The sequence below is a fragment of the Mycobacterium sp. ZZG genome (assembly GCF_054786995.1).
Map to the genome: position 1 here is coordinate 1 of NZ_JBTBFV010000016.1, position 55,828 is coordinate 55,828.

Genomic DNA, 55,828 nt, shown 5'->3' on the forward strand with positions numbered 1-55,828 from the left:
CTACCAGAACGCGATGCGCTGGTATCACTTCGACGCGTTCAGCCACATCCCCAAAGACCAGGCCACCGTCGGAGCCCTACGCAAAGCCGCCGAAGGACACGACGTCTCCATCCAAGCCCTATCCCACAAGGAGAAGACCGGCGCCACCTTCGCCGACTTCGCGGCCAGCGCCAAGTCGATCACGGGCAACAAAGACTGAGCAAGCCCCTGCCGAAATCGCATTCCATGCGCGGAAAGTCGCGCGATGACCGCGTGGAACGCGATTTCGGCGGTTTGAAGCAGAGGAGAGGCAGCTATGCCGGGCGGTATGAGTTTCGAACTGACCGAGGATCAGGAGTTGATCCGCAAGTCGGTGGCGGAACTGGCGGGCAGGTTCGACGACCACTACTGGATGGAGAAGGACCAGGCCCACCAGTTCCCGCAGGAGTTCTACGACGCCATCGCCAAGGGCGGCTGGCTCGGTATGACCATCCCCGAGGCATACGGCGGACACGGTCTCGGGATCACCGAGGCCACGCTGTTGCTCGAAGAGGTGTCGCGTTCGGGTGCGGCGATGAACGGCGCCAGCGCGATCCACCTGTCGATCTTCGGCATGCAGCCCGTCGTCAAGCACGGCTCCGACGAGCTCAAAGCCCGCACCCTGCCCCGGATCGTCGACGGCGACCTGCACGTGTGCTTCGGGGTGACCGAACCCGGTGCGGGGCTGGACACCTCGCGCATCACGACCACCGCCAAGCGCGAAGGTGACCATTACCGGGTGAACGGCCGCAAGGTGTGGATCTCCAAAGCTCTTGAGTCCGAGAAGATCCTGCTGCTCACCCGCACCACGCCGTATGACCAGGTGACCAAGAAGACCGACGGTATGACCCTGTTCCTGACCGACCTGGACCGCAACCGCGTGGACATCCGGCCGATCAACAAGATGGGCCGCAACGCGGTGAGCTCCAACGAGCTTTTCGTCGACGACCTGATGGTGCCGGTGGAGGACCGGGTGGGCGAGGAGGGCAAGGGTTTCAAGTACATCCTCGACGGGCTCAACCCCGAGCGGATGCTGATCGCAGCCGAGGCGCTCGGCATCGGACGGGTCGCGCTGGAGAAGGCGGTCAAGTACGGCAACGAGCGCCACGTGTTCAACCGGCCCATCGGCATGAACCAGGGACTGCAATTCCCGCTCGCCGACTCGCTGGCCCGCCTGGACGCCGCCGAGCTGGTGCTGCGGAAAGCCACCTGGCTGTACGACAACGGCAAACCCTGCGGGCGTGAGGCGAATACGGCGAAATACCTGTGCGCCGACGCCGGGTTCGGAGCAGCCGACCGTGCCTTGCAGCTGCATGGCGGCATGGGCTACTCCGAGGAGTACCACGTGTCCCGCTACTTCCGTGAGTCACGCCTGATGAAGATCGCGCCGGTGAGCCAGGAGATGATCCTGAACTTCCTCGGCGAGCATGTGCTCGGCCTGCCCAGGAGCTACTAGGTGGGTCTGCACGATCGTGGCGTCCCGGCACCCCGGGCAGGTGCCGCCGGTCGACGGCCGCATGGTTATCTGAACAGGTGAGCAGTCCTCAGACCGGCGCGGCACCCCTGGCCGGGGTCACCATCGTCGCGATGGAGCAGGCCGTGGCCGCTCCGATGTGCACCCGTGTGCTGGCCGACTTCGGCGCCCGGATCATCAAGGTGGAGAACCCCAACGGCGGTGACTTCGCCCGCGACTACGACGACGTCGTGAACGGGCCCGGCGGCCTGGCCGCGCATTTCGTGTGGTGCAACCGTGGCAAGGAATCGGTCACGTTGAACACGAAGTCGCCGGCGGGCCTGGAGCTGTTGCACCGGTTGCTCGACCGCGCCGACGCGTTCGTGTCCAACCTGGCCCCGGGCGCGACGGCGCGGCTGGGCATCGCCCCGGCAGACCTCGCGGTGCGGCACCCCGACGTGATTCCGGTGGAGATCGACGGGTACGGCCCGGGCGGGCCGATCTCGCACAAGCGGGCGTACGACCTTCTGGTGCAGGCGGAATCGGGCTCGTGTGCGATCACCGGCTATCCGGGCATGCCCGCCAAACCTGGTCCCGCGATGGCTGATTTCAGCACGGGTCTGTACGCGGCGATCTCGATCCTGGCCCTGCTGTACGGGCGGGCCCACCGACCGGGGGCAACGCCCGCACCGTCGGTGGAGTTGAGCCTCTTCGACGTGATGACCGATGTGATGGGGTACGCGCTGACCTACACCCAGCATTCGGGCATCGACCAGGAACCGCTCGGCGTCGGGTCTCCCGCGGTGGCGCCCTACGGCGCGTTCTCGACCCGGGACGGGCAGACCGTCGTGCTCGGCACCACCAACGACCGCGAGTGGCAGCGGGTCGCCCGCGAGATCATCGACCGCCCCGATCTGGCCGACGATCCCCGTTTCGCGACCAACTCCGATCGGTGCGCGCACCGCGAGATTCTCGAGGAAGCGATCGGAAACTGGTGTGCTAGGCATGATCTGGCCGACATCCAGAAAACGGCTGACGCGGCCGGGATCGGGAACTCCCGCTACAACAAGCCAAGCGAGGTCGTGGTGCACCCGCATCTGGCCGCCCGCGACCGGTGGCGCACCGTCGCCACACCGAAAGGCGACATCCAGGCGCTGCGTCCACCGCCGGTGATCAGCGACTTCGAACAGCCGATGGGCGCGATCCCCGGACTCGGGCAGCATACCGACGCCGTGCTCACCGAGATCGGGGTCAGCGCAGAGGAATTGAACCGGCTGCGGGCAGACGGCGTGATCGGGCCGGCCTACCGTGGCTGAGGAGGTGCTGCTGTCGTCAGACCGCGACGGGGTCCGCACGCTGACGTTGAACCGCCCCGAGCGGCGAAACGCGCTCGACGCCCGGCTGTGGGTCGAACTCGCCGATGCCCTGCGGCAGCTCAAGCGGGACCGCGGCATCCGGGCGCTGGTGCTCACCGGTGCCGGTGGCGCGTTCTGTTCGGGAGCCGACATCGGTACCGGTGAGCAGATCCATCCGCGCTACAAGCTGGACCGCCTCACCGACGTGGCTTTGGCGCTGCACGAGCTCGCCGTGCCGACCATAGCGAAGGTCACCGGCATCGCCGTCGGTGCGGGCTGGAACCTGGCGCTCGGTTGCGATCTGGTGGTCGCCACGCCGGAGTCACGGTTCTGCCAGATCTTCTCCAAACGCGGGCTGTCCGTCGACCTCGGCGGTTCGTGGCTGCTGCCCAGGCTCGTCGGACTGCAGCAGGCCAAACGCCTGGTGCTGCTCGCCGACATGATTGGCGCCGACGAGGCGCACGCGCTGGGCCTCGTCACCTGGGTCAAGTCCGGCGACGAGATCGACGCGTTCGTCGACGACCTCGCCGGCCGGCTGGCCGGCGGGCCCCCCTTCGCGCTGGCGCAGAGCAAGGCTCTGCTCAACGACGGCGCCAACGCGACACTGCGCGAGGCGCTGGCCAACGAGGCGCGCGCGCAACCGGGTAACTTCGCGACCGCGGATTCGGGCGAGGCCTACGCCGCGTTCGCGGCCAAGCGCGATCCGGCGTTCACCGGGGCGTGGGCCCTGTATGACGACGCCACCGACAAGGATGAGGAGTAGAGATCATGCGGGAGACGGTCATCGTCGGTGCCGTGCGCACACCGGTGGGTAAGCGCAAGGGCGGTCTGTCCGAACAGCACGCGGCCGACCTGTCGGCAGTGGTACTCAACGAACTCGTGGAACGCACCGGGGTGGGCGCGGACATGATCGACGACGTCATCTGGGGCTGTGTCTCGCAGGTGGGGGACCAGTCGAGCAACATCGGCAGGTATTCGGTGCTGGCCGCCGGCTGGCCCGAACACATCCCGGGCACCACAGTGAACCGGGCGTGCGGGTCGAGCCAGCAGGCGCTGGACTTCGCCGTGCAGGCCGTCATGTCCGGGCAGCAGGACATGGTGGTGGCCGGCGGGGTCGAGGTGATGAGCCGTGTCCCGCTGGGCGCCGCACGCGCCACCGGCATGCCGTACGGGCCGAAAGTCCTTGCCCGCTATGAGGATTTCTCGTTCAATCAGGGCATCTCGGCCGAGATGATCGCGCAGAAGTGGGGTTTCTCCCGCACCCGTCTCGATGAGTACTCCGCGCAGTCCCACGAACGTGCCGCAGCGGCCCAGGACGCGGGCGCGTTCAGGGACCAGATTGTGCCCGTCTTCATCGCGCACACCAGCGAGTCAGCCACGGGCGGGACGGACGGGGACGGCAAGGTCGCGGGCAGTGTGGTCACCGAGGACGAAGGCATCCGGCGCGGCACCACCGTCGAGAAACTGGCCGGCCTCAAGCCGGCGTTCACCGAGGACGGGGTCATCCACGCGGGCAACTCGTCGCAGATCTCCGACGGCGCCGCGGCGCTGCTCGTGACCACGATGGAGAACGCGGTGAACCTGGGCCTGGCCCCGCTGGTCCGGTACCGTGCCGGAGCGGTGACCGGTGCCGACCCCATACTGATGCTCACCGGGCCCATTCCCGCCACTGAGATGGTGCTGCACAAGGCGGGCGTGAGTCTCGACGAGGTCGGGGTGTACGAGGTCAACGAGGCGTTCGCACCGGTACCGCTGGCCTGGCTGGCCGACACCGGCGCCGACGAGGCCAGGCTCAACCCGCTCGGCGGCGCGATCGCCCTCGGCCATCCGCTCGGGGCCTCGGGTGCGGTGCTGATGACACGGATGATTCATCACATGCGGGACAACGGCATTCGTTATGGGCTGCAGACCATGTGCGAGGGCGGGGGCACCGCGAACGCCACCTTGGTCGAACTCGTCAAATAGGCAAGGAGTCCTGACATGCGTAGGGATCTGTTCACCGAAGACCATGAGGCTTTCCGCGAACTCGCACGCGATTTCGTCGAGAAGGAGGTCGTTCCCCACTATCCGCAGTGGGAGAAGGGCGGCCGGATGCCGCGCGAGGTCTTCGAGCAGATGGGTGAGCTCGGAATACTCGGCGTGGCCATCCCGGAGGAGTACGGCGGTGGAGGACAACCCGACTACCGGTACAACGTGGTGCTGCAGGAGGAGGCGGCACGCGCGCTCGTCACCTTGTCGACGGTGCGCACCCAGCTCGAGGTGATCCTGCCCTATTTTCTGCATTACGCGAATGCCGAGCAGCGTGACCGCTGGTTCCCCGGGCTGGCGTCGGGAAAGCTGTTGACGGCGATCGCGATGACGGAGCCGGGTACCGGGTCCGACCTCGCGGGTATGCGCACGACCGCGGTGCGTGACGGAGACGACTACATCGTCAACGGCGCCAAGACCTTCATCACCGGAGGCATGCAGGCCGATCTGGTCATCGTCGTCGCGCGCACGTCCACCGATCCCGACAACCGCCGCAAAGGGCTGACTCTCTTGGTGGTCGAGGACGGCATGGCGGGGTTCACCCGGGGACGCGAGCTGGAGAAGATGGGCTGCAAGGTCCAGGACACCGCCGAACTGTCCTTCGTCGACGTCCGAGTTCCCGCTGCCAACGTGCTCGGTGACGTGGACGAGGCGTTCGGCTACCTGGGCCACAACCTGGCCCAGGAGCGGCTCACGGTGGCGGTGGGTTCGGTGGCCCAGGCACGGTCGGCCATCGCCGCCGCGATCGAGTACACGCGCAGCAGGAAGGCGTTCGGCACGCCGGTGGCGTCGTTTCAGAACACGAAGTTCGAACTCGCCGCCTGCTCGACAGAGGTGGAAGCGGCCCAGGCGATGCTCGACCGGGCGATCGCACTGCACGTCGAGGGAGAGCTCACCGGCGCCGATGCGGCAAGGACGAAGCTGTTCTGCACGGAGATGCAGCAGCGGGTGGTCGACCGCTGTCTGCAGCTCTTCGGCGGCTACGGCTACATGATGGAGTATCCGATCGCGCGGCTCTACACCGATGCCCGGGTGGCCCGCATCTACGCGGGCACGAGCGAAGTCATGAAGGTGATGATCGCGAAGTCGCTCGGTCTGTAACTGGCATTTGGCCTGACAAACAGCCTGACCTGCAGCTGGTCGGCCCTGTGACGGCCGCCTAAACCCAATTGTGCTGAGACCCTTGTCACAGCGGCCAAACCTACCTACTGTGTGTTCACTAGGTTGGTTAAGCGCCGAGGAGACCAGTGTCAGCCCCTGAGCCCGCCGGACCGGATCTGGGATCACCCAGGAGGCCGTACGCGACGTTGTTCGCCAAAGGTGAGGACCGCCGCCAGCGGATCCTGGCCGTGGCGGAGCGGCTGCTGGCGCGCAACGGATGGCGCAGCACCTCTCTCGCGCAGATCGCCCGGGAAGCCGGTGTCACGCCCGCAGGTCTGCTGCACCATTTCGAGTCCAAGGAGCAACTGCTCAACGCGGTGCTCGACGCGCGCGACGCCGACGACGACGCGCACGCCGACCGGTCCGGCGACCTCATCGCCGAGCTCACCCGGGTGCCCAAACGCTTCGAACGGTCACCCGAGCTGGTCGGAACCTTCATGGTGCTGCTGGCCGAGAATCTCGCCCCCGATGCACCGCTGCACGATCGCCTGCACAAGCGTTACCGCGCGGCGGCCGACATCATCAAAGACCTCCTCGTTCGTGGTCAGCGAGAAGGGCTGTACCGCAATGACTTCGACGCGGCCACCAAGGCCACGGAGATTCTCGCCTTCATCAACGGAATGGAGATCCAATGGTTACTCGATCCCTCAATCCCGCTGACCGAGGTGTACCAGGGGTACGCGGAGTCGCTGGCCCGCGATCTGGCCCAGCCCAGACCGACATGAGGTACCGGCTGGACGTGGTGTCCCCGACGGTGCTGGACGCGGTGCGGTTCGCCGGTGGCTGGATCTACGACCGCGTCATGGCGGGCTGGGACGTGACCGTGCTGGTCGGCAGCGACGAAGATGTGCGCCCCCTGGAGATCCTCGGAGCCGACACCGCGGACCTGGAGTCTGTGCTGGACTCGTGGGAACAGCGGCCGCACCCGCAGACCGTCGCGGTGGCCGCCGACCTGTTCGGCTGCGACGACCGCGTCCGTCGCGGAGTGCTCGGCGCGCTCGACCAGGGCGCCACCGAGGTGACCCTGTGGGGTGGGCCGGTGCCGTCCGATCTCAACAGCAGCGTGGGACCGGTCGAACACCGCCTCAGCGCGGCGGCCCGCGCCTTCAAAGCGCAGGCGCTGGCGGCGGCGTCCGGTGCCGGGCAGACGATCGCCCCCGCCGAGATCTTCTGTAGCGGCATGATGGCCTCGGTGGCAGCCGACCTGGTACCCGCCAGCTGAGGGTTCACCGCAGGTCGATCAGCACCTTGCCGACGGCGCGACCGTCAGCGACCAGTCGCAGTGCGGCCGCGGTCTCCTCGAGCGGGTAGACCGCGCCGACGTGCGGTACCGCCCGGCCGGAGACGAGCAACTCACGCAGCTCGGCCTCGTTCCGGTCGAACTCGTCGGCGGGCACGTCCTGGAACTGGAAACCGTGCACGTGAATACCCTTGATCAGCACCAGGTTCAACGGGATTTTCGGAATCGTGCCGGACGCGAACCCGATCGTCACGAAGCGCCCGCCCCGGCCCAGCGAGCGCAGCGCCGGCTCGCTGAGAGCCCCGCCGACCGGGTCGAGCACCACATCGGCACCGGCTGGCAAACAATCCCGGAGCGCGCCGCGCAAGTCGCGTTCTCGGTGATCGACCACCTGTGCCGCCCCGTATCCCGCTGCGACCGACAGTTTCTCGGAAGAGGACGCCACGGCCACGACATGGGCCCCGAGTGCGGAACCCAGTTGCACCGCGGCCAGACCCACCCCGCCACCGGCGCCGAGCACCACCAGCCGTTCGCCGGCGCGTAGCCGCGCCACTGACCGCAACGCATGGTAGGCCGTGCGGTGGGCGACCCCGGACGCGGCGGCGGTCCGCGCGTCGATCCCGTGCGGGACGTGCGCGAGGGCCTTCGCGTCGACCACCACCTCCTGCGCGAACGCCCCTGACATGCCGGTCCCGCTCACCCGGTCACCGACGGCGAAACCCCCGACGCCCGAGCCTATTCCGTCGACCACGCCGGCGAATTCGCTGCCCGGCACAAAGGGGGGCGGAACCTCGATCTGATACGTGCCCGCCACCAGGAGCACGTCGGGGTAGTTGACCGCCGCCGCTTCCACTCGGACGCGCACCTGACCGGGCCCGGCGCCGGGCGTCGTGCGCTCCTCGATGCGCACCACCTCGGGAGGCCCGTGCACCGGGCACACTGCAGCACGCACGGCGCGGCTAACCCCGGTAGTCCGTGGACTCGGCCAGCTCGGCGGCCGAGGCCATCAACTCTGTCACCACCGGACCGAACGCCAGCAGCTTCTCGTCGTCACCGGCGCGCTGATAGCCCTGTTCCAGCACGATGGCCAGTTTCCACTTCGCCAGCACCAGGTAGTAGTCAAGGTCGTCGACCTGGCGCCCCGACACCGCCGCGTAATGCGCGACGACCTCGTCGCGTGACGGCATGCCGCCCATGTCGACATACGCCATTTCCGACGGCTCCGGGTCGGCTGTGTCTTCGCCCCGATCCGCTCCTTGCGTGAGCGACGGCCATGACTGCACCATCCACCCCAGGTCGAGCTTCGGGTCACCGACCGTGCCCATCTCCCAGTCGACGATCGCGGCCAACTGCGCCGGGGCCCCGTGCCGGTACATGACATTCGCGAACTGGTAATCCCCATGCATGAGGCCGGGGATGAAGTCCAGCGGCTTGTGCGCGCGCAGCCAGCCCGTGGCGACCTCGAGTCCCGGCAGTTCGCGGTTCTTGACCCGCTCGAGGAAGCCGATCCAGCGGTCCACCTGACGTTCGTGGAAGCCGTCCGGCCGGCCCAGGTCGTGCAGGCCCCTGGCGCGCCAGTCCACCTTGGACAGCAGCGCAATGCCCTCGGCCAGTTGATAACTGAGCCCAGGTCGAGAGGACAGGTCGCTGTCGAACGGTTCCGGCCACCTGCCGTGGGTGTCCATCGGCGACCACCCGTCGACGTAGCCCATCAGGTAGAACGGTCGGCCCAGCACCGAGGAGTCGTCGCAGACACCGATCGCCGCGGTGTGCGGGACGTCGGTCCCGTCCAGCGCCTCGATGATGCGCCATTCCCGCAGGATCCCTTTGTCCCGGTCAGCCGGCGCGCCGGGAGGCGGCATCCGCAGCACGCAGCGGTGTTCACCGCGGTTTATCTCGAAGATGACGTTCTGGGTGCCACCGGACAGGAAACGGGCACTCAGCGGTTCGCCTTTGCCCGGCAACGCAGCCCGGTCCATCCAATCGGCGAGGCGTGCTGTGTCGATGTCGCTCACAGGTTGCCCACCTCGTGTTCGAGGTAGTCGGCATACTTCGCCTGTGCCGCTTGCCGTTTGGCCGGGATCCACTCCGACGGCCAGGTGCCTTCCGCAGGCCGGTGATCGCGCAGCACCTGCTTCGCGACCGTCGTCTTGTGCACCTCGGTGGGCCCGTCGGCCAGGCCCATCACCGCGGCGCCGGTCACCATCCCGAGGAACGGCACCTCGTTGGTCACGCCGAGCGCGCCGTGGACCTGCATCGCCCGCCACGCGATGTCGTGCAGGACGGTGGGCATCACGACCTTGACCGCGGCGATGTCTTTGCGGACCTTCTTGTAGTCGTTGTACTTGTCGATCTCCCAGGCGGTGTACAGCACCATCAGCCGGAACTGCAGCAGTTGGGCGTACGAGTCGGCGACGTAGCCCTGCACGAACTGCTTGTCCGACAACCGACTGCCCTGTGTCTCGCGGCTGAGCGCCCGTTCGCACATCATGTCCAGCGCCTTCCGGGCGAGCCCGATGGTTCGCATCGCGTGGTGAATTCGGCCGCCGCCCAGACGGGTCTGGGCGATCACGAACGCCTGCCCTTCACCACCGAGCAGCGCGTCGGCCGGCACCCGGACGTTGTCGTAGTGGATCAGCGCGTGTGACCCGTGTTCGGCGCCTTCGCCGTACAGGCCCGCGTTGCGCACGATGTTCACCCCGGGAGTGTCGGTGGGCACCAGGAACATCGACATGCCCTGATACGGGCTGACATCGGGATTGGTCACTACCATGACAATCAGGAACGAGGCGGTCGAGGCGTTGGAGGAGAAGAACTTCCAGCCGTTGATCACCCAGTCGTCGCCGTCACGCACTGCCGACGTGGTGAACATCGTCGGGTCTGCCCCGGCGTGCGGTTCGGTCATCGAATAGCAGGAGAACAGCTCGCCGTCGAGCAGCGGACGCAGGTAACGCTGCTTCTGATCATCGGTGCCGTAATGGGCGATGATCTCGGCGTTGCCGGTGTCGGGAGCCTGACACCCGAAGACGATCGGTGCCCACTGGGAACGGCCCAGGATCTCGTTGAGCAGTGCGAGCTTGAGCTGACCGTACCCCTGCCCGCCGAGATCGGCGCCCAGGTGGGTTGCCCACAACCCGCGGCTGCGCACCTCCTGTTTGAGGGGTTCGATCGCCTCACGCCGTTTGCCTTCCAGCGGCGTGAACTGCTGATGCGGCCACACGAGGTCCAGCGGTTCGACCTCTTCTCGGACGAACTCGTCGGCCCAGTCGAGCACCTTTTGGTACTCGGGGTCGGTTTCGAAATCCCACATGGCGGCCTCCTTGCCGTTATCGCGTGGTGCGGTGACGCAATCCGTCGATCAACGTGGTGATGTCGGCGGTGACCACTGTGGCGAACGAGCGCTGGCCGAACGCGCCGGCCGCCCAGTGCCGCGCGCCTTCACTCACCATGGTCTGCGCCAGGTAGGCGAGGTGCGCCACATCCACCGCAGCGGGCAGCTTTCCGTCGGCTCGCGCACGGGTGAAGAGTTCGGTGAACATGTCGGCGTCGAACTCTGGTGGACTGCCGTCGGCGAGGATGCGGTGTTCGTGCCGGTAGCCCTCGAGGATGGTCTCGATGATGAGCTCGCGCGGATTGCGTGCCATCGACTGCTCGAAGGCTCGTAACGCCGCCTCAATCACGGATTCGACCTCGTAGGGCTTCTTCAGCAGGCCATGGATCGTGCGATGTGCCGATTGGGTCGACAGCACGCCCACTTCGAAGAGCACGTCTTCCTTACGGGGGAAGTAGAAGTAGAACAGCGCCTTCGAGACGCCCGCTGCGGTGCAGATGTCGGCGACCGTCGTCGACCCGTATCCCTTGGTACGCCACAAAGCCATCGCGGCCTGGACGAGCATCCGTTTCGTCTCACGTGACCGGGCACGCTGGAACGAGGCACGGCGCTGACCACGGTCAGCAGCTGCCTCAGGCTCGATCACCGCCACAGTGGAGAAATTAACAGGTACTGCCGACGCTGCCAATAGTTGACCGACGTCTAATTAGCGTAGTTCGGGGACGTGACCGGCGGCGTGCCGATGGAGTTCATGGGCAGCTACGCCGTCGGGCAGTCCGAACAGGCTGCGGCAGAATGACCGTATGGCGGTCCTCAAGATTGCGGCGGCGGCGTTCGCCTGTCTGGCGCTGCTCGCCGGTGCCCTGCAGCTGGCGGCATTCGCGTCCGGTGGATGGGCCCGCCATCTGATCCTCGGCGTGTTCGCGTGCGCCGTCGGAGTGTCGGTGGCTGCTGCGGTGATTGTGTCGGTGGTGCGGTCGCGACGCTGACGGGGGCCGTCTGTCGAGGCTTCTGTCAGAGCTCCGCGAGGGCTGCCGACAGGAATTGTGCTGTGCGCTGGCTGGATTCGCGCCGTCGGTGGGTGTCGTCGCCGAGCGGGACGATCCGTGCGGCGAGGTCGGTGACGCCGGCGTCGCGGTACGCGCGCAACCGTGCCAGCACCGCCGCTTCGTCCCCGGCCGCCATGGTGTCGCCGACGTCCGCGGCGTCTCCGTGTTCCAGCAGTGCGACGTAGTTGGGGGAGAAGTGGGCGTGGCCGAGGACCTCGCTGGCATGGGCGCGGGCGTCGGCGGCCTGATCGTTGGTGCACAGCGCGACCGGAACGCCGGCGACGATGCGGGGTGCCGGGCGGCCGGCCGCCTCGGCGGCGGCGGCGATGCGCGGAGCGACGTGTTCGGCGATCGCACGCTCATCGGCCATCCACAGAATGGTGCCGTCGGCCTGTTCCCCCGCGATACGCAACATCGTCGGTCCGAGTGCGGCCAGCAGCAGCGGCGGTGCGCCGTCGGTCACGTCGACGGGACTGTGCACGTGGTACTCGTCGTTGTCGACGTCGACGTCGACCCGACCCGGCCCACCGAATGCCCCCTGCAGGACGTCGAGCGCGGCACGCAGCCTGCGCACCGGTCGGTCGTAGGAAAGGCCCAACTGTCCGTTGATGATCCAGTCGTGGGACAGCCCCAGGCCGAGCGTGAAACGGCCGCCGCACGCGGCGTTCGTCGTCAGGGCCTGCTGCGCCAGGATCATTGGGTGACGTGTCTGGATCGGCACCACCGCCGTGCCGATCTCGATGGCGGTGGTCGACGCGCCGAGCAACGCCATCGCGGTCATCGCGTCCAGATAGCCCGGAACCTGCGGAAACCAGAACGAGCTGAACCCGGCGGCTTCCGCGGCAACACCGTCGGCGAGCAGGCCCGCCAGGCGGTCGGATCGGGGGCGCTCCTTGTCGGAGCCGACCATCAGGCCAATGCGCATGGCGCTCCTTGATCACGGCACATGGCGGTCCCATTCGTGCGGCACCACCGGATAGAACGGTGCGGCGAACAGCGGCTGCGCACCGGTGTCCTGCCAGCGCCTGGTCAGTGCCGGCGCCAGCCGCCGCGCCGTGTCGACGGGGTCGTCGTCGAGGAAACAGTACGAGGGGGTCTGCCTGGCAGGCGCATTCGCGAGCCGCGCTCCGACGGGCAGCGTGGTCGCCGACCACACTCCTGCCACGCCATCGACATCGAGAAGCTCCGTCGGCGCGGATCCGGCCGTTTCGAGGAGCAGGTACACGCCCCGCGTCGGCCACCACGGCAGGACATCCGCGCCGACCTTGACGCGCGGCGCGGCGACCTTCTCGGCGACGTCGTAGACGCCGCGCTCGACCGGCGGCAGCAGCGGGAGCTTCCGTCCGGCTTCACCGAGCGCCTTCGACGGGGAAAGGAACGACTCCATACCGCCGGGATCGGTGAAGAAGTACGTCATCACGTGGTCGATGTCGTCGTGGCGGTCGCGACTGAACGCGCGGGCGGAGCGGCACGCGGGCGTCGACACCAGCCGCAGCGATGCGCGGACCGCCGACATCCTGTGCTGCTCGGGCCGGTGGTCGAGGGTGTGCCAGCGCAGGTAATCGGCGTCGGTACCGTCGGGGTGGCGTCTGGCCATGGACACCAACAGGGTCGTGACATCTCCGCGGCCTTCGGCCAGGACGCCAGGGACTTGGTCGGAGGGTGTGCCGGGTAGCTGCATTGCCGGGTCCCTTCAGTCCGCGGCCGCGCGCAGCATCTCGGGGCGCCGCGCGTCGATCATCCGCCGGAAGCCTTCTCGCCACGGCACTTTCGTGGTTCCGAGCACCTCGTGCATACGGGTGACATCCGGCCACAGTGGAGTGTGCGCGTCGGGGGTGTACTCGAATATCGGCGCGACACCGACGAGTTCGCCCATGTAGCGGCAATAGTCCTCGACGCTGACCGTCTCGCTGCCGGCCCAGTTGACGACCTGCGGTGGTGTCGCCGCGACCTCCATGGCGCGGATGCCGAGCTCGACGTAATCGTCTTCGTAGATCGGGTTGTAGTTGTTGGGCCTGTCCGGATGCAACCGAATGGGCCTGCCCGCCAGGATCGCGTCGAGGCGGTCGGCCGGCGCGCCGCCCTCCGGTCCGTAGGTCGAGCAGATGCGGATGACCGTCAGCGGGATGCCGTGCCGGCGTGCGATCCATCCGCACACCGCCTCGGCGGCCACTTTGGAGAAGCTGTAGTTTGCGCGCAGTGGAACCCCAGGTGGGTCGTCCTCGGTCAGCGGGCGCTGCCCCCGGTAGCCGTAGATCGAACCGGTCGAGCACAGCACGAAACCCCTGGCCGAACGGCAGTGGTAGAGCAGGTCGCCCGAGCGCTGTGCGTTGGTCTCGAGGCACCGGGTCCACCGCGGCATGGAAGACGTACGCGAAGTCGCTTCGCACATCGGACAGATCGCCGATACTGAGATCGAGCGCAAGCGGTGTGACACCGGCCGCCGTGAGCTTGTCGCGGTCGGCCGGATCGCGCAGACGGGCCGCACCCCACACCTCGTTGTGGGGTGCCAGGGCGCGTGCGATCGGATACGCGATCTTGCCGGTGGCACCGGTGATCAAGATCTTCTCACCGTGCAGCATGCGTGCTCTCCCTTCGCTTCTTTCGCTACCTCGGCAGTCTCGCCGGCACGATCGCCGGTGGCACGTCGGAGGTTCAGCGCGACATCATCGTGCAGCGGATCCTCGGACTGCCTGCGCGCTGACGGCCGCGGCCCCGCCAGCCGGGTCAGATGGTCGATCGGCAGGTGGATCGAATACAGGACCAGCGGCGGCAGCACGATGAACGGGATGTTTTCGCCGATGAACTTGAAGCCGAGTCCGAACGCTTCCTGCCCGATGTTGCCGAAGCCGGAGCCGACCTCGGCCAGGAAGTACACCGCCGTGCTGCTCATGAGAATGGCACCCCCGTGGGGCCCACGGTTGCGCGAGATTCGTTCGTGTGCGGGAGGTGTCATCACGTCGCCGGGCACGGTGCCACCTCCAGGGTTGCGTCAGCCGAGTTAATATCAACTACTTGTGATTGCCGGGCAAACCCTATACCGTCGGCGGTGTCGTCTCCTGCGAAATGGCGAAAAGGCAGCTGCGCCTGTGTGTTTGCCTGCGAGACTGGTTCGGTCGCTTCGCGAGGGGGCGGTGCGGCAGTGATGGCAGTCAACAGGAGACGACGATGGCCCGATTTCCCAAACCGCCAGAAGGCAGCTGGACTGAGCACTACCCGCAGCTGGGCACCGGCCCGGTGTCCTACGAGGACTCCATCGACCCGGAGTTCTACGAGATCGAGCGCAAGGCCGTGTTCAAGCGCGCCTGGCTGAACGTCGGCCGCGTCGAACAGATCCCGCGTAAAGGCAGCTACTTCACCAAGGAGATGAAGGTCGTCAACACGTCGATCATCGTCGTGCGCACCACCTCGGGCGAGGTGAAGGCCTACCACAACATCTGTCGACACCGCGGCAACAAGCTGGTGTGGAACGACATGCCACTGGAAGAGACCAGCGGCGTGTGCCGCCAGTTCACCTGCAAGTACCACGCGTGGCGCTACGACCTCGACGGCAACCTGACCTTCGTGCAGCAGGAGGGCGAGTTCTTCGACCTCGACAAGAGTCGCTACGGCCTGGTCCCGGTGCACTGCGATGTGTGGGAAGGCTTCATCTTCGTCAATTTCGCGACCGAGCCCGAGCAGTCCCTGCGCGAGTTCCTCGGGCCGATGATCACGAACCTGGAGGGCTACCCGTTTGACCGCATGACCTCGCGCTTCCACTACCGCTCGGAGGTCAAGGCCAACTGGAAGCTGTACATGGACGCGTTCCAGGAGTTCTATCACGCACCGGTACTGCACGCGAACCAGTCGCCGACGGCATATTCGAAGGCCGCGGCGGAGGCCGGCTTCGAGGCGCCGCACTACCGCATCGAGGGGCCGCACCGCCTCGTCAGCACGTCCGGCGTCCGCGCCTGGGAGATGGCCGACGAGATGCGCAAGCCGATCGAGGACATCTGTCAGAGCGGGCTCTTCGGTCCGTGGGACAAGCCGGATCTGGGCGAGATGCCCGCCGGCCTGAATCCGGCGAAATGTGATCCTTGGGGCTTGGATTCATTCCAGCTGTTCCCGAACTTCGTCATCCTGTTCTGGGGGCAGGGCTGGTACCTGACCTATCACTATTGGCCGACGTCCTACAACAGCCACCTGTTCGAGGGCACCGTGTACTTCCCGCAGCCGCGCACCCCGCGGGAACGCATCGCCCAAGAGCTCGCAGCAGTGTCGTTCAAGGAGTACGGGCTGCAGGACGCCAACACGCTCGAGGCCACGCAGTCGATGGTCGAATCGCGGGTGCTGGACGACTTCGTGCTGTGCGACCAGGAGGTCCTGATCCGGCACCTCCATGCCGAAACCGCCGCGTGGGTCGAGGATTACCGGCGCAAGACGGCGGGGGTGTGACGATGAGCGTCGACATCGACGGTGTGGCCGGGACCGCGAAACTGCCCCCGGAATTCGCCGATCTCGAGGAGTTCTCCGACTGGTGCCTGGGCTCGGAACCGGAGCGCTACGCGAAGCGGTTGAACAGCACGATGGCCGAGCTGCAGGCCTTCTACGACGCGATCACCGCGCGGGCCGAGGAGGCCATCGCGTACTGCGACAAGTTCTCCCTCGACGATCTGCCCGAAGACGTGCTGAACCTGATGCACATGCTGCATTCGATGATCCAGGCGTCGTTCCCGGTCGAATGCTGGAAGCAGCCGAAGGTGCCCGACACCGGCGCCACGTCGCTGGACTGCGACGTAGAACCCGTCCCGTGACCACGACGGTCGTCAAGGCGGCCCGGTGGGTCGACGTCGAGGCCGGGGTGGTCCGGTCGCCGGCGGTCGTGGTGGTCGACGGCAACCGCATCCGGACGGTCGATCCGGCCGAGGAGCCGCCGGTCGACGCCGAGGTCATCGACCTCGGCGACATGACCCTGGTGCCGGGGCTGATGGACATGGAGCTCAACCTGCTCATCGGCGGCCCGGGCGGTCCGGAGGGACTGCCCAGCCCGATGCACGGGGTGCAGGACGACCCCGCCTACCGCACCCTGCGCGGCGCGGTCAATGCGCGCACCACGCTGGACGCGGGTTTCACCACCGTGCGCAACCTCGGCCTGATGGTCAAGACCGGCGGATACCTGCTCGACGTCGCGCTGCAGCGCGCGATCGAACAGGGGTGGCACGTCGGCCCGCGGATCTACCCGGCCGGGCACGCGGTCACCCCGTACGGCGGACATCTCGACCCGACGGTGTTCCAGCGCCTGGCTCCGGGAATCATGCCGCTGTCGGTCGCCGAGGGCATCGCCAACGGTGTCGACGACGTCCGGGCATGCGTGCGCTATCAGATCCGCCACGGCGCCAAGCTGATCAAGGTGTCCGCGTCGGGCGGTGTGATGTCGCACAGCACCGCTCCCGGCGCGCAGCAGTACTCCGACGACGAATTCGCCGCGATCGCCGACGAGGCGCACCGCGCCGGCGTCCGGGTCGCCGCACACGCCGTCGGGGACAGTGCGATCCGCGCATGCATCCGCGCGGGTATCGACTGCATCGAACACGGCTTCCTCGCGACCGACGAGACCATCCAGATGATGGTCGACCACGGCACATTCCTGGTCTCGACCACCTACCTCACCGAGGCGATGGCCGTCGACCGGATCGCACCGGAGCTGCGCAAGAAGGCCGAGGTCGTCTTCCCGCAGGCGCAGTCGATGCTGCCCAAGGCGATCGCCGCGGGAGTGCGGATCGCCTGCGGCACAGACGCTCCGGCGTTCCCGCACGGGCAGAACGCCAAGGAGTTGTGTGCCCTCGTCGCCCGCGGGATGACGCCGATGCAGGCGCTGCGCGCTGCGACGGTGACCAGCGCGGAACTGATCGAGGCTGACGACGAACTCGGACGGCTCGCTCCCGGGTACCTTGCCGACATCATCGCGGTCGACGGTGATCCCAGCGACGACATCACGACGATGCTCAATGTGCGTTTCGTGATGAAGGACGGCGTCGTCCACAAGGGGTGACCAAAGCGGCGGTCAGACGGCTAACGTCTAGGCATGGAGGCGCGTGACGTGGCGGCTATCGAGCTCACCGACAACATCCTCTGGCTGCTCAAACAGGCCTTCTACTTCTCGCTGACCAGCGTGAACGAGGCCGTCAGCGAGCACGGGGTGAGCACCGCCCAGATCGGGGTGTTGCGGCAGCTGTCCAACGAACCCGGCCTGTCCGGTGCAGAACTCGCCCGGCGGCTGCTGATCACCCCGCAGGGCGTGCAACTGGCCCTCACGGCCTTGGAGAAGCGTGGTCTGGTCGAACGAAAGCAGAATCCCGCGCACGGTCGCATCCTGCAGGCGTTCCTGACCGATGACGGACGCAAGGTGGCCGCGGCGGTGGTCCACGATGCGATCGCGGCGCACGACAAGGTGTTCGGCGTGCTGTCGAAGGCCGAGCAGGACACGCTGCGCGAGCTTCTCGGCCGGGTGGTCGAGCAGGGTACCGGCCACGAGCTGTACGCCGACCACATCGACACCTGATCGCCGAAATCGCATTCCGCGCGGTCATTTCGCGGTTATGGGCGCGTGGAATGCAGTTTCGGCGGGCTGAGTATCAAGCACTTGAGATTAATGACAAGTACTTGATATCCTGGCGTGGATGGCTGAGGAACTGACAGTCGGGGATTCCGCAGGGTTTGCGCCACTGCGCATCATGCGCGTGGTGCGCGAAACCAGCGATACCGTGTCCCTGGTACTCGACGTGCCGGAGCACTGCTCGCACCGCTTCCGCTACAAGGCGGGCCAGTTCCTGACGCTGCAGGTCACCGTCGGAGGGCGCGACCTGCGCCGGTGCTACTCGATGTCGTCGGCGCCGGTCGACGACGAGTTGCGCATCACCGTCAAGCGCGATCCGGGCGGGGTGGTGTCGAACTGGATCAACGACACCGCCGCCGAGGGTGACGCGCTGCACGCCGCACCGCCCGCGGGCAGATTCGTTCTGGCCGAAAATGTTTCGAACACGAGGCCATTGATCGCGTTCGCCGGCGGCAGCGGGATCACGCCGATCATGTCTCTGGTGCGCAGTGCGCTGGCCGATTCGGGGCGGCCGATCAGACTGCTCTACGCCAACCGCAGCCGCGAGTCGGTCATCTTCGCCGAACCGCTGGCGCGCCTGGCCGAACAGCACGCCGGACGGATAACGATCGAACACCACTACGACGAGGACGGCGGCGTGCTCACGGCCTCGACCGTCGAGTCGTTCGTGGCTGGTGTCGGTGATGCGGACTTCTACATCTGCGGGCCCGCCCCGTTCATGGACACCGTCGAGAAGGCCCTGCTCGGCGCCGGTGTGCCGAAGCAACGCCTGCATCTTGAGCGTTTCACGGTGGCCTCGGTGCCGCCCGGCGTCACGGACGACACCGCGCAGGTGTGCGAGGAGGTCGTCATCGAACTGGACCGCCGAAAGACCGTCGCGGCCTACCGGCAAGGTGACACACTGCTGCAGACCGCACGGCAGAAGGGCCTGAAGGCGCCCGCATCCTGCGAAACCGGCTCCTGCGGAACCTGTATGGCCAAGGTGGTCGAGGGCAGTGCGCGGATGTTGAACAACGACGCACTCGATGAGGACGAGGTCGAGGAGGGCTGGGTGGTGACGTGTCAGGCTCTGCCGACCAGCCGCACAGTCCACGTGATCTATGAGTAGGAGCGTATCGATGAGATGCAGACGATGACGCGCGTAGCGGTCGTGACCGGCGGCGCTTCCGGCATGGGCGAATCGACCTGCCATGAGCTGGGCCGGCGAGGGCACAAGGTGGCCGTGCTGGACCTCAACGGCGAAGCGGCACAGCGGGTTGCCGAGGAGCTACGCGCCGACGGCGTCACCGCACTCGGTATCGCGGTCGACGTGACCGACCGTGCGGCCCTCGAGGAGGCCTTCGCCAAGGTACGCACCGAACTTGGGCCGGTGCACATCCTGGTGACCAGCGCGGGCCTCGTCGACTTCGCGCCGTTCCTGCAGATCACGCCCGAATCGTGGCAGCGCCTGATCGACGTGAACCTCAACGGCACCTTCCACTGTGCGCAGTTGGCAATCCCGGACATGCTCGACGCCGGCTGGGGTCGCATCGTGATGATCTCGTCGTCCAGCGCGCAGCGCGGCTCACCGGGCATGGCGCACTACGCGGCGTCCAAGGGGGCGCTGATCTCGTTCACCCGTTCGCTGGCGCGGGAGTACGGACCGCTGGGAATCACGGTGAACAACGTCCCGCCATCGGGCATCGAGACGCCCATGCAACGTCAGTCCCAGGCGGCCGGGTTCCTGCCGCCCAACGAGCAGATGGCGGCCAGCATTCCAGTCGGCCACCTCGGCACCGGCGACGACATCGCGGCCGCCGTCGGGTTCCTGTGCTCGGAGGAGGCCGGGTTCATCACCGGCCAGACCCTCGGTGTCAACGGCGGGACGGTGATGGGATGACGACGGCCAGGCGCATTACCGCCGACATGCGCAAGGCGATAGACATTCGCGGCACGACGACAAGGGGGAGGGGTTCGAATGGCCAAGTGGCCCAAGCCCGCTGAGGGCAGCTGGACCGAACACTATCCAGAGCTCGGTACCGGACCGGTGTCGTTCCGCGACTCGATCTCGCCGGAGTTCTACGAACTGGAGCGCGAGGCGGTGTTCAAGCGGGCGTGGCTGAATGTCGGCCGCGTCGAGGAACTGCCGCGTGTCGGAAGCTATCTGACCAAGGACATCGACGCGGCGAAGACGTCGGTCATCGTGGTCAAAGGCCGTGACGAGCAGATCCGCGCCTTCTACAATCTGTGCCGGCACCGTGGAAACAAGTTGGTGTGGAACGACTTCCCGAGCGAAGAAGTCAAGGGCGCGTGCCGCCAGTTCACGTGCAAGTACCACGGGTGGCGCTACGGTCTCGACGGCGAACTGAAATTCGTCCAGCAGCCCGGCGAGTTCTTCGACCTCGACACCACGAAGTACGGCCTCAAACCCGTGCATTGCGACGCGTGGAACGGCTTCATCTTCATCAACTTCGATCCCGAGCCCCGTCAGACGCTGCGCGAGTTTCTGGGCCCGATGATCACCGCGCTGGACGACTATCCGTTCGAATTGATGACCGAGCGTTACGACTTCGTCGCGCACAACAACAGCAACTGGAAGATTTTCGCCGACGCGTTCCAGGAGTACTACCACGTGCCGTCACTGCATTCGCAGCAGGTGCCGACCGAGGTGCGCCAGCCGAACGCGACTTTCGAGTGCGGGCACTTCCAGATCGACGGGCCGCACCGACTCGTGTCGACGGCCGGCACCCGCCGGTGGCTGCTCGCACCCGAGTACATGTACCCCGTCGAAAGGGCCACGCGCAGTGGGTTGGTGGGACCGTGGCGGACCCCGGAGACCCATCAGTCGGCCGGGCTGAACCCGGGCGGCATCGAGCCGTGGGGCATCACCAATTTCCAGATCTTCCCGAACTTGGAAATCCTGATCTACCACGGCTGGTACCTGCTGTACCGGTACTGGCCGACGTCGCACAATACGCACAAGTTCGAGGCCTACAACGCGTTCCACCCGGCCCGCACCGTGCGCGAACGGATCGAGCACGAGGTCGCGTCCGTCGTGCTGAAGGAATTCGCGTTGCAGGACGCCGGGATGCTCGGCGGCACCCAGGCGGCACTGGAGTACGGCCTGAACGAGCCGGTAGTCGACGACTACCCGCTCAATGATCAGGAGATCCTGGTCCGTCACCTCCACCATGTCGCTGTCGACTGGGTGAAGCGATACAAAGCCGAACGCGACGCGGTGGGGGTGTGACCATGGCGCGCCTACCCGACCCGTTCGCCGAGTATGAACCGTTCGCCGAGAAGTGGTGCCTGGCAACCGAACCCGAACGGTGGGAGGCGCGCCTCAGCACACCGATGCCGGAGATCCACGCGTTCTACGACGCGTTCTCGCCGCGCTTCGAGGAAGCCATCGACTACTGCGACAAGTTCCCGCTCGACGAGCTGCCCGACGACGTGCTCAACCTGCTGCACCTCGTCTACTCGATGATCATGGTGTCGATGGCCGTCGAGGTCTTCGGCACTCAGAAACCCGCCGATTCCGCCGACGCCGTGATCGACCGCGTCAGCGCACCGGTGCCGTGACAGACCCATCTCCGCAACGGACAGGACCCCCATGACTTTGCTGACGGTCAACAAGCTGACACCCTCGGTCGGTGCCGAAGTCCTCGGCGTGGATCCTGACCGGCTCGCCTCCGACGACTCACTGGGTGCGGCGGTGCTGGACGCACTCGAGGACAACGGGGTGCTGGTCTTCCCGGATCTCGGACTCGATCCCCAGGCGCAGGTTACGTTCAGCCGCCGGCTCGGTGCCGTCGACCACTCCTCCGACGGTCACCACCCCGTTCCCGGCATCTACCCGATCACTTTGGACAAGTCGAAGAACAAGTCGGCCGCCTACCTGCGCGCCACCTTCGACTGGCACATCGACGGCTGCACTCCAACCAACGACGAGTGCCCGCAAAAGGCCACGGTGCTGTCGGCCGTCCAGGTCGCCGAACGCGGCGGCGAGACCGAGTTCGCCAATTCCTACGCGGCCTATGAGGCGTTCACCGACGACGAGAAGGAGCGCTTCTCGCGGTTGAGAGTCGTCCACTCGCTGGAAGCCTCGCAGAGCCGGGTCAACCCGAACCCGACGCCCGAAGAGCTCGCGCGCTGGCGCTCCCGTCCCACCCACGAGCATCCGCTGGTGTGGACGCACCGTAGCGGCCGCAAGTCGCTGGTGCTGGGCGCGTCGGCGCACTACGTGGTCGGTATGGACCGCGACGAGGGGCAGGCGCTGCTGGCCGGCCTGCTCGACCGCGCCACCCGCCCCGAGCTGGTGTACAGCCACCGCTGGTCCGTCGGCGACACCGTGATCTGGGACAACAACGGCGTGCTGCACCGCGCTGCGCCGTACGACCCCGACTCGCCGAGAGAGATGCTGCGAACCACGGTCCTCGGCGACGAGCCGATCCAGTAGTCGATGGCCGATCCTATGGCCGATCTCCATGTGCCGCGGGTGGCGCCGCTGCCTGAGGACCAGTGGGACGATTGGGCCCGAGATTCGTTGCGCCCGTTGCTCCCAGCCGAGCGAGCCAACCTCCGCGACGCGGGCAACGTGCTCGGCACCCTCGTCCACCACCCGGCGTTGACCCGGGCCTATCTGACGTTCAACGCGCACCTTCTGGTCGGTTCGACGCTGTCGCCCCGCGAGCGTGAAGTGGCCCTGCTGCGCGCCGTGCACGTCCGTCGCTCGGACTACCTCTGGGACCACCACGTGCCGATCGCCCTGCGGGCCGGCCTGACGCAGGCTGAGATCGACTCGATCGCCGCGGGCGAGCCCGCCCACCCGGCTGACCGGCTGCTCGTGCGCGTCGTCGACGAACTCGACGCGACCAACGCGCTCAGCGACGAAACCTGGTCGGAGCTACGTGAACAGTTCGACGAGCGGCAGGTCATGGACCTGATCTTCACCGTCGGTTGCTACCAGCTGCTCGGCACGGCAGTGAACGTCCTGGGCATACAGCCGGAGGGGCTTTGACAGGAGTCCTCGTTGACGCCACGCGGCCGGTATGAAAACCTGATACGCAAGAATGAGAATCACGTTCTCGCAGCGAGAGACCGTCGAACGGAGCGAGCATGGCCGAAGACCTCACCACGGTCGACTTCTTCAGGGACAGCCGCCTGACGGACGACCCGTACACGTTCTACGAAGCACTGCGCAACAAATGCCCGGTCGCCCGCGAAGACCACTACGGCGTCACGATGGTCACCGGTTGGCAGGAGGCCGTCGACGTCTACAACGACTCGGAGACGTTCTCGTCCTGCATCTCGGTGACCGGCCCGTTCCCGGGGTTCCCGGTATCGACCGAGGGCATGGACGACATCACCGACCTGATCGTCGAGCATCGCGACGAGATCCCGTTCAGCGACCAGCTGCCCACGCTGGACCCGCCGACGCACACCAACCACCGCGCGCTGCTGATGCGCCTGATCACACCCAAGCGTCTCAAAGAGAACGAAGACGCGATGTGGCAGCTCGCCGATGACATCCTCGATGACTACCTGACGCCCGGTGAAGGCGAGTTCATCAAAGGCTTCGCCGCTCCGTTCACGCTGCGGGTGATCGCCGACCTGCTCGGTGTCCCCGACGAGGACCGGCCGGAACTGCTCGAACGGCTCGCCAAGGGCACCCACGGCGGCGGGCTCGGCAACGCCGAGAAGACGCTGACCAAGACGCCGCTGGAGTATCTCTACGAGGTCTTCGCGACCTATGTCGAGGACCGACGCGCCGAACCCCGGGACGACGTGCTCACCGGACTGGCCACGGCGACGTTCCCGGACGGCACCCTGCCCGAGGTCGGCGACGTGGTGCGCGTGGCGACCAACGTGTTCTCTGCAGGGCAGGAGACCACGGTGCGGCTGCTGAGCACGGCGTTGAAGGTGATGGGCGACCGGCCCGACATCCAGGAGAGGCTGCGCGCCGATCGCAGTCTGCTGCCGAACTTCATCGAGGAGTGCCTGCGCATCGAAAGCCCGGTAAAGGGGGATTTCCGGTTGTCACGGGTTCCCACCACCGTCGGCGACCAGCCGCTGGGAGCGGGGTGCACCGTGATGGTCATCAACGGCGCCGCCAACCGGGATCCGCGCCGGTTCGAGGACCCCGACACCTTCGACCCCGAGCGTAAGAACGCGCGCCAGCACCTTGCCTTCGGCCGGGGAATCCACAGCTGCCCGGGGGCGCCGCTGGCCCGCGCCGAGACCCGCGTCGGCCTGGAGCGACTTCTGGACCGCACCACCGACATCCGTATCTCGGAGAGTAAGCACGGCCCGGCCGGCAACCGGCGCTACGAGTACATCCCGACCTACATCCTGCGAGGGCTCACCGAACTGCACCTGGAGTTCGACGTCCGATGAAGGTGACGGTCGACGAAGATCGCTGCGCCGGCCACGGAATGTGCCTGACGCTGTGCCCTGACGTCTTTCAGATGACGGACGACGGCTGGGCTGTCGCCGATCCCGAGACGGTGCCCGCCGGCCTGGAAACGGCTGCCCGCGAAGCCATCGACAACTGTCCCGAACGAGCAATCCGCGAAATCGACTGAAGAGCAGGAGCATTCAACTGTGGCCAAGGGCTATGTGATCATCACCGAGGACATCAAGGACCCGGCCGGCATGGCCGAGTACGGCAAGCTCGCCAGCCAGACAATGGCCAATGCCAAGGTGCTGGCGTTCGGGCCGCCTGCCGAAGTTCTTGAGGGACAGTGGCACGGCACCCAGACCGTGCTCCTGGAGTTCGAATCCGTGGAAGCGGCCAAGGAGTGGTACTACTCCGACGAATATCAGGCCGCGGCGAAACTGCGGCAGGCTGCCGCCGACTGCAACGGCGTCATCGTCGCCGGTATCTGACCTGCGTCTGATCTGCTTCTGATGCACGCTCGGCGTGCGAATACCACCGCCGAGCGTGCGCGAAATGCTTGTCCGCAGCGGTGTGTCGCCCGCAGACACGCACGCTCGCGGTGGTGTCGACGGCGACCGCGTCGTGGCCCATCTGCCTCAGCTCGACGGCGGTGCGTTCCCAGCACCATGCAGCGTGAAAGCCGCCGTGCACAAGAACGAATCGCATCGGGCTACCTGAGTACCCGGACGGGCACGTGCGACCAGCCCGCCACGTTCTGCATCGCCACCCGCCGGCATTGGTCCCACAGCACCTCGTAGCGGGGCATGAAGTCCAGCAGCTGTTCCAACGCGATCGCGCTCTCCATCCGCGCCAGCGCCGCACCCAGGCAGCTGTGCACCCCGTAGCCGAAGCCGAGGTTCTGCGCCTCGGTGCGGTCGCGGTCGATGTCGAATGTGTCCGCGTCGGTGAAGGCCTCCGGATCGCGGTTGGCCGAACCGCCGAGCAGGAACACCGGTTTGCCCGCCGGGATGGTCACGCCGTGCAGCGTGACCTCCTTCATCGAGCGCCGTACGTTGTACTGCGCCGGCGCCTCGTACCGCAGTAGTTCCTCGACCGCCGCCGGGATCTTGCTGCGGTCGGCGAGCAGCTTCTGCCACTGGTCGGGGTTCTGAGCGAAGGTTACGGCTGCGTTGCCGATCAGCTTGGTGACAGTTTCCGCACCTGCGCCACCCAGAAGCGTTGCGAATCCCGCGATCTCGAAATCGTCCAGGCGTTCCTTCTGCCCGTCCTCACGTTCGATCTCGGCTTGCACCAAGCGGGTGAACATGTCGTCCTGCGGTTCGGCGCGCCGCTGCTGGATCAGTTTGTAGTACAGCCCCATCGCCTGCGCGATGGCCTCCTGACCCTCCGGGGACATCTCGATCTGGCCGGGCTCGCGGTGCAGGGAGGTGTCCACCCACTGGCGTACCTGCTGCCTGCGCTCGGCGGGCACGCCGAGCATCTGCGTAATGATCTCGACCGGGAAGAACGCCGCGAAGTCCTGCACCACGTCGAAACGCTCCGGGTCGGCCGAGGCGAAGCATCGGTCGATGGTCTCGACGACCATCGGCTTGAGATTGGCTATCTGGCGGGGCGTGAACACCTTGTTGACGAGACTGCGCATCTGCCGGTGCTCGGGTGGGTCCATCAAGATGATCATCTTCATGGGCACCGGTTCGCCGGATTTCACCATGGCCAGGTCGAGACCGTACGCCGAGGAGAAGGTCTCGTGGTCTCTGAACGCGGCGGCGACATCGGCGTGCCGGGACAGCGCGTAGAAGTCGTGCTCGGCGTTGTAGTACACCGGAGCTTCGGTGCGCATCCGCCGGTAGATCTCCCAGGGGCCGTTGAAGAACTCCTCGGAGAACGGGTCGAAGACCAGCTCGGTGGCGGTCACTCTTCGACGATCGAGATCGCCTGGCGCGGGCACTGCCGCACGGATTCTCTGACCCCGTGCTCGTTTTCGGGCGTCACCTCGTCCTGCAGGACGTGCAGGTAGTCTTCTTCGTCAAGATCGAACACCTCCGGGATGATGCCCATGCACACTCCGTTGCTCTCGCAGAGGCCGAAGTCGACGACAATCTTCTGAGTCACTGAAGTGTCCTCCTCGTCGCGCAGTCAGTCACCTCAACACCCGCACCGGCACATGGTGATATCCGGCGACGTTCTGCATGTGCACCTTCTCCAGGCCGTCGAAATCAACCTCGAACCGGGGCATGAAATCAAGCAGATGCTCGAGCGCGATCGTCGTTTCCAGCCGGGCCAGCGCGGCGCCGAGGCAGCTGTGGATGCCGTAGCCCAGACCGAGGTTCTGCGCCTGCGTGCGGTCGCGGGTGATATCGAAGGTCTCCGCGTCGTCGAACGCGCGCGGGTCACGGTTGGCCGCCGCCTTCATCAGGAACACCGGCTTGTGCGCCGGAATGGTGCCGCTGGGGACGTGGGCCTCCTTGACGGTGTAGCGCACGTTGTACTGCACGGGCCCGACGTAGCGCAGCAGCTCCTCGACCGCGTCCGGCACCAGACTGCGGTCGTCGAGCAACATCTGCCACTGTTCGGGGTGGCGCGCGAACTCCACGACGGCGCTGCCGACCAGCTTGGTTACCGTCTCCGCGCCGGCCCCGCCGAGCAGCGTGGTGAAACCGGTGATCTCGATGTCGTCGAGCTTGCGCATCTGCCCGTTCTCGCCGGGGATCTCCGCCTCGATCAGCCGGCTGATCATGTCGTCCTGCGGGTTCTGCCGCCGTTCCTGAACCAGGCCGTAGTAGTAGACACCCGAGTCGATGTTGGCCTGCATGTTCTCGTCGGACCATTCGAGCTGGCCGGGTTTGCGCTCGAGACCCTTGTCGATCCAATGCCGGACCTGCTGCCGGAACTCCTCGGGAACTCCGGCCATCCGGGTGATCACCTCGACGGGGAACGGCCCGGAGAAGTCCTGCACGACGTCGAAATTGTCGGGATCGACCTGGGACAGGTAGTGCTCGACGAGCTCGATGATGGTGTCCCGCTGAGACTGAATGGCTCGGGGAGTGAACGCCTTGTTCAGCAGGCTCCGCATGTGGCGATGCTCGGGCGGGTCCATGAAAATGATCGACTTCACCGGACCCTCTTCCGAGCGCACCATCGCGAGGTCGCATCCGCGAGCCGACGAGAACGACTCGTGATCCTTGAGCGCGGCCGCGACGTCAGCATGGCGGGTCAGTGCGTAGAAATCGCCTTCGGCGTCGTAGTAGAGCGGCGCCTCGTCCCGCATCCTGCGGTAGATCTCGTACGGGTTGTCGAAGTAGTCCTGAGAGACCGGGTCGAAACGGAGTTCAGGAGCGGTCATGGGGTGTTCCTCCTTCACGGCGGGCTGGAGGCCGGAAGCTTTACGGGAAGTGTCTCAACCGTAACGCTAACAGTTGCTGTGATCCAGCACAGTATTCTGCGGGCTTTGCTATCGGCGTGGTCTGCCACCGCTCGGCGTGGCCACGACGGTGTCGAGGAGCCCCTCAAGCGCCCCCAGGTCCGCTCCGGTTTCTGCCGCGACCTCACGCACTACCGCGACGTCCTTGCCGAGGAACTCGCCGACCGAGTCGATGAACGACCGCACCGACCCGCGAGTGCCGACGATCTCGGCGGCGCGGCTGGCGCCGCTGCCGTGGCCGAGCGCGTCGAGCAACGCGGTCTCGTCGACACCCACCCGAGCGGCGAACGCTGCTGCCTCACTCAGCATTCCGAGCTGCGCCGCGAACAGCGTGTTGTTGATCAGTTTCATCCACTGGCCGGCGCCGAGTTCGCCCATATGCAGGATCGGGTCACCGTACGCGGCGATTACAGAGCGCGCCCGCTCCACGGCCGCGTCCTCACCGCCCACGAAGAGCGTGATGTGTCCGGCGGCGATGTCGTGAGGGCCACCGCTGACCGGTGCGTCCACCACGGCGACCTCAGGCTCCTGGGCGGCCAGCAGCCCGGCGGTGGTCGGGCTCCCAGTGGTGTGGACGACCAGCACCGAACCCGCCGGCATGGCGGCGAGCAGGCCGTCGTCCACGCACACCTCGCGCACCTGCTCGTCGGTGAACACGCACACCACAACCACGTCGGCGTCCTCGGCCAACGCCGTTACCCCGGCCACCGGCGAAGCGCCCAACTCCTCGATGTCGGCACCTTTTTGGGGTGTCCTGCCCAGCACCCGCACGGCGTGGCCGGCCTGGACCAGTCGCTCGACCATCGGAGCGCCCATGCGGCCCGCGCCGACGAATCCGACGGTGCTCATCGTGGCTGTCTACTCTTCACTCGACGGCTCATCGCCGGTGATCCATTGCCTCCAGCGCCGCGTCGGCCGCCGTGAACACCGCTCCCTCCGGCGCTTTTGCCGCCGCCGCCAGGCTGGCGGCGTGCCTGACGTCCTTCTGCAGCAGCGCCCCGGCGATCGGCGCCAACCCGTCGAGGGTGCCACCGAACACCGAGATGCTGCCCACCGCCTTGCTCGTCGCCGAACCCCGATTGAGCACCTCGACGAGCTTGTCGCGGGGGATACCCAGTGACTCACCGAGCTCCAGGGTGCTCACGGCGCTCCCCAGGTTCGCACTGAACAGCAGGTTGTTGAGGATCTTGGTGTTCTGACCGCTGCCGAGCGGACCCAGGTGCACGATCGGGTCGGCGTACGTCGCGAACACCGGCCGGCACCGCTCGGCGACGTCTTCGTCACCGCCCACCATGACCAGCAGCGTGCCCTGCTCGACCGCGGGCCCGCCACCGCTGACCGGGGCGTCGATCACCGAAACACCCTGCGCGGCTGCCTTGTCCGCGATCTCGCGGCACGTGTCGGGATGGACGGTGCTGTGGATCGCGATGATCCCGCCCTCGGCGAGCCCGGCCAGCACGCCGGTATCCCCGTAGAGCACCTCGCGGACGTCGTCGTCACCCACCACACACAGGCACACCAGGTCGCTGGCGGCGCCGAGGTCGGCCGGCGTGGCGACCGTCCTGGCGGGCGTGTCGGCATACGGTTGCAGGCTGGCGGGCCGCCGTGCCCACAGTGTCGTCTCGAACCCTCCCTCGGCGATCCGACGCGCCATGGGACCTCCCTGGCTGCCCAGCCCGATGAATCCGACCCGCATCAGCTCGCCTCCACGTGATCTCGATCGCGGTCCTGTATGTCCGCGATGCACTCTTCGATGAACGACAACACTTTTCGGTGATACTCGCCGGCGGTCAGCCCGACGGACAGGTTGTGCCCGCTGCCCGGCATCTCGTTGACCTTCACCCGCGGCGCGGCGGCGAACAATTCAGTAATGGCCGCGACAGCCTGCGAATCGGTCTGCCAGACCTTCTCGTGCTCGGCGATGCTGAACTGCACGGGCACGCGCACCTCGGCGGCGATCGCGGGAAAATCCCGTCGGGCCCAGTGCGCCGTCACCTCTCCCTCGTAGGCCACCCCGGGCGAGGACAGTGCGCCGGTGAGCACCTCGGCGGGGTAGAGGTCAGCCGGTTCCCACAGCAGATCGCGCAGGCCGGCGGGCCGGTTCGTCACCGTCGCCGAGGCGATGATGTCCTTGGCCGCGTCGCTGTACCGCAGGCCGGTGCCGGACAACTCGACGCCGAGGACGTCGTCGCGAGTGGTCGCAAGCCGCAGCGCGAGCTCACAGCCTGCCGAGTGCCCGAGCACGAACACCCCGGCGCCGCAACCGGTCCCGGTGAGAATCTTGTCCACCGCGGCGGAAGTGGCGGCGACCCGGCGGGCCGGATCGGTGAACTCGCGGGCATAGACCGCCGAGGTGCCGTAACCGGGGCGGTCCAACGCGAGCGCGGTGAAACCGGCGGCGGCAGCGTGCTGTAACAGCGACAGCTCCGGGTGGCCGGGGCAGTCGAAGTACGCCGAAGAGGTCGCGCCTCCGTGCACGGCGACGATCACCGCGCGGGGATCCGGCGCCTGCGCGACGAGAGCCGACATCGGGATCCCGTCTATCAGGACGACCCGTGGACGTGGAGCCACGGTCAGGTACCGGTCCGCAGCAGCATGACACCGCTCGGCGTCAGCCCGCCGCTGCTCACGACGGCCACCCGGGCATCGGCGACCTGCCGGTCGCCTGCCTCGCCCCTCAGCTGAGACACGGCCTCGTGGACCAGGCCCATGCCGTGCGTACGGCCATGGGACAGCTGGCCGCCGTGGGTGTTGAGCGGGATCACCCCGTCCCGGGCGATCGCGGTGCCGCCGTCGAGGAAGTCCTTGGACTCCCCGATACCGCAGAATCCCAGCGCCTCCAGCCAGGACAGGCAGTTGAACGTGAACCCGTCGTACAGCTCGGCGACGTCGACATCGCCAGGCCGCAGCGATGTCCGTGTCCAGAGGTGCGCGGCCTGCCCGAGCACCTGCGGCTCGTGGGTGAGCGTCGTCTGATCCCAGTCGGTGCGCTCGATGATCTGGGTGCCGACCGCCTCGAAGTACACCGGCGTCTTGGGGGCGTCGGCGGCGGCGTCGACGGCGGAGACGACGACCGCGACGGCACCGTCACACGGCACATCGCAGTCGTAGAGGCCGAACGGGGTGGTGATCAGCCGTGCGTTGAGGTAGTCCTGCATCGTCATCGGGTCGCGATAGATGGCGGTCGGGTTGAGCGCCGCGTTGGCGCGCTGGTTCAGCGCGATCCAGCCGAGGGTCTCCTTCGTGGTGCCGTAGCGGTGAAAGTGCCGCTGCGCATTGAGCGCCAGTGTGTGAGCTGCCGAGGTGGCGCCGAACGGCGCCTGCCAGTTGTTCACCCTGGCGCCACCCGGCGGTGAGACCTTGCCTTCCTTCATCAGCTGGTTGAACGTGGCCTCCCACAGCGTGCGGAAACACAGCACGTGCCGGGCCATCCCCGTCGCGACCGCCATGACCGCCGCGATCACCGATCCTCCGGGGCCGAAGGTGTCCATGCCGCCGTTGATCCAGGTCGGCCGGATGCCCAGCGCCCCCTCCAGCGCGGTGACGCCGCCTTCGCCCATGCCCATCGCGTCCATCGCCGGATAGGTGGACAGCCCGTCGATGTCGGCCAGGGTCAGCCCGGCGTCGGCGATCGCCGCTTCACACGCCTGCAGGGTCAGCGACAACGGCGACACCATCAGGCGCCGCCCCATCTTCGAGGCGCCGATGCCGGTGATCGCGGCCGCGTCCTCGAACTTCTCGGTCGTCAGCATCGGCCGGACGAATTTCGGGAAGTCCTGCGGCGCGATCTCGTCGTCGGGCAGGGGCGCCGTCTCCGGCTCGGGGGTCGGCCGGAACAGCGGCAACCACACGTCGTCGTTCTGCTCGAAGACCACCTCGACGACGCGGCCCAACTCGAGTTCGTCGGGGTCGCAGTCGACGATGTTGGTGGTCAGGCGAACCCGCGGGTCCTCCTCGATCGCCACCTGCGCCACCACATACGGGGCAGGAAGCCCCGGGATGGAGAACCGGTGGTTGACGGTGAACGCCGACAACACGGCGCGGCCGGACACCTCGCGAGGGCCCATGTTGTGGCTGCGGCAGTAGCGGCACACCGGCTGCGGTGGATGGATCAACGCTTTGCAGTCTCCGCACTCCTGGATGCGCAGCACCCCGTCGGCGCCCGATGTCCAGAAGAACTCGTTGTCGAATGTCAACTGCGGCAGTGGAAGTCGGCTCATCGCTTCCCATCTTTCTTCGCGCAAGCGCTCATCGGGAAAACCCCCATTCGGCCTCGTTGTCCTCGGTCTTCAGGTTCTCCAGGTCGGGCTCCCGAAGGGGCTGCATCGGAGTTTCATCCGGCCGGCGCTCACCGATCTCCAAGATGGCGTGGACCGGGCAGTCCAGCAGCGCGCGCTGCACGGCGTCCCTGTCCTCGTCCGGAATGTTGCCGTCGCCGACGAGAACGGCGTATCCCCAATCGTCCAGCGAGAAGTATCCCGGGGCATGCTTGGCGCAGATCCCGAAGCCGTCACAGAGCGTGCGGTCGAGCTTGATCCGCATCTTGTCGGTCACGATGACTCCACTTCGAATGGGCGCGTGGCAGTGAAAGCGCCTGCGCTGCACTGCGCGCACTCTGCGTTCAGATGACGTGCGACGTCGTCGGGGAACATGGCGAGCAGGCTCGCAGCGATGTTGCAGGCGGCATCCAGGGTGGCGCACGCACCGCGGCCCCGCAGGACGACCGACCACCGCTGCAGGCGGGCCAAATCGTCGGCGCCGGCGATCCCGTCCCGCAGGGCGGTGGCCGCGGCGGCCATCGCCGCGGTGCCATTGAAGCAGGAACCGCACTGGCCGGCGTTCTCGTGGTCGTAGTAGGCCAGCACCGACGCACCGACCGCCACAGGGCATTCGTCGGTGATCAGCGACACCGCGCCGCATCCCAGCCCGCTGCCCGCGCTGCGCAGCGAGTCGTGGTCCAGCGCACCGTCCAGGACACGCCGGTCCAGCAGTCCGGCGAAGTACCCGCCCATCAGCGCGCCGCGGACCCGTCCGGCGTCGACCCCGTGCAACGCAACCAGTTCCGCGACCGACACACCGAACGGGACTTCGTAGAGGCCCGGGGCGCGGCCGCCGCCGGTGAGGGTCGCCAGGAACGTCCCGGGTGAACGATCGGTGCCCAGCTCCCGGTAGGCGGGTGCACCACGCCGGTGGACATAGGGCAGATTGGCCAACGTCTCGACATTGCTGACCACGGTGGGCAGGCCCCCCACCCCTTCTTCGTAGGGGCGCGGCGGCTTGTCGGTCGGTTTCGCCGGCCCACCGTTGATGGCGCGCACCGCCGCGGTCTCCTCGCCTGCGACATACGCCGGATCGACCCTGAGCATGCTGACGGTGACCCCGTCGAGCGCGTCGGCGGTCAACTCGTCGAGCGCTGTGCGTACGGCGGCAGCGGCCCGCTCGTCCGAGATGTACACGTGCGCGTGGCGGGCGCCGACGATCCGGGCCGCCAGCCGCAAGCCGTCGAGCACCAAATGCGGCCGGTGCCGCAGCAACCAGCGATCCTTGACCGAAGCCGGTTCGCCCTCTTCGCCGTTGGCCACCAGCACGGTGTCGGCACCGCGCTGGGCAGCCTGGCGCACGGTGGACAGCTTCACCGCCACGGGAAAGGCCGCACCACCGCGTCCCAACACGCCCGCATGCGCGATCGCGTCGTGCAGCGCGTCGACGTCGGCCAACGGCAGGTAACCCCCCGCATCACGGTACTGCGCCGCCGATTCGGTGCCTGGTTCGGACCGGAGCAGTCGCGGTGTCATCCCGGGCCATGCCGCGACGGTCAGTTCGGTGTTCATCGCCGTACTCATTTCCGGCTACCCTTCCGTGCATGCGAACAGCGGTGGTACGCGTCGGCGTGGACCTGGCCGGCGAGCTGACCGCCGACCAGCTGGCGACCGGTATGGCCGAACTGGGGCGGCTGGCTGCCGAGGCGGGGGCCGAGCTGATCGACAACAACCTCGCCGCGCTGCCGCCCAAGCGTCGGGAGGTCGAGCTGCTGATGCGCGGCGACGACCCGGAGGCCCTGCAGTCCGCGGGTATCGGGCTGTGCGCCAAAGCGTTTCCGACCGACCCGGTGCTCGGCGTGTTGACGTTCGTCAGCCACGGCACCGACGACGATGCGTACGGCGTGCTCGCGGGCTTCGGACTCACCGGCGTGGTCGAGCGGGCGGCAGGCGACGCCGGTTGGGACATCATCACGGTGACCCTGGCCAAGGCCGACTTGCAGCGCATCCCGGAGAGTCGCATCCACACGGCGCTGGAGGCGTCCACCAACTGCGAGGTCCGTATCGTCGTGACCGGCTGAGCGGAGAGCTGAGACGGGGGAGTGCAGCACGGCAGCCATCAGCGCCTCAGGAAGTCCAGAATCGCCGGCGCCGCCTGCACCCACGTGTCGAACATGTTGAACCGCTTGACTTTCCCCGAGGCACGCGCCTCACCCGCGCGCTCCCACGCATCCTCGGGCCACGGGGGGTCGATCAGGGTCGAGTTCTTGATCAGGCAGCTGATCTCCAGCGAGGTCCGCTTCGGATGGTCGAGGTCGTTCTCACCGCCGCGGATGATCAGCGTGGGCACGGTGATGTTGTCGAACATCTCGTCCTCGACGCCGGGGATGGTCTGGCCGGGCTTGGGCACGAACGCGTTGAGCCAGCGCAACATCAGCTTGAGAAACGCATCGGGGTCCTGGGCCAGAATCCGGGCCTCGTTGTCCGGGTTCTCCGCGATGCGCTCCTGCCATTCGGCGACCTTCGCCACCGCCTCCATCCCCGCTCCGCGGACGGCCAGGATGCTTGGCACGATGTAGTAGGACCCCAGCACGAACGAGCCGTAGACGCCGCCGACGATGTTCCACACCACCAGCTTGGTGACGAGTTCGGGGTGGAGCATCGTGGTCAGCATCGAGTCGCGGGCCCCGCCGGATCCGCCTGCGATGATGCACGGCCCGATCTCGAGCTTGGTGATCAACTGGGCCAGCGTCTCGGCGCGCATGTGCGATTCGCTCTGGCCGTAGAACTGGACGTCGGACTGCCCGCAGTTCGGCCGGTCCCACAACAGCACCCGGTAGCCGCCCTCGACCAGTTTCTTGGCCAGCGGCTTGAGGCCGGGAATGTCCTTGCTGAACCGGCCGCCCGGGGTCAGGACGATGAAATCCCCCGATTTGCCGAGGATTTCGTAGACGACGTTGCCGCCGTTGATCTCGATTGACTTGTTGGGCAACTTCTCTCCGATTTCAGGGGCTCGAGTGGGTTCTAGGCCTGTACCAGGACGTCGTTGCCGACGACCCGGACGGGATAGGTGCGGATACTCCACTCGGGCTTGACCGCGGTGGTCCCGGTCGCGAGTTCGAACCCCCACTGGTGCCACGGGCAGAAGATGTACTCCATGTCGCGGACCATCACCGCGTCACCGGGAACGGTCTCGTCGACGATGTTGCGTCCCCTGGCGCGGCCCGAACACAGCGGGCCGCCTTCGTGCGGGCAGTAGTTGGCGATCGCGTAGAACGTGCCGTTGACGTTGTAGACGCCGACACCGTGCCGGCCGATGGGCACCAATTTGTGTGTGCCCGGCGGGATTTCGTCCACTGTGGCAACGACGTGCTCGCGCCCCTGCGCCAACCGGGGCGTCTTGTCCTTGTCCATGTCCTCAGAAAACCCGTACCTGGCCCTCGAGCGCAGGCACGGTGTCCGGCAACTTGTACGTCTCGATGCCGTTCTTGAACATCACGGCCTCCCGGGCATGCTCGGGCAGGTGCTTGACCAGCCAGCGCGGGTCGTCGAACGTCCAGTGCGGGTAGTCGCTGGAGAACAGCAGGATCTTCTCGCACTCCATCCACTCGAAAGCCCGGCTGAGCTCAGTCTTGTCCTCGGGGTAGTCCAGCGGCTGGGTGGTGAACTTGATGTGGTCCTTGACGTACTCGCTCGGCTTGCGCTTGATGTCCAGCCACGACTTGCGGGCCTTGTAGAGCGCGTCCATGCGCCACATCAGCGGCAGGATCCAGGTGAACGCGTGCTCGACGAACACGATGCGCAGGTTGGGATGGCGATCGAAGGTGCCGTCGAAGATCAGGCTCATCACCTGGTTGGCCGCCAGCAGCGAGTACGTGACCATGAAGTCGTGGTTGTAGCTGGGCATACCGACCGGCGGCATCGGCAGCTCGTCGTAGTGGCTGCGCGACAGGTGGCAGCTCACCGTGATGTCGTGCTTGGTTGCCGCGGCCCAGATCGGGTCGTACTTCGGGTTGCCCCACGAGGGGCGCGGCTCGGCCTTGATCAGGATCTGCGCCATGTAGGGGTGTCCGGCCCAGCGTTCGATCTCGGCGACGCTCTCCTCGGGTTGCTGGATCGCGACGCAAATGGAGCCGCGCCAGCGCTCGTGCCAGTTGTTGTGGCTGTCCAGCCAGTGGTTGGCCTGCCAGTCGTTGAGCGCGTATGCCATCGCATGCTCTGCCTCGGGAAGTCGGGCGGGGTAGGCCGCGGGCTCGAGGATCGCGAGGTCTGCCCCGGCTTCCATGATCAGCTGCTTGAACGCCAGATCGGGGTCGCTACAGGCGAATTCGCCATCGGACGGGAAGGCGTCGACGCGCATCGCATACGAGTGCGCGTAGTCGGGTGCGTCGTAGTAAATCTGGTCGCCCACCTTGCGGGTCAGGAAGTACTTGCTGCGCCACGGCTCCGGGATGTAATCGACCAGTTCTCCACGCCGGGGGGACGGGTGGACGTCGGAGTCGACGCACCGAACGGCGATGCGCTCGGCCGCAGGTACCCGGGGGTTCGCGGTGACGGTCATGGTGCGCTCCTCTCAAACCTCTACTGTGCCGCAGCCGTCGCCGTGACGGAGGCAATGTCGGCACTTTCGATGCCGTACAACTGCGCGGCGTTTCGCCAGCACAGCTTGTCGCGCTGCTCGGGGGTGTAGGCGCCGGGCACCGACAACTCGTTGAGCTGCCAGTGCGGATAACTCGACCCGTACATCACCATGTCGTCCTTGCCGGTGAAACCGGCCCATTCGCCGGCGAAGTCGACGTCTCCGGGCCCGTCCAACGCGCCCTGCACGAAATAGACGTGGCCGGGCAGGTAGTCGCTGGGCATCCGCGGCGCCCAGGGCGTCTGCTCCAGGTGCGGGCGGCCGAAGCAGTCCATCCGCCAGATGAACGGGGTCAGCAGGTCGGCGGCGCCGTCGGCCCAGACGAACTTGAGCGCCGGCATCCTCTCGAACACCCCCTCGGCGATCATGTTCATCAGGTGGTACAGGAAATTCAGCGCGGTGAAGCCCACGAACTGCTCGTAGGTGCGGGTGACGCCGGACGGGGTGGGCGGAAGTTGAATCCCCGACCCCACCTCGAAGTGGACGGCCACCGGCCACCCGGCGTCCACGGCCGCCTCCCACAGCGGCCAGTACTGCGGTTTGCCGTACAGCTCGCGCGACTGCAGCGGGATGCCCAGCTGCACGATGCGCGGATGGTTCCGATACTTGTCGATCTCGCGCAATGCGCCCGCGACGTCGTCGGGGTTCACCCGCAACGTGCCGCGGAACTTCTCGCCCAGCTGGGGATGGTCCAGCCAGCGGGTCACCATCATCTCGTTGTGTGCGGCGGCGAGCGCCGTGCCGAGGTGGCGGTCGGGCATGATGCCGCGCGTCATCGGATGCAGAACGGCGATGTCGACACCTCTGTCGGTGAACAGATGTCTTGCCACCACCTCCGGGTCGGAACCCGGATACTGACCGTCCGGACCGGTTGACCTGTCGGCGTATTCGCCGCCGGGCGCTCCGTACCAGTCCATCTCGTAGTCGGGGAAACCTCGGCTGCGAAAGGGCTCCTGCAGGAAGTTCTGGCGCAGGTCCTTGTTGGACTGGCAGAAGATGTGCACGCTGGCATCGATGACGGGCACCTTCACCTGCGCGTCCGTGGCGCCGGTAAAGCCGTCACTGAGAACCTTCACCGAATTCTGTCCTTCACTTCCGCGGCCGAGGGCGCGGCCGTCAACAGCTTCAGTGTAGATCGTTGTTCTTCATTAGCAAGAATTCTGTTCTCCAGCGTACCGCTTAATATTCGTGCAGGTAGGACGCGTTGCTGGTCGGGTGCTCAGCTGACATTGGGCGAGAATGGATACCCGCGGCAGGAGAATGGCTGGATCATCTTCGAGAATGTTATTCTCCGGTCTGGTCGGTCGTCAGGAGGCGTGCGGGTGTTACTTGAGTTCGATGCTGATCAGAGGTTGTGGCAGGAGACCGTGCGTGACGCGGTGTCCAAACAGTGCCCGGCGTCGCTGATCCGGGATATCGCAGAGAACGGTGTCGACCCGACGCCGCTGTGGAACAGCTACCTCGACGCCGGATGGACCGAGCTGACCGATTCGGAGAACGCGGTCGAGTTGGCGATCGTGCTCGAAGAACTCGGGCGGGTCACCGACCCGACGCCGTTCCTGGCCACCCTCACGCAGTTCGCGCCGCTCGTCGGCGACCGTTACGACCCCAGCGGAGCGGGCACCGCCGTGTACTCGGGTGTCACCGCCAACCGCGACGCGCGGGGCTGGGTGCTCTCCGGGACCGACCGCTTCGTTCTGGACGGCGACCGCGCCGACCGGCTTGCCGTGGTGACGCCCGCTGGTGTCTTCTGTGTCGATCCGCGGGCCGACTCCGTCAATGTCACCACCCGGCGCGTCGACGTGTTCGACCCCGTGCTGCACGTCGCCGAGGTGTCGTTCGTCGGCGCCCAGGTCTCTGATTCGGACCGGCTGGTCGTCAACACCGAGCGCGCGCGCCACGTGGCGCTGATGGGGATGGCGATCACGATGGTCGGCGCGTGCCAGCGCATCCTCGACCTGGTGCTCGAACACGCCAAGAGCCGTCAGCAGTTCGGCGTCGCGATCGGCACGTTCCAGGCGGTCCAGCACAAGGCAACCGACATGTTCGTCGCGATCGAACGAGCCCGCGCGCTGTCGTACTTCGCGGCGCTGACCATCGCCGCCGACGACCCGCGCCGGCGGCTGGCGGCCGCGATGGCCAAGGCGTCGGCGGGCGAGTGCCAGTCGCTGGTGTTCCGGCATGGCGTGCAGCTGTTCGGGGCCATGGGCTTTACATGGGAGAACGACCTTCAGTTCGCGCTGAAGCGGGCCAAGGCGGGCGAGTTGATGCTCGGCGGGGCCGCCGAGCACCGGGCGATGATCGCGGAGGAATTTGATGCAGCTGACCTTTGATTCCGATGTGGAGGATTTCCGCGCCGAGTTCTCCGCCTTCCTCGACGAGCACACGCCGTCTGCGGCAGAGACTTTGGAGCGTCCACGCTCGGTCTCACACATGCCGCAATGGGCCAGGGACTGGCAGCGGCTGTTGTTCGACAACGGGTGGCTGCTTCCTGCGCAGCCGCCCGAATTCGGTGGCCGCAACGCGTCGGTGCTGCAGACCTTCGTGCACGCCGAGGAACTGTGCCGGCGCCGGATCTACCACAGTTTCAACCCGCAGGGCGTCAACATCATCGCCGCCTCCCTGCTGACGTTCGGCACCGACGAGCAGAAACACCAGTGGGCGGTCCCGGTGCTGCGCGGCGAACGCACCGCATCGCTGGGCATGAGCGAGCCCAGCGCCGGTTCCGACCTTGCGTCGTTGCGCACCAAAGCGGTTCGCGACGGTGATGTATTCGTGGTCAACGGTCAAAAGGTGTGGACGTCGGGGGCGCATGACGCCGATTTCCTGCTGACGTTCGTGCGCACCGACCCTGATGCGCCCAAGCACAAGGGAATCAGCGTGCTGCTGATCCCCACCGACCTCGACGGGGTGGTGTGCCGGCCGTTCGCCGACATGACCGGCATCGACAACCTCGACTTCAATGAGGTGTTTTTCACCGACGTCCGGGTCCCGGTCGAGAACCTGGTCGGCCCGCTCAACGGCGGATGGGGCGTGGCCAACGGCTCACTGGGACACGAGCGCACGATGATGTGGCTGGGTTTCGCCGACCGGATCGCCAACTGCATCGCCGACTTCCAGCCGAAGAACCCGCTTGAGCGCGACGCGCTGGCCACCAGCATCATGGACTACCAGGCGCTACGCCTGCTCGGATCGGTGGGGATCGCCAAGGCGGCGCGCGGCGAGGTGGATGTGGCCTCGGTGTCCATCCCGAAGCTGCTCGGCGCCGAGGCCGAACAGCGGATCGAGGGCCTCGCCCTGGAGGCCGCCGGACCTGACGGGCTGGTACACCCCGCCACCTCGGGACCCTATGAGCACCTGAACCTCGACCACTACTTCGCCAGCTGGTTCGAGCGCTACTGCCGCAGCTTCGGCGGCACGATCGCCGGCGGCACCTCGGAGATCCAGCGCAACATCATCGCCCAGCAGGTGCTGGGGCTGCCGCGGCGGTAAGCGATGCGGGCCCCGGTAGGAGGCCCCGCCCGGGGTGCCCGCCCTGGATGCGCTGCGGTTTCACTGCTGCGCCGCGGCGGCATTCCCTGCGGTAAGACGCGGCGAGAGTGCGCGAAATTGCGGTTGGGTGCGGCATGTCGCCCGCAGACACGCACGGTCGCGGAGAAGAACTACAAGCGCTGCAGGGCGAATGTCCAGAACTGGGTGCCCGGAGGGCCGTTGAAGCACCCGACGTCGTACTTCGAGTCGATGGTTCCCAGTAGTGTCTGGGCATCCCACGAGTAGGTCTCGCGGGTCGGCATCACATGCCCGGGGCACTGGAGTCCGTCGGGCACATCGACAGTGAACGTATAACGGCCGTTGTCGAGCCAGACCTTGCTCTCGTAGTACTGGTAGTACGCCAACCGCGGTCGCGCGGCGACGTTGAGGCAGTTCGGGTCCTTCTCCGGGATGCACAGCGACACGAACCAGAACCATGACGCGCGGGTGTACCTGTTGGTCAGCAGGTCGTAGTTGCCGATGGCAAAGCTTGCCGACGACGGCGGTGCGAGAAGCGTCGCCACCGACATCAATGCGGCAACCATCGTCGCGATCATGCGGAACTTCATCGCTGTCCTCCCAGCTTTCGCCGTCACTCATCGAACCATTCCGGCGTGACATCCGGGGCCGATTAGTCGATGACGGCCGCTTCTTTACGCTCGGTGATCGGTCGGGCGAGCTCCTGCTCGTCGCAGATCCGCTGGAGCTTGACCAGGGTCTCTTCGAGGCCGGGACCCAGCGGCTTGCCTGGGGTGAACGTGGCCGGAAGCTTGCGCATGCCCTGGATGACACCGATGGTGTCGTAGTGCACCGTACCCTCGGGGTCGCACACATAATCGGGCATGCGGTCCAGCACCGCGGTGAGCATCGACTTGAATACCGTGCGTGCGACGTTGGAGCCGACGCAGCGATGTACACCGATCCCGAAACTGAAGTGGCGGTTACCTTTGCGGTCCAGCACCACCTCGTGGGGGCGCTCGAACACCGACGGGTCCCGGTTGGCCATCGCCCAAGACAGCCACAGCCGCTCATATCGTTTGAACTGGTGACCCTCGACCTCGACATCCTCGGAGAAGGTGCGGCCGTCCCCAGGGGCAGGGGTGAAGAACCGCAGGAACTCCTCGGTGGCCGGATGCAGAAGCGTGGCCCGCTCCTTGCTGAGACGTTCCCTCTCCTGCGGGTGCTCGCCGAGCCACTCCAGGGCGTGCGCCGTCAGCGCGGTGGTGGTGTCGAACCCGCCGCCGATGATCAACCCGAGATTGCCCAGGATCTCCATGTCCGGTGCCGGCTCGCCGTCGATCCGTAACTGCAGTAGCGCATTCACCAGACCCGGACGCGGGTTCTCGCGGATCTCCATCATGTTGTTGATGAGATCGATGCCCATCTCGCGATGCTGCTCGTTGATCTTCTCGCGTTCGGGCGCATGCTCGGGCGTGTACACCGACGCGTGTGTCGGCTCGCTGTAGACGTTCCACTTGTCGAGCCGGATGCCCATCATCGCCAGGGTGAACACCGCGGGCACCACATTGGCCAGATCGTCGACGAAGTCGATTCGGCCCGACTCGATGTGCTCATCCAGTGCGGCGCGGGTGATCTCGTCGATGAACGGTTCCCAGCGCTTGATCGCGGCGGGGGACAGGTAAGGGTTCAGCGCACCGCGGTAGGCGCTGTGCTCCGGCTCGTCCATCTCCAGAATGCCCCCGCGAACCACAGTGGCACGACTTGCTTTCGGGATCGTGATGCCTTGGAACGGCGTCTCACCGGAGATGTCGTGGTGATTCGACACCGCAGGACAGCGTGCGAGTTCGAATACGTGCTTGCTGTCGGCGGCCACCCAGTGCCCGTTGTAGGTCTCCGACCACGCCATCGGGCACTTGGCGTGCATCTCCTCGGTGATCTTCTCGAACTGCAGCCGGTACTCCGGGGTGTGCCTGTCGAAGTAGTACGTGTTCTTCTTGCGGTTGTCGTCGGCGGTGCCGCTCACGACGTCGTCGACACTCAAAGGTCTGCTCTCCCTGTGTATTCCGGCTGGAGGACTGCGGTCACAGTCACTCTTCGATCGAGATCGCCTGTTCCGGGCAGGACTGCACGGCCTCCCGCACGGCGTCCTCCTGGTCGGCCGGGACGATCTCGTTGACCGGCGAGGCGGTACCGTCGATGTCGCTGAGTTCAAAGGAATCCGGTGCGATCATCGAACACAGCGTGTGCCCCTGGCACCGTCCCGAATCAACCCAAACCTTCACGGCCTCGCCTCCTCAACTTCGATGTGCCGCTCACGCGTGGTAGTCGTACCACTTCAGATAGCCGCCGGCGTCGACGCGCAACTGCATTCCGGTGACGTACCTGGCCTCGTCCGACACCAGCCACAGGATCGCGTTGCTGATGTCCTCCGGTTCGATGAAATTGACCTTCATCGCCTGCTGCACACCGAAGACCGGCTCGGCGTCGGCCCGGGTAGGGTTCTCCAGGTCCGGCCGGAACGACTTGTACATCGGCGGGCTCTGCAGCATGTCGGTGTTGCAGTTGGTCGGATGTACGACATTGGCGCGGATACCGCGGACGGCGAGCTCAGTCGCGAGATCATGCACGTATTGCGAGAGAAGACGTTTCGAGGTCATGTAAGCCATGCCGCCGGGATCGTTGCCCGGATTGGGCTTGTTGTGCGCATCCATCAGCGCCGCGGTCGAGCCGGTTGCCACGATCGATGCGCCCTCCTTCAGGTGCGGCAACGCGACCTGGATGGCGTTGATGGTGCCGACCAGGTTGGTGTTGATCACGTCGGTCCACGCCTGCATGGGCGGGGTTCCCTTCATGCCGGCGATGCCGGCCTGGGCGATGACGATGTCCACACCGCCCAATTGGGCGATACCGTCCTCGAGGGCCTTCTTCAGCTGTGCGGCATCACGCACGTCGGCCTTCGCGGCGACGATGTGCTGCCCGGTCTTCTCGACGAACGCCGCGGTCTCTTCCAGATCTTCGGGCGTGGCCATCGGATACCCGATGGTGTCGACGTTCTCGCAGAGATCGACCGCGATGATGTCGGCGCCCTCTTCGGCGAGCCGTACGGCGTGGCTGCGGCCTTGACCGCGTGCCGCCCCTGTGATGAAGGCGACCTTGCCTTGAACGCGTCCCATGAACAGTCGTCCTTTCGCTGAAATGTGCTGGCTTGTCAGGTGTTCCGGCCGCCGTTGACGCCCAGGATCTGACCGGTGATGTAGCCGGCCTCCTCGGAGATGAAGAAGGCGCAGGCGGCGGCGATGTCCTCCGGGCGACCCATCCGGCGCACCGGCGTCTGCTCGATCTGTTTCTGGGTGTCGCCGAGGAAGCCGCGCTGCTCGGCCTTGCGCAGCATCGGGGTGTCGATGAAACCCGGCGGGACCGCGTTGACGGTGATGCCGGCGGGTCCGTACTCCAACGCCAGCGACTTGGTAAGCCCGTTGACCGCCGACTTGGCCGCGACGTACGGCGACATAAACGGCTGGCCGGAATGCGTGCTCGACGACGAGATGTTCACGATGCGGCCCCAGCCGGCCTCGATCATGTCCGGCAGCACCGCCTGAACGCAGTGGAAGACGCCGTTGAGGTTGACGTCGACGACCTTCTGCCATTCGTCGAACGTCAGGTCCAGGAACTTCTTGAACCGGTCCAGCCCCGCAGCGTTCACCAGTACCGTGACCGGCCCCAGTTCCGCGCGGATCTCGGCCAGTGCGGCGTCGACGGCGGCCCGGTCCGTCACGTCGGCGGCGTAGGAGAACTTCTCCTCGCCCGGGTTCAGATCGATCGTGGCCACGCGCATGCCGTCCGCGCGCAGCCGCTCCGCCACGGCGGCGCCGATACCCGATGCGCCTCCGGTCACCACAGCGTTTCTCACGCGCCGGCTCCATCCATCGCTTCAGCCTTCAAGAATCATCCTTCCGATTATGAGAACCGTACTCTCGCACCATGCACGATCGCAAGACAATTGCGGCGGTGTGTTCACACTGGTGAGACGTTCGATGCCGGATTGTCGCACCGCTTATCCCAGGCAGTGGCCGTCCCGCGCATTTCCTTGAGTTCTCATCCAGCGAATGTATGATTCGCCGGTGATGAGAATGCAGTTTCCATCACATAACCCCACATCGCACCTGTGACGTCACAGCTGTTGAGGAGGATGATGCAGGAAACAGCCACGATCGCGGACGGAAACCGGGGGCCGAGCGCAGGGGCCGGGCGCGCCGCGCGACGCCTGTTGATCGGGGGGCAGCTCCTCGAAACCGAGCGGACGTTTCCTTCTGTCAATCCGGCGACCGGCGAGGTGCTGGGGCACGCCCCCAACGCGACGGTCGCCGACGCGGAGGCCGCCGTGGCCGCCGCCCGGCAGGCCTTCGACGCCGGTGACTGGGCCACCGATGTCCAGTTGCGGATCCGGTGCCTGGAGCAGTTCCACGCCGCCCTCGTCGAACACCGCGACGAGCTGGCCGCATTGACGATCGCTGAGGTCGGTGCCACTCCGGCGCTGTGCCAGGGCGCGCAGTTGGATCAGCCGATCGAGATCGTCCGCTACTACACCGAACTGTTGACGAGCTACCCGTTCACCGAGGACCTCGGCGACATCGAGAGCCGGGGTATGCAGCATCACCGCTGGGTCGAGAAAGAAGCTGCCGGCGTCGTCGCGGCGATCATCGCCTACAACTACCCCAACCAGCTGGCCCTGGCGAAACTCGCTCCGGCGCTGGCCGCGGGCTGCACGGTGGTGTTGAAGTCCGCACCGGACACGCCGCTGATCACGCTCGCGCTCGGCGAGCTGATCGCCGAGCACACCGACATCCCGGCCGGGGTCGTGAACGTGCTGTCCGGCGCGGACCCGGCCGTCGGCGCCGCGCTGACCGCCAGCCCCGACGTCGACATGGTCACCTTCACCGGGTCGACCCCCACCGGGCGCGCCATCATGGCCGCCGCGAGCGCCACCCTCAAGAAGGTGTTCCTCGAGCTCGGTGGGAAGTCGGCGGCAATCGTCCTCGACGACGCCGACTTCAACACCGCCGCGCTGTTCTCGGCGTTCAGCATGGTCACCCACGCCGGTCAGGGGTGCGCGCTGACCTCGCGGCTGCTCGTGCCCGAGCAGCACAAGGACGAGATCGTCGAGCTGGTGAAGGCCAACTTCGGGCATGTGCGTTACGGGGATCCGGCCGACCCGTCGACGTACATGGGGCCGCTGATCAGTGAGAAGCAGCGCGACAAGGTCGACGGGATGGTCAAGCGCGCGGTCGAGGCCGGCGCCACCCTGGTCACGGGGGGCGAGAAGGTCGATCCCGGCTACTTCTACACCCCGACCCTGCTGGCCGACGTCGATCCCGACAGCGAGATCGCCCAGGAGGAGGTGTTCGGTCCGGTGCTGGCCGTTATCACCTATACCGACGACGACGACGCGGTGCGCATCGCGAACAATTCGATCTACGGACTGTCCGGTGCCGTCTTCGGCAGCCAGGACCGCGCGCTGGCGGTGGCCCGCCGGATCCGCACGGGCACGTTCTCCATCAACGGCGGTAATTACTTCAGCCCCGACAGCCCGTTCGGCGGGTTCAAGCAGTCGGGCATCGGACGCGAGATGGGCCGGGCCGGCCTCGAGGAGTTCCTGGAATCGAAGACGTTCGCGACGGTGGTGGGTCAGCCGTGAGCGCTCCCATGAGAAGGAGAGGGCACCGATGAGCAAGCCCCTGGACGGGATCCGCGTCCTCGAGGTGGCGATGTACGGCTTCGTCCCGTCGGCGGGCGCCGTGCTCGCGGAGTGGGGCGCCGACGTGATCAAGGTCGAGCACGCCGTCACCGGCGACCCGCAGCGCGGGTTGCGCCAGACCGGCTTGTTGCGGGTGGAGGGAGATCCGAACCCGAACATCGAGCACGCCAACCGGCTCAAGCGCAGCATCGGGCTGGACATGTCGGTCCCGGAAGGCAAGGAGGTGCTGCTGGAGCTGGCCCGCCGCGCGGACGTATTCCTGACCAGCTTCCTGCCGGGCCACCGCCAGAAGTTCGGCATCGACGTCGACGACATCCGCGCGGTCAACCCGAAGATCGTGTACGCCCGCGGCAGCGCGCTGGGTCCCCGCGGTGAGGAGTCGGTCAAGGGCGGTTACGACATGACCGCGTTCTGGTGCCGGGCCGGCACCGCGGCCACCATCACCCCGCCGGGAACCCCCGGCATGGTCGGTCCGCCCGGACCGGCCTACGGCGACACGATCTCCGGCACGAACCTCGCCGGGGGTATCGCCGCGGCGCTGCTCAAGCGGGAGCGCACCGGAGAGCCGTCGATCGTCGACGTGTCGCTGTTGGGTAGCGGGCTGTGGGCCCTGGGACACACGGTGGCGCTGACCAACCACCTCCACCAGCGGATGGAGGCCTTCCCGCCCGGTGTGCACGGTTCGCCGATCAATCCGTTGGTCGGTCTGTACCCGACCGCCGACGATCGCTACATCTCGTTCGTGATGATGCAGCCGACCAAGTTCTGGGCCGACGTCTGCAAGCACATGGAGCTCGGCGAGCTGGCCGACGATCCGCGGTTTGCCACCGCCGAGTCGTTCGCCGAGAACACCGCGGAGGCGGCCGAGATCCTCAAGGAGGCGATGAGCAAGCGTCCGCTGGCCGAGTGGAGCGAGCGCTTCGCGACGCTGGCCGGGCCCTGGGCACCGGTGCAGGACACCCTCCAGGCCGCCGAAGACGCCCAGATCCGTGCCAACGAATACCTGGTCCAGGCAGGTGAACTGGAGCTCGTGGCCAACCCTGTGCAGTTCGACGTGGTCGCGCCGACCTCGGGACCGGCTCCCGGTTTCGCCCAACAGACCGACGACATCCTCGTCGAACTGGGTCTCGATTGGGACCGCATCATCGAGCTCAAGACCGCCGGCGCCGTCACCTGACTCTTCGCCGTCCTTACCCGGAAGTTCCGCCAAATGCCTTACGTCACGTCCATCGGCACCTACCTGCCGTGCTGGGGTACCCCCCTGCGCCGGGTCGCCGGTGATGACGAGGACGCCGTCACCATGGCCGTGGAGGCCGGCCGGGCGGCGCTGACCGCAGGCGATGCGGTCGAACGGGTGGTGTTCGTCAGCCGCGATCTGCCGCTGCTGGAGAGCAGTAACGCGGCGGTACTGCTGGCCGGGCTCGGACTGGATCCGGAGCTGGAGGTCGACGAACGTCTGGGTGGTGCACCGGCCACCGTCGACGCCGTCAGCTCGGCGCGGCCGCGCACCCTGATCATCGGGGCGGACCTGGCACCCGCCGGGGCCGCGGCCATCGTCACGGGCGAGCACGGTCTGCAGGTGCGCACCGCCGCCCGCGTCGCGCGCAGCCTGCCGGTGCGCACCCGCAAGGCCACCGGGGACGTCCACGACTACGGAGATCCGCGACTTCTTCACGAGCGCGGACTGATCGCGTCATTGGCGGCAGCCTGGCTGGACACTCCCGTCGCGGTGGCCGGGGTCGATCATGATCGGGCAACCGCTCTCTGCCTCGGCGACCCGCCCGCGCTCCCCACGTCGGGCGCGAGCGCGAGCCTGTTCGCGCTTGCCGCGCTCGCCGAATCGGGCCGGACGGGCCCACTGGTCGCCGTGGAGCAGGCGATCCTGTCCGGCATCAGTGTCAGCGGCGGCAGCGCCCAGACCTACCGCAGGGAACCCCAGCCTCGTCCGGTGCCCGATGGCGTCTTCGCCGCCGACGCGGAAATTCCGATCTCGCTGGCCGCCTACGAGCGAGCTTTCGAAGCCAAGGTGCGTTGGGAGGCAGGACAATTCGGGACATCTGGGGAGCTCGACTTTCCTCCGCGCTACCGAGTCGCCGACAACGGAGCGCTGGCCACCGACTACGAGCTGGTTCCGTTGCCCAGGACCGGCAGGGTCTACACGGAGACGACGGTGCACATCCCCGTCCCGGGTCTGCGCACGCCGTACTCGCTGGTCATCGTCGAGCTCGACGGTGTCGGGGTGCGCGCTCTGGTCAAGGTGACCGGAGCTGAGCCCGGCACCGTCGACATCGGCCATCACGGGCGCCTGGTGCTGCGGCGCGTGGCGGTCCGGTCCGGTGTGCCGGACTACGGCTACGCTTTCGAACCCCACCCGGCGCAGTCCGGGGTCAGGGGGGCTGCATGAGGAGGGTGGCGATCGTCGGCGCCGGCATGACGCCGTTCGGGGAGCATTTCGCGCTGGGGATGAAAGACCTGCTGCCCATGGCGTTCTCCGCGTGTGCCCGCACCGTGGACAAGGGCTTGTCGAAGGCGGACCTTCAGGCTGCGTGGTTCGGCGCGATGGGCACCGCCGACGGCTTTCCATCCGGTATCCTCGCCGACACGCTCGGCCTGCCCGACCTACCGGTAACCCGCGTCGAGAATTCCTGCGCGACGGGCCATGACGCGATCCGCAATGCGTTGTTCGCGGTCGCCTCGGGCGCCTTCGACGTGGCACTGGTGATGGGTGCGGACAAGTTGCGCGACACCACGAGTGCCGAGATGTTGTGGGAGTGGGAGGCGATGGCGCGCGACATGGCCTGGGATTACCCGCTCGGTCTGGTGGCTCCGGCAGGATTTGCCTTACACGTTCGTCGATATCTCCACGAATCTCCGGCAACTGAAGAACACTTAGCCATGGTGGCGGTCAAGAACCACCGCCATGGAGTCAACAACCCGAAGGCGCGGTTGCGCTTTGAGATCACGATGGAGCAGGCCCTGAACGCACCAACGGTGGTGACCCCGTTCCGGCTGTACGACTGCGCGCCGCAGAGCGACGGTGCCGCGGCGCTGGTGATCGCCGCGGACGATGTCGTCGACCGGTTCACCGACCGGCCTGTTTGGATCAGCGGCGTCGGAATCGGTCTGGATTCGGTGATGCACCAGCACAAGTTGGACCTGACGACGTTCCCGGCGACGACCAGAGCAGCCAAGCAGGCCTACGCCATGGCAGGCAGGACCCCGACCGATGTCGACGTCGCTGAGGTGTACGACTTCCTGACCGGTATCGAGCTGATGAGTTACGAGGACCTCGGCTTCGCCGAAAGGATGGGTGGCTACAAGCTTCTCGAAGCCGAGGTGACCAGCGTGGGCGGCGCGCTTCCGGTGAATCCCAGCGGTGGGCTCAAGGCCAAGGGGCACCCGCCCGGCGCCACCGGTGTGGCGCAATGTGTCGAGTTGTTCGCCCAGCTGCGAGGCGAGGCGGTCAACCAGGTCGACGGCGCCCGAATCGGGCTGGCGCACACAGTCGGCGGCCCGACGGCCGTAGCGGCGGTCACGATGTTGGAGGGGCCTGATGGCGGTTAAGGGACCGGAGCGCTGGTCGACCGGGATTTCGTTGCCGAATGGTTTGTCGGGTGCGATGCAGGCTGTTGGCGGGTTTTTCTCGATGGCGTTGGATGCGGTGCGTTATGTGTTTGTGCGGCCGTTTCAGTGGCGGGAGTTTTTGGAGCAGTCGTGGTTTGTTGCGCGGGTGTCGATGGCGCCGACGTTGTTGGTGGCGATTCCGTTCACGGTGTTGGTGTCGTTCACGTTGAACATCTTGCTGCGTGAGTTGGGTGCTGCTGATTTGTCTGGGGCGGGTGCGGCGTTCGGTGCGGTGACGCAGGTGGGTCCGCTGGTCACGGTGTTGATTGTGGCCGGGGCGGGGGCCACGGCGATGTGTGCTGATCTGGGGTCGCGCACTATCCGTGAGGAGATCGACGCGATGGAGGTGCTGGGTATCAATCCGGTGCAGCGGCTGGTCACGCCGCGGATGCTGGCTTCGGGTTTGGTGGCGCTGCTGCTCAACAGCCTGGTGGTGATCATCGGGATCCTGGGTGGTTATTTCTTCTCGATCTTCGTCCAGGACGTGAACCCTGGTGCGTTCGCGGCCGGGATCACGCTGCTGACCGGGGTGCCCGAGGTGATCATCTCGTGTGTCAAGGCGGCGTTGTTCGGGTTGATCGCCGGGTTGGTGGCGTGCTATCGCGGGTTGACCATCAGTGGCGGTGGTGCCAAGGCGGTGGGTAATGCGGTCAACGAGACGGTGGTGTATGCGTTCATGGCGTTGTTCGTGATCAATGTGGTGGTCACGGCCATCGGTATCCGGATGACGACGGGATAGCGGCGATGGGTACTTCGACGATTCTGCGGTCGCGGTTTCCGCGGCTGGTCGGTTACGCCGGTCGGCCGGTGGATGTGCTTTCGCGTATCGGTGATCACACGCTGTTCTATGGTCGGGCCCTGGCCGGGGTGCCGCATGCGGCGGTGCATTTCCGCAAGGAGATCATCCGGCTGATCGCTGAGATCTCGATGGGTGCGGGGACGTTGGCGATGATCGGTGGCACTGTGGTGATCGTCGGGTTTTTGACTCTGGCCGCCGGCGGGACTTTGGCGATTCAGGGTTATTCGTCGTTGGGCAACATCGGTATCGAGGCGCTCACCGGGTTTTTGGCGGCGTTCATCAACGTGCGTATCGCCGCGCCGGTGGTGGCCGGGATCGGGTTGGCCGCGACGTTCGGTGCCGGGGTGACTGCGCAGCTGGGTGCGATGCGGATCAACGAGGAGATCGACGCGTTGGAGTCGATGGGGATCCGGCCGGTGGAGTATCTGGTGTCGACAAGGATCGTGGCCGGGATGGTGGCGATCGCGCCGTTGTACTCGATCGCGGTGATCTTGTCGTTTCTGGCGTCGCAGTTCACCACCGTGGTGTTGTTCGGCCAGTCCGGTGGGCTCTATGACCACTATTTCGACACCTTCCTCAACCCGATCGACCTGCTCTGGTCGTTCCTGCAGGCGGTGCTGATGGCGATCGCGATCTTGTTGGTGCACACCTACTTCGGCTACTTCGCCTCCGGCGGCCCGTCGGGGGTGGGTGCCGCGGTCGGCAACGCTGTGCGCACCTCCCTGGTCGTGGTGGTCTCGGTGACCCTGCTGGTGTCGCTGTCGATCTACGGTTCCAACGGCAACTTCAACCTGTCGGGCTAGGGAGACGCGTTGAATCGAAATCTTGCCCGGCCCTTGGCCGGCCTCGCACTGGTTGTCGCACTGCTCGTGGTGCTTGCGGTCTCGATCGGTCTGTTCGCCGGAAAGTTCACCGAAACAGTTCCCGTCACCGTGATCTCGAACCGTGCCGGTCTGGTGATGAACCCCGACGCAAAGGTCAAGATGCGCGGCGTCCAGGTCGGCAGCGTCCGTTCGATCGACTACCGGCCGGACGGCACCGCCGCGCTGCAGCTGGACATGGACCCCTCCCAGTTACACCTGATCCCGTCCAACGTTCAGGTCGACATCGCGTCGTCGACGGTCTTCGGCGCCAAGTTCGTCCAACTCGAAGCCCCGAAGAACCCGAGCGGTGCGCTGCAGAAGGGGCAGGTGCTCACAGGTGACCATGTCACCGTCGAGATCAACACCGTCTTCCAGCGCCTGGTTCAGGTGCTCGACAGCGTCGAGCCCACCAAGCTCAACGAAACCCTCGGAGCGATCTCGCAGGCATTCAACGGCCGCGGGGAGAAGTTCGGTGACACGCTTACTGACTTCAACGCGCTGCTGGCCAAGATCGAACCCAGCCTGCCGAACCTCTCCCACGACATCGAAGCCTCAGTGCCCGCACTGGAGGCCTACGCCGACGCCGGGTCTGATCTGGTTGCGACGGTCGAGAACACCACGACACTGAGCAACTCCATCGTGGACGAGCAGGACAACCTGGACCAATTCCTGGTCAGCTCAATAGGTTTGGCAGACCTTGGCAACGACGTGGTCGGGAGCAATCGCGAGGCGCTGACCGACGTGCTCCACAAGCTCGAACCCACCACCGGTCTGTTGAACCTGTACAAGAAGTCGTTGTGGTGCGGCATCGGCGGTCTGGTTCCGTTCGCGAAGTCCCCGCCCCAGTTCTCCGGAATCTTCGTCTCCGCCGGTCTGACGCTGGGCGTCGAGCGCTACCGTTACCCGCGCGACCTCCCGAAGGTGGCGGCCAAGAGTGGTGGCCGCGACTACTGCGCGGAACTGGGCCTGCCCGAAATGCCGGCCGAGTTCGTCCCTCCGCTCATCGTCGGCGACGTCGGGTCCAACCCGGCGCAGTACGGCAACGCGGGCATCCTCCTGAATTCAGAGGGATTGAAGAACTGGCTGTTCGGACCTCTTGACGGGCCACCGCGCAACACCGCACAGATCGGAATGCCCGGATGACGCGCTCCACCGGCACCCTCATCAAGTTCACCATCTTCGGCCTCGTCATGGCCCTGTTGACCGCCTTCCTGTTTCTGGTGTTCAGCGACACCAGAACTGGTGCGGCCCACGAATACACCGCGGTCTTCAAGGACGCGTCCCGACTGAAATCCGGAGATACCGTGCGGATCGCCGGTATCCGGGTCGGCACCGTCAAAGACGTCGAACTGCAGCCCGACCGCAGTGTGCTGGTGACCTTCGACGCCGACCGCAACACCGTGCTGACGACCGGAACCAACGCCGCGATCCGCTATCTGAACCTGGTCGGAGACCGCTATCTGGAACTGGTTGACACACCCGACTCCAACCAGATCGTCCCTGCAGGAGGACAGATCCCCGAGGACCGGACCGCTCCGGCCCTCGATCTCGACGTCTTGCTCGGCGGGCTCAAACCGGTGATCCAGGGTCTCAATCCCGAAGACGTCAACGGGCTGACATCGGCGCTGATCCAGATCCTGCAGGGGCAGGGCGGAACATTGGACTCCTTGTTCTCGAAGACATCGTCGTTCAGCAACTCGCTGGCCGACAACAACCAGGTCATCGAGGAGTTGATCGTCGACCTGCGCACAGTCCTCGACACGCTCGCCAAAGACGGTGACGAATTCTCCGGTGCGATCGACAAGCTTGAACAGCTGGTCAGCGGACTGTCGGCCGACCGGGATCCGATCGGGACCGCCATCACGGCTTTGGACAACGGCACCGCATCGCTGGCGGACCTGCTCGGCAGGGGCCGGGCACCGTTGGCCAACACCGTCGACGAGCTGAACAGGCTTGCGCCGCTGGTGGACAACGATCTGGATCGACTCGACGCGACGCTTCAGCGTCTGCCCGAGATCTACCGCAAGCTCGCTCGTGTCGGGTCGTACGGCGCGTGGTTCCCGTACTACATCTGCGGTATCACCTTCCGCGCCAGTGATCTGGAGGGACGCACGGTGGTCTTCCCCTGGATCAAGCAAGAAGAGGGAAGGTGCGTGGACGAGTAATGCTCAAATACCGCGGTTCTCAACTCGCCAAGGCAGGCTTCATCGGCGTTGTCTTGATCATCCTGGTCATCGCCGTCGGCCTGCAGCCGGAACGACTGATGTCCTGGGCGACGGCAGTTCGTTACCAGGCACTGTTCACCGAAGCCGGCGGCCTCACCGTCGGCAACGACGTCACCGTATCCGGCATCAAGGTCGGCTCGGTGTCGTCGATCAAGCTCGAAAACGGCGACGCACTCGTCGGGTTCACCATCGGCGGCAAGTACGCGCTGGGCTCCGACACCACGGCCCATATCCGCACCGGAACGCTGCTGGGTGAGCGTGTCCTCGCGCTCGACTCCCAGGGCAGCGGCACCCTCGATCCGCAGCACGTGATTCCGACGAGTCGGACATCGTCGCCGTACTCATTGACGGATGCCGTGAGTGAGCTGACCGAAAACACCGCCGACACCGACACCGGTGCGCTGAACCAGTCACTGGACATCCTGTCTGAGACGCTGGACCAGATTGCGCCGCAACTGGGCCCGACCTTCGATGGCCTGTCGCGGCTGTCCCAGTCCCTCAACAGCCGCAACGAAAGCCTCGCCGAACTACTCCGGACCGCCGGAGAGGTGACCGGGATCTTCTCCGAGCGCAGCAGGCAGGTCAACGCGCTGATCCTCAACTCCAACGACCTACTGGCAGTGCTCAATGACCGTCGCTACGCGATCACGAGCCTGCTCGCCAACATCTCGACGGTGTCGCAGCAGTTGTCGGGTTTGGTCGCCGACAACGAAGCAGAACTCGCGCCGGCGCTGGAACGGCTCAACAACGTGACGCGCATGTTGGAGAGGAACCGCGACAACCTCGCCAAGATGCTCCCGGGTGCGGCGAAGTACTACCTCACGCAGGGTGAGATCGTCTCCAACGGTGCGTATTACAACGCGCTGATTCCGAACATCCAACCCGCACAGCTGTTGCAGCCGTTCCTGGAATACGCCTTCGGATTCCGGCGCGGTGTCGAACAGGGGCAGCCGCCGGACAACGCCGGACCGCGAGCTGAACTCCCGTTCCCTGTCAACAGCCTTCCGCAGCCTGGAGATCTCCCCAATGATGGCAACCCGTAAGCGGCTGGTGGCGGGCACGGCGATCGTGCTGGCCATTCTGCTGATCGCCGGCGCGGCCTTCCTCGTCCGGCAGGTGTTCTTCGGCCCGAAGACCATCACGGCCTACTTCCCGACGGCGACCGCGATCTATCCGGGCGACGAGGTTCGGGTGTCGGGCGTCAAGGTCGGCACGATCGACAAGATCGAGCCGGAGGGCACGCTGACGAAGATGACGCTCAAGGTCGACAGGGGAGTGCCCGTCCCCGCCGACGCGAAGGCCGTCATCGTGGCGCAGAACCTGGTGGCCGCTCGCTATGTCCAGCTCACCCCGGCCTACCGGGACGGCGGCGGGCCGACGATGGACGACGGGGGCGTCATCCCCGAGAACCAGACCGCGGTCCCGGTCGAATGGGATGAAGTCAAAACTCAATTGATGCGCCTCTCAGAGGAATTGGGCCCACAGACCGGAGTGAACGGAACATCGATCTCGCGCTTCGTCGACAGCGCCGCCAATGCGATGGAAGGCAACGGCGAGAAACTGCGCGAAACGCTGCGGCAACTCTCCGGTGTGGCGCGGATCTTCGCCGAGGGCAGCGGCAACATCGTCGACATCATCAAGAACCTGCAGATGTTCGTGTCCGCGCTGCGCGACAGCAAGGACCAGATTGTGCTGTTTCAGAACCGTCTGGCCACACTGACCAGCGTTGTCAACGACAGCCGGTCGGACCTCGACGCCGCCCTGACCGACCTGTCCTTCGCCATCGGTGAGGTACAGCGGTTCGTGGTCGGCAGCAGGGACCAGACCACCGAACAGATCCGCAGCCTCGGTCAGGTCATGCAGGTGCTTGCCGACAACAAGTTGGCGCTCGAGAACGTCCTCCACATCACGCCCAACGCGATCGCGAACTTCGAGAACATCTATTATCCGAACGGCGGGTCGGTGACCGGCGCTTTCTCGGTATCCAACTTCTCGAACCCGGTGTGGTTCGTGTGCGGTCTCATCGGTGCTGTCGCCAACACGACCGCGCCCGAGACCGCCAAGCTCTGCTCGCAGTACCTCGGGCCCGCCTTGCGCTCGATACCCATTCACAATCTGCCGTTCCCGATCAACGCGTACTTG

The 55,828-nt window shown here is 66.3% G+C and carries 58 protein-coding genes and 4 pseudogenes (1 of these 62 cut by a window edge); 35 read left to right on the forward strand and 27 right to left on the reverse strand.

The window, feature by feature from the left end:
- The 8 genes and pseudogenes from ACXMYJ_RS11635 to ACXMYJ_RS11670 form a co-directional block, all read left to right on the forward strand.
- A pseudogene (locus ACXMYJ_RS11635) lies at positions 1–199 on the forward strand (amidohydrolase family protein); the annotation flags it as partial.
- A 108-nt stretch (positions 200–307) separates the two neighbouring features.
- Positions 308–1,474, forward strand: a complete 1,167-nt coding sequence (locus ACXMYJ_RS11640) for an acyl-CoA dehydrogenase family protein (RefSeq protein WP_460356275.1) — start codon at positions 308–310, stop codon at positions 1,472–1,474.
- Between the two features lie 77 nt (positions 1,475–1,551).
- Positions 1,552–2,787: a CaiB/BaiF CoA transferase family protein gene (locus tag ACXMYJ_RS11645; protein WP_396884593.1), complete on the forward strand. Its 1,236-nt coding sequence runs from the start codon at positions 1,552–1,554 to the stop codon at positions 2,785–2,787.
- A 4-nt stretch (positions 2,788–2,791) separates the two neighbouring features.
- Complete coding sequence (locus ACXMYJ_RS11650) at positions 2,792–3,589, forward strand: enoyl-CoA hydratase/isomerase family protein (protein WP_460356382.1); 798 nt, start codon at positions 2,792–2,794, stop codon at positions 3,587–3,589.
- A gap of 5 nt (positions 3,590–3,594) precedes the next feature.
- Complete coding sequence (locus tag ACXMYJ_RS11655; RefSeq protein ID WP_460356277.1) at positions 3,595–4,791, forward strand: thiolase family protein; 1,197 nt, start codon at positions 3,595–3,597, stop codon at positions 4,789–4,791.
- A gap of 15 nt (positions 4,792–4,806) precedes the next feature.
- Positions 4,807–5,955, forward strand: a complete 1,149-nt coding sequence (locus ACXMYJ_RS11660; RefSeq protein ID WP_260754505.1) for an acyl-CoA dehydrogenase family protein — start codon at positions 4,807–4,809, stop codon at positions 5,953–5,955.
- 146 nt (positions 5,956–6,101) lie between these two features.
- Entirely contained in the window at positions 6,102–6,740 is a 639-nt protein-coding gene (locus ACXMYJ_RS11665; RefSeq protein ID WP_260754504.1) for a TetR/AcrR family transcriptional regulator, read from the forward strand.
- Positions 6,737–7,237, forward strand: coding sequence for a hypothetical protein (locus ACXMYJ_RS11670; RefSeq protein WP_260754503.1), 501 nt, complete (start codon positions 6,737–6,739; stop codon positions 7,235–7,237). Before ACXMYJ_RS11665 ends, ACXMYJ_RS11670 begins: the two co-directional genes overlap by 4 nt.
- A 4-nt stretch (positions 7,238–7,241) precedes the next feature.
- On the opposite strand, the gene ACXMYJ_RS11675 is transcribed toward ACXMYJ_RS11670, so the two are convergent.
- The 4 genes from ACXMYJ_RS11675 to ACXMYJ_RS11690 are packed head-to-tail and all read right to left on the reverse strand — an operon-like array spanning position 7,242 to position 11,151.
- The gene (locus ACXMYJ_RS11675; protein WP_460356282.1) at positions 7,242–8,207 is read right to left on the reverse strand and encodes an NADPH:quinone oxidoreductase family protein; all 966 of its coding nucleotides are present in this window, start codon (positions 8,205–8,207) and stop codon (positions 7,242–7,244) included.
- Between the two features lie 7 nt (positions 8,208–8,214).
- Complete coding sequence (locus ACXMYJ_RS11680) at positions 8,215–9,234, reverse strand: phosphotransferase family protein (protein WP_260758205.1); 1,020 nt, start codon at positions 9,232–9,234, stop codon at positions 8,215–8,217.
- Between the two features lie 32 nt (positions 9,235–9,266).
- Positions 9,267–10,565: an acyl-CoA dehydrogenase family protein gene (locus tag ACXMYJ_RS11685; RefSeq protein WP_460356284.1), complete on the reverse strand. Its 1,299-nt coding sequence runs from the start codon at positions 10,563–10,565 to the stop codon at positions 9,267–9,269.
- A gap of 16 nt (positions 10,566–10,581) precedes the next feature.
- Positions 10,582–11,151, reverse strand: coding sequence for a TetR/AcrR family transcriptional regulator (locus ACXMYJ_RS11690; protein WP_443188832.1), 570 nt, complete (start codon positions 11,149–11,151; stop codon positions 10,582–10,584).
- Between the two features lie 238 nt (positions 11,152–11,389).
- Here ACXMYJ_RS11690 and ACXMYJ_RS11695 point away from each other — a divergent pair, with 238 nt between their 5' ends.
- Positions 11,390–11,575, forward strand: a complete 186-nt coding sequence (locus ACXMYJ_RS11695; protein ID WP_260754500.1) for a hypothetical protein — start codon at positions 11,390–11,392, stop codon at positions 11,573–11,575.
- 25 nt (positions 11,576–11,600) lie between these two features.
- Here ACXMYJ_RS11695 and ACXMYJ_RS11700 read toward each other — a convergent pair whose 3' ends face one another.
- From ACXMYJ_RS11700 to ACXMYJ_RS11715, 4 genes and pseudogenes are all read right to left on the reverse strand, one after another.
- Positions 11,601–12,560, reverse strand: coding sequence for a TIGR03564 family F420-dependent LLM class oxidoreductase (locus ACXMYJ_RS11700; protein WP_460356286.1), 960 nt, complete (start codon positions 12,558–12,560; stop codon positions 11,601–11,603).
- A 12-nt stretch (positions 12,561–12,572) separates the two neighbouring features.
- Positions 12,573–13,316: a hypothetical protein gene (locus ACXMYJ_RS11705; RefSeq protein WP_460356288.1), complete on the reverse strand. Its 744-nt coding sequence runs from the start codon at positions 13,314–13,316 to the stop codon at positions 12,573–12,575.
- A 12-nt stretch (positions 13,317–13,328) separates the two neighbouring features.
- Positions 13,329–14,217 (reverse strand): annotated as a pseudogene (locus tag ACXMYJ_RS11710) (NAD-dependent epimerase/dehydratase family protein).
- A 128-nt stretch (positions 14,218–14,345) separates the two neighbouring features.
- A pseudogene (locus ACXMYJ_RS11715) lies at positions 14,346–14,543 on the reverse strand (emopamil-binding protein); the annotation flags it as partial.
- 260 nt (positions 14,544–14,803) lie between these two features.
- Here ACXMYJ_RS11715 and ACXMYJ_RS11720 point away from each other — a divergent pair.
- The 13 genes from ACXMYJ_RS11720 (at position 14,804) to ACXMYJ_RS11780 (ending at position 25,097) form a co-directional block, all read left to right on the forward strand.
- Positions 14,804–16,069, forward strand: a complete 1,266-nt coding sequence (locus ACXMYJ_RS11720) for an aromatic ring-hydroxylating oxygenase subunit alpha (RefSeq protein WP_260754495.1) — start codon at positions 14,804–14,806, stop codon at positions 16,067–16,069.
- Positions 16,070–16,071: 2 nt separating this feature from the next.
- Positions 16,072–16,428 (forward strand): hypothetical protein, encoded by a 357-nt coding sequence (locus ACXMYJ_RS11725; protein WP_460356291.1) that lies wholly within the window; start codon positions 16,072–16,074, stop codon positions 16,426–16,428.
- Complete coding sequence (locus ACXMYJ_RS11730; protein ID WP_460356293.1) at positions 16,425–17,666, forward strand: metal-dependent hydrolase family protein; 1,242 nt, start codon at positions 16,425–16,427, stop codon at positions 17,664–17,666. The genes ACXMYJ_RS11725 and ACXMYJ_RS11730 overlap by 4 nt, the downstream gene beginning before the upstream one ends.
- Before the next feature lie 57 nt (positions 17,667–17,723).
- Complete coding sequence (locus tag ACXMYJ_RS11735; RefSeq protein WP_260758203.1) at positions 17,724–18,176, forward strand: MarR family winged helix-turn-helix transcriptional regulator; 453 nt, start codon at positions 17,724–17,726, stop codon at positions 18,174–18,176.
- Between the two features lie 118 nt (positions 18,177–18,294).
- Positions 18,295–19,338 (forward strand): 2Fe-2S iron-sulfur cluster-binding protein, encoded by a 1,044-nt coding sequence (locus tag ACXMYJ_RS11740; protein ID WP_460356295.1) that lies wholly within the window; start codon positions 18,295–18,297, stop codon positions 19,336–19,338.
- A 24-nt stretch (positions 19,339–19,362) separates the two neighbouring features.
- On the forward strand, positions 19,363–20,109 hold the full coding sequence (locus ACXMYJ_RS11745) for an SDR family NAD(P)-dependent oxidoreductase (protein WP_460356297.1): 747 nt from the start codon (positions 19,363–19,365) through the stop codon (positions 20,107–20,109).
- A gap of 78 nt (positions 20,110–20,187) precedes the next feature.
- Entirely contained in the window at positions 20,188–21,459 is a 1,272-nt protein-coding gene (locus tag ACXMYJ_RS11750) for an aromatic ring-hydroxylating oxygenase subunit alpha (protein ID WP_460356299.1), read from the forward strand.
- 2 nt (positions 21,460–21,461) lie between these two features.
- Positions 21,462–21,791, forward strand: coding sequence for a hypothetical protein (locus ACXMYJ_RS11755; protein WP_260754487.1), 330 nt, complete (start codon positions 21,462–21,464; stop codon positions 21,789–21,791).
- 31 nt (positions 21,792–21,822) lie between these two features.
- Complete coding sequence (locus ACXMYJ_RS11760; protein ID WP_460356302.1) at positions 21,823–22,668, forward strand: TauD/TfdA dioxygenase family protein; 846 nt, start codon at positions 21,823–21,825, stop codon at positions 22,666–22,668.
- A 3-nt stretch (positions 22,669–22,671) separates the two neighbouring features.
- Positions 22,672–23,229, forward strand: a complete 558-nt coding sequence (locus ACXMYJ_RS11765) for a carboxymuconolactone decarboxylase family protein (RefSeq protein ID WP_460356304.1) — start codon at positions 22,672–22,674, stop codon at positions 23,227–23,229.
- 98 nt (positions 23,230–23,327) lie between these two features.
- Complete coding sequence (locus tag ACXMYJ_RS11770; protein ID WP_260754484.1) at positions 23,328–24,605, forward strand: cytochrome P450; 1,278 nt, start codon at positions 23,328–23,330, stop codon at positions 24,603–24,605.
- Positions 24,602–24,793 carry a ferredoxin gene (locus ACXMYJ_RS11775; RefSeq protein WP_260754483.1) on the forward strand — a complete coding sequence of 64 codons (192 nt, stop codon included), beginning with the start codon at positions 24,602–24,604 and terminating at the stop codon, positions 24,791–24,793. The genes ACXMYJ_RS11770 and ACXMYJ_RS11775 overlap by 4 nt, the downstream gene beginning before the upstream one ends.
- A gap of 19 nt (positions 24,794–24,812) precedes the next feature.
- On the forward strand, positions 24,813–25,097 hold the full coding sequence (locus tag ACXMYJ_RS11780; RefSeq protein WP_260754482.1) for a DUF1330 domain-containing protein: 285 nt from the start codon (positions 24,813–24,815) through the stop codon (positions 25,095–25,097).
- A gap of 115 nt (positions 25,098–25,212) precedes the next feature.
- On the opposite strand, the pseudogene ACXMYJ_RS11785 reads toward ACXMYJ_RS11780, so the two are convergent.
- The 10 genes and pseudogenes from ACXMYJ_RS11785 to ACXMYJ_RS11830 form a co-directional block, all read right to left on the reverse strand.
- Positions 25,213–25,314, reverse strand: a pseudogene (locus ACXMYJ_RS11785) (alpha/beta fold hydrolase); the annotation flags it as partial.
- Positions 25,315–25,318: 4 nt separating this feature from the next.
- Positions 25,319–26,524, reverse strand: coding sequence for a cytochrome P450 (locus tag ACXMYJ_RS11790; protein WP_460356309.1), 1,206 nt, complete (start codon positions 26,522–26,524; stop codon positions 25,319–25,321).
- Entirely contained in the window at positions 26,521–26,721 is a 201-nt protein-coding gene (locus ACXMYJ_RS11795) for a ferredoxin (protein ID WP_460356312.1), read from the reverse strand. The genes ACXMYJ_RS11790 and ACXMYJ_RS11795 overlap by 4 nt, the downstream gene beginning before the upstream one ends.
- 28 nt (positions 26,722–26,749) lie before the next feature.
- Positions 26,750–27,952 carry a cytochrome P450 gene (locus tag ACXMYJ_RS11800; RefSeq protein ID WP_460356315.1) on the reverse strand — a complete coding sequence of 401 codons (1,203 nt, stop codon included), beginning with the start codon at positions 27,950–27,952 and terminating at the stop codon, positions 26,750–26,752.
- A gap of 108 nt (positions 27,953–28,060) precedes the next feature.
- Positions 28,061–28,879: an NAD(P)-dependent oxidoreductase gene (locus ACXMYJ_RS11805; RefSeq protein ID WP_460356317.1), complete on the reverse strand. Its 819-nt coding sequence runs from the start codon at positions 28,877–28,879 to the stop codon at positions 28,061–28,063.
- Between the two features lie 28 nt (positions 28,880–28,907).
- Positions 28,908–29,726, reverse strand: coding sequence for an NAD(P)-dependent oxidoreductase (locus ACXMYJ_RS11810; protein ID WP_260754471.1), 819 nt, complete (start codon positions 29,724–29,726; stop codon positions 28,908–28,910).
- On the reverse strand, positions 29,726–30,559 hold the full coding sequence (locus ACXMYJ_RS11815; protein ID WP_443188801.1) for an alpha/beta hydrolase: 834 nt from the start codon (positions 30,557–30,559) through the stop codon (positions 29,726–29,728). The genes ACXMYJ_RS11810 and ACXMYJ_RS11815 overlap by 1 nt, the downstream gene beginning before the upstream one ends.
- A gap of 44 nt (positions 30,560–30,603) precedes the next feature.
- On the reverse strand, positions 30,604–32,250 hold the full coding sequence (locus ACXMYJ_RS11820) for a thiolase C-terminal domain-containing protein (protein ID WP_260754469.1): 1,647 nt from the start codon (positions 32,248–32,250) through the stop codon (positions 30,604–30,606).
- Between the two features lie 28 nt (positions 32,251–32,278).
- Positions 32,279–32,572, reverse strand: coding sequence for a ferredoxin (locus ACXMYJ_RS11825; protein WP_260758202.1), 294 nt, complete (start codon positions 32,570–32,572; stop codon positions 32,279–32,281).
- Between the two features lie 8 nt (positions 32,573–32,580).
- Positions 32,581–33,873, reverse strand: a complete 1,293-nt coding sequence (locus tag ACXMYJ_RS11830) for an NADH-ubiquinone oxidoreductase-F iron-sulfur binding region domain-containing protein (RefSeq protein WP_260754468.1) — start codon at positions 33,871–33,873, stop codon at positions 32,581–32,583.
- 20 nt (positions 33,874–33,893) lie between these two features.
- On the opposite strand from ACXMYJ_RS11830, the gene ACXMYJ_RS11835 reads away from it, so the two are divergent.
- Positions 33,894–34,370 (forward strand): hypothetical protein, encoded by a 477-nt coding sequence (locus ACXMYJ_RS11835; protein WP_260754467.1) that lies wholly within the window; start codon positions 33,894–33,896, stop codon positions 34,368–34,370.
- Between the two features lie 38 nt (positions 34,371–34,408).
- On the opposite strand, the gene ACXMYJ_RS11840 is transcribed toward ACXMYJ_RS11835, so the two are convergent.
- The 4 genes from ACXMYJ_RS11840 to ACXMYJ_RS11855 are packed head-to-tail and all read right to left on the reverse strand — an operon-like array spanning position 34,409 to position 38,004.
- Positions 34,409–35,281 carry an alpha/beta fold hydrolase gene (locus ACXMYJ_RS11840; protein WP_260754466.1) on the reverse strand — a complete coding sequence of 291 codons (873 nt, stop codon included), beginning with the start codon at positions 35,279–35,281 and terminating at the stop codon, positions 34,409–34,411.
- 32 nt (positions 35,282–35,313) lie between these two features.
- Positions 35,314–35,703 (reverse strand): Rieske (2Fe-2S) protein, encoded by a 390-nt coding sequence (locus ACXMYJ_RS11845; protein ID WP_260754465.1) that lies wholly within the window; start codon positions 35,701–35,703, stop codon positions 35,314–35,316.
- Positions 35,704–35,707: 4 nt separating this feature from the next.
- Complete coding sequence (locus tag ACXMYJ_RS11850) at positions 35,708–36,850, reverse strand: amidohydrolase family protein (RefSeq protein WP_260754464.1); 1,143 nt, start codon at positions 36,848–36,850, stop codon at positions 35,708–35,710.
- 20 nt (positions 36,851–36,870) lie between these two features.
- Positions 36,871–38,004, reverse strand: a complete 1,134-nt coding sequence (locus ACXMYJ_RS11855; RefSeq protein WP_443188800.1) for an amidohydrolase family protein — start codon at positions 38,002–38,004, stop codon at positions 36,871–36,873.
- 246 nt (positions 38,005–38,250) lie between these two features.
- Between ACXMYJ_RS11855 and ACXMYJ_RS11860 the strand changes: the two genes are divergently transcribed.
- A complete protein-coding gene (locus ACXMYJ_RS11860; protein WP_443188831.1) occupies positions 38,251–39,261 on the forward strand; it encodes an acyl-CoA dehydrogenase family protein in 1,011 nt (336 codons plus the stop codon).
- Positions 39,245–40,420: an acyl-CoA dehydrogenase family protein gene (locus ACXMYJ_RS11865; protein WP_443188799.1), complete on the forward strand. Its 1,176-nt coding sequence runs from the start codon at positions 39,245–39,247 to the stop codon at positions 40,418–40,420. The genes ACXMYJ_RS11860 and ACXMYJ_RS11865 overlap by 17 nt, the downstream gene beginning before the upstream one ends.
- 170 nt (positions 40,421–40,590) lie before the next feature.
- On the opposite strand, the gene ACXMYJ_RS11870 is transcribed toward ACXMYJ_RS11865, so the two are convergent.
- The 5 genes from ACXMYJ_RS11870 to ACXMYJ_RS11890 all read right to left on the reverse strand — a co-directional run bounded on the left by ACXMYJ_RS11870 (position 40,591) and on the right by ACXMYJ_RS11890 (position 44,330).
- Entirely contained in the window at positions 40,591–41,028 is a 438-nt protein-coding gene (locus ACXMYJ_RS11870) for a hypothetical protein (RefSeq protein ID WP_260754461.1), read from the reverse strand.
- A 62-nt stretch (positions 41,029–41,090) separates the two neighbouring features.
- Positions 41,091–42,461 carry a cytochrome P450 gene (locus ACXMYJ_RS11875; RefSeq protein WP_460356325.1) on the reverse strand — a complete coding sequence of 457 codons (1,371 nt, stop codon included), beginning with the start codon at positions 42,459–42,461 and terminating at the stop codon, positions 41,091–41,093.
- A 46-nt stretch (positions 42,462–42,507) separates the two neighbouring features.
- Positions 42,508–42,702 carry a ferredoxin gene (locus ACXMYJ_RS11880; protein ID WP_443188797.1) on the reverse strand — a complete coding sequence of 65 codons (195 nt, stop codon included), beginning with the start codon at positions 42,700–42,702 and terminating at the stop codon, positions 42,508–42,510.
- Positions 42,703–42,732: 30 nt separating this feature from the next.
- Entirely contained in the window at positions 42,733–43,593 is an 861-nt protein-coding gene (locus tag ACXMYJ_RS11885; RefSeq protein ID WP_460356327.1) for a mycofactocin-coupled SDR family oxidoreductase, read from the reverse strand.
- Between the two features lie 35 nt (positions 43,594–43,628).
- On the reverse strand, positions 43,629–44,330 hold the full coding sequence (locus ACXMYJ_RS11890) for an SDR family NAD(P)-dependent oxidoreductase (protein WP_443188833.1): 702 nt from the start codon (positions 44,328–44,330) through the stop codon (positions 43,629–43,631).
- A 282-nt stretch (positions 44,331–44,612) separates the two neighbouring features.
- Between ACXMYJ_RS11890 and ACXMYJ_RS11895 the strand changes: the two genes are divergently transcribed.
- The 10 genes in view from ACXMYJ_RS11895 to ACXMYJ_RS11940 are tightly spaced (at most 33 nt apart) and all read left to right on the forward strand, a layout consistent with a single transcriptional unit that may run on beyond the window.
- Positions 44,613–46,115, forward strand: coding sequence for an aldehyde dehydrogenase family protein (locus tag ACXMYJ_RS11895; protein WP_443188834.1), 1,503 nt, complete (start codon positions 44,613–44,615; stop codon positions 46,113–46,115).
- A 28-nt stretch (positions 46,116–46,143) separates the two neighbouring features.
- A complete protein-coding gene (locus tag ACXMYJ_RS11900) occupies positions 46,144–47,352 on the forward strand; it encodes a CaiB/BaiF CoA transferase family protein (protein ID WP_460356331.1) in 1,209 nt (402 codons plus the stop codon).
- A gap of 33 nt (positions 47,353–47,385) precedes the next feature.
- The gene (locus ACXMYJ_RS11905) at positions 47,386–48,579 is read left to right on the forward strand and encodes a Zn-ribbon domain-containing OB-fold protein (protein WP_460356334.1); all 1,194 of its coding nucleotides are present in this window, start codon (positions 47,386–47,388) and stop codon (positions 48,577–48,579) included.
- Entirely contained in the window at positions 48,576–49,739 is a 1,164-nt protein-coding gene (locus tag ACXMYJ_RS11910) for a thiolase C-terminal domain-containing protein (protein WP_460356337.1), read from the forward strand. Before ACXMYJ_RS11905 ends, ACXMYJ_RS11910 begins: the two co-directional genes overlap by 4 nt.
- Positions 49,729–50,538, forward strand: coding sequence for an MlaE family ABC transporter permease (locus ACXMYJ_RS11915; RefSeq protein ID WP_443188838.1), 810 nt, complete (start codon positions 49,729–49,731; stop codon positions 50,536–50,538). The genes ACXMYJ_RS11910 and ACXMYJ_RS11915 overlap by 11 nt, the downstream gene beginning before the upstream one ends.
- 5 nt (positions 50,539–50,543) lie before the next feature.
- Positions 50,544–51,401 carry an MlaE family ABC transporter permease gene (locus tag ACXMYJ_RS11920; RefSeq protein WP_260754446.1) on the forward strand — a complete coding sequence of 286 codons (858 nt, stop codon included), beginning with the start codon at positions 50,544–50,546 and terminating at the stop codon, positions 51,399–51,401.
- Positions 51,402–51,410: 9 nt separating this feature from the next.
- A complete protein-coding gene (locus ACXMYJ_RS11925) occupies positions 51,411–52,604 on the forward strand; it encodes an MCE family protein (RefSeq protein WP_460356341.1) in 1,194 nt (397 codons plus the stop codon).
- Positions 52,601–53,626, forward strand: coding sequence for an MCE family protein (locus tag ACXMYJ_RS11930; protein WP_460356344.1), 1,026 nt, complete (start codon positions 52,601–52,603; stop codon positions 53,624–53,626). The genes ACXMYJ_RS11925 and ACXMYJ_RS11930 overlap by 4 nt, the downstream gene beginning before the upstream one ends.
- Positions 53,626–54,729 (forward strand): MCE family protein, encoded by a 1,104-nt coding sequence (locus ACXMYJ_RS11935; RefSeq protein WP_460356387.1) that lies wholly within the window; start codon positions 53,626–53,628, stop codon positions 54,727–54,729. Before ACXMYJ_RS11930 ends, ACXMYJ_RS11935 begins: the two co-directional genes overlap by 1 nt.
- Positions 54,713–55,828, forward strand: the 5' portion of a protein-coding gene (locus tag ACXMYJ_RS11940) for an MCE family protein (RefSeq protein WP_443188842.1). The gene runs 372 nt beyond the window's last position; the window shows 1,116 of its 1,488 coding nt (coding positions 1–1,116); the start codon lies at positions 54,713–54,715; its stop codon lies off the right edge, out of view. Before ACXMYJ_RS11935 ends, ACXMYJ_RS11940 begins: the two co-directional genes overlap by 17 nt.

Bases quoted from the DNA above. Each gene is read 5' to 3' on its own strand.
- ACXMYJ_RS11640 (WP_460356275.1), top strand. From the start codon at position 308: ATGAGTTTCGAACTGACCGAGGATCAGGAGTTGATCCGCAAGTCGGTG.
- ACXMYJ_RS11655 (WP_460356277.1), top strand. From the start codon at position 3,595: ATGCGGGAGACGGTCATCGTCGGTGCCGTGCGCACACCGGTGGGTAAG.
- ACXMYJ_RS11660 (WP_260754505.1), top strand. From the start codon at position 4,807: ATGCGTAGGGATCTGTTCACCGAAGACCATGAGGCTTTCCGCGAACTC.
- ACXMYJ_RS11670 (WP_260754503.1), top strand. From the start codon at position 6,737: ATGAGGTACCGGCTGGACGTGGTGTCCCCGACGGTGCTGGACGCGGTG.
- ACXMYJ_RS11680 (WP_260758205.1), bottom strand. From the start codon at position 9,234: ATGGACCGGGCTGCGTTGCCGGGCAAAGGCGAACCGCTGAGTGCCCGT.
- ACXMYJ_RS11685 (WP_460356284.1), bottom strand. From the start codon at position 10,565: ATGTGGGATTTCGAAACCGACCCCGAGTACCAAAAGGTGCTCGACTGG.
- ACXMYJ_RS11690 (WP_443188832.1), bottom strand. From the start codon at position 11,151: ATGCTCGTCCAGGCCGCGATGGCTTTGTGGCGTACCAAGGGATACGGG.
- ACXMYJ_RS11695 (WP_260754500.1), top strand. From the start codon at position 11,390: ATGGCGGTCCTCAAGATTGCGGCGGCGGCGTTCGCCTGTCTGGCGCTG.
- ACXMYJ_RS11700 (WP_460356286.1), bottom strand. From the start codon at position 12,560: ATGCGCATTGGCCTGATGGTCGGCTCCGACAAGGAGCGCCCCCGATCC.
- ACXMYJ_RS11705 (WP_460356288.1), bottom strand. From the start codon at position 13,316: ATGCAGCTACCCGGCACACCCTCCGACCAAGTCCCTGGCGTCCTGGCC.
- ACXMYJ_RS11720 (WP_260754495.1), top strand. From the start codon at position 14,804: ATGGCCCGATTTCCCAAACCGCCAGAAGGCAGCTGGACTGAGCACTAC.
- ACXMYJ_RS11725 (WP_460356291.1), top strand. From the start codon at position 16,072: ATGAGCGTCGACATCGACGGTGTGGCCGGGACCGCGAAACTGCCCCCG.
- ACXMYJ_RS11740 (WP_460356295.1), top strand. From the start codon at position 18,295: ATGGCTGAGGAACTGACAGTCGGGGATTCCGCAGGGTTTGCGCCACTG.
- ACXMYJ_RS11745 (WP_460356297.1), top strand. From the start codon at position 19,363: ATGACGCGCGTAGCGGTCGTGACCGGCGGCGCTTCCGGCATGGGCGAA.
- ACXMYJ_RS11750 (WP_460356299.1), top strand. From the start codon at position 20,188: ATGGCCAAGTGGCCCAAGCCCGCTGAGGGCAGCTGGACCGAACACTAT.
- ACXMYJ_RS11755 (WP_260754487.1), top strand. From the start codon at position 21,462: ATGGCGCGCCTACCCGACCCGTTCGCCGAGTATGAACCGTTCGCCGAG.
- ACXMYJ_RS11760 (WP_460356302.1), top strand. From the start codon at position 21,823: ATGACTTTGCTGACGGTCAACAAGCTGACACCCTCGGTCGGTGCCGAA.
- ACXMYJ_RS11765 (WP_460356304.1), top strand. From the start codon at position 22,672: ATGGCCGATCCTATGGCCGATCTCCATGTGCCGCGGGTGGCGCCGCTG.
- ACXMYJ_RS11770 (WP_260754484.1), top strand. From the start codon at position 23,328: ATGGCCGAAGACCTCACCACGGTCGACTTCTTCAGGGACAGCCGCCTG.
- ACXMYJ_RS11775 (WP_260754483.1), top strand. From the start codon at position 24,602: ATGAAGGTGACGGTCGACGAAGATCGCTGCGCCGGCCACGGAATGTGC.
- ACXMYJ_RS11800 (WP_460356315.1), bottom strand. From the start codon at position 27,952: ATGACCGCTCCTGAACTCCGTTTCGACCCGGTCTCTCAGGACTACTTC.
- ACXMYJ_RS11805 (WP_460356317.1), bottom strand. From the start codon at position 28,879: ATGAGCACCGTCGGATTCGTCGGCGCGGGCCGCATGGGCGCTCCGATG.
- ACXMYJ_RS11810 (WP_260754471.1), bottom strand. From the start codon at position 29,726: ATGCGGGTCGGATTCATCGGGCTGGGCAGCCAGGGAGGTCCCATGGCG.
- ACXMYJ_RS11815 (WP_443188801.1), bottom strand. From the start codon at position 30,559: ATGTCGGCTCTCGTCGCGCAGGCGCCGGATCCCCGCGCGGTGATCGTC.
- ACXMYJ_RS11820 (WP_260754469.1), bottom strand. From the start codon at position 32,250: ATGAGCCGACTTCCACTGCCGCAGTTGACATTCGACAACGAGTTCTTC.
- ACXMYJ_RS11825 (WP_260758202.1), bottom strand. From the start codon at position 32,572: ATGCGGATCAAGCTCGACCGCACGCTCTGTGACGGCTTCGGGATCTGC.
- ACXMYJ_RS11830 (WP_260754468.1), bottom strand. From the start codon at position 33,873: ATGAGTACGGCGATGAACACCGAACTGACCGTCGCGGCATGGCCCGGG.
- ACXMYJ_RS11835 (WP_260754467.1), top strand. From the start codon at position 33,894: ATGCGAACAGCGGTGGTACGCGTCGGCGTGGACCTGGCCGGCGAGCTG.
- ACXMYJ_RS11845 (WP_260754465.1), bottom strand. From the start codon at position 35,703: ATGGACAAGGACAAGACGCCCCGGTTGGCGCAGGGGCGCGAGCACGTC.
- ACXMYJ_RS11850 (WP_260754464.1), bottom strand. From the start codon at position 36,850: ATGACCGTCACCGCGAACCCCCGGGTACCTGCGGCCGAGCGCATCGCC.
- ACXMYJ_RS11865 (WP_443188799.1), top strand. From the start codon at position 39,245: ATGCAGCTGACCTTTGATTCCGATGTGGAGGATTTCCGCGCCGAGTTC.
- ACXMYJ_RS11870 (WP_260754461.1), bottom strand. From the start codon at position 41,028: ATGAAGTTCCGCATGATCGCGACGATGGTTGCCGCATTGATGTCGGTG.
- ACXMYJ_RS11885 (WP_460356327.1), bottom strand. From the start codon at position 43,593: ATGGGACGCGTTCAAGGCAAGGTCGCCTTCATCACAGGGGCGGCACGC.
- ACXMYJ_RS11895 (WP_443188834.1), top strand. From the start codon at position 44,613: ATGCAGGAAACAGCCACGATCGCGGACGGAAACCGGGGGCCGAGCGCA.
- ACXMYJ_RS11900 (WP_460356331.1), top strand. From the start codon at position 46,144: ATGAGCAAGCCCCTGGACGGGATCCGCGTCCTCGAGGTGGCGATGTAC.
- ACXMYJ_RS11905 (WP_460356334.1), top strand. From the start codon at position 47,386: ATGCCTTACGTCACGTCCATCGGCACCTACCTGCCGTGCTGGGGTACC.
- ACXMYJ_RS11910 (WP_460356337.1), top strand. From the start codon at position 48,576: ATGAGGAGGGTGGCGATCGTCGGCGCCGGCATGACGCCGTTCGGGGAG.
- ACXMYJ_RS11915 (WP_443188838.1), top strand. From the start codon at position 49,729: ATGGCGGTTAAGGGACCGGAGCGCTGGTCGACCGGGATTTCGTTGCCG.
- ACXMYJ_RS11920 (WP_260754446.1), top strand. From the start codon at position 50,544: ATGGGTACTTCGACGATTCTGCGGTCGCGGTTTCCGCGGCTGGTCGGT.
- ACXMYJ_RS11930 (WP_460356344.1), top strand. From the start codon at position 52,601: ATGACGCGCTCCACCGGCACCCTCATCAAGTTCACCATCTTCGGCCTC.
- ACXMYJ_RS11935 (WP_460356387.1), top strand. From the start codon at position 53,626: ATGCTCAAATACCGCGGTTCTCAACTCGCCAAGGCAGGCTTCATCGGC.